Genomic DNA, 57,671 nt, shown 5'->3' with positions numbered 1-57,671 from the left:
AGTCCTGCCGCACAGGCCAAATGATTTCCTCCAAAGGTCGTCCCCAATAATCCGTGACTTGCCTTAAACTCCGGTGAGATCAGCAGTCCACCGATCGGAAAGCCATTTCCCATGCCTTTGGCCATGGTGATGAGATCAGGCATGATTCCATCCACCCACTGATGTGCAAAAAATCGTCCCGTTCTTCCGTAGCCTGATTGGACTTCATCCAAAATCAGCTTTGCTTTATATTTCTTTGTCAAGGCAGAAATACCTTTCAGAAACTCTTCGGAAGGAACCTGAATGCCCCCAACTCCCTGAATTCCTTCGATGATAATACCGGCTATCGTATTGGTTTTTAAGGCAACTTCTAACGCTTCCAAATCTCCCCAGGGAAGGATATGAAAATCGGTTCGTGCATTAGAGGGAGCAACTATTTTAGGATTATCTGTTAACGCAACGGCTCCTGATGTCCTTCCGTGAAATGAACCTGAAAAGGCGATAAATCCGGGTTTTCCTGTTGCGAATGAGGCCATTTTGATAGCATTTTCATTGGCTTCAGCCCCTGAATTGCAAAGGAACAGCGCATAATCATGCAGGCAGGAAAGGTGGCCGAGCTTGTCTGCAAATTCTTTTTGGATTGGAATCTGGATGGAGTTGGAATAAAAAGCAATTTGATCCAGTTGATCCTTGATCCGCTTGACATAGTGCGGATGCGTGTGACCGATGGAGATCACCGCGTGACCGCCATACAGATCCAAATATTCCTGTCCCTGATCATCCCATAGTTTGCACCCTTCGGCTTTCACCAAAGTGACTGGAATAAGGGGATATACGTCGAATAAATTCATGTTGAAGTACGAGTTACTAAAGAAAAGAAATACGAGGTACGAAATACGAGGCTTTAGAGCTTCTCAATCCTCAATTTCAAAATTTGAAATACTGAACTTCTAATTCAGAATATCGAAGTTCTAATTTTTCTTTTGTCTAAATTCTTGTGTCTAATGTCTTGCTGCTTAAAAAGCAATAGACTTCAACTTCAAGCCCATCTTTTCCTCCAAGCCAAAAGCAAGATTAAAATTCTGGACAGCTTGTCCTGAGGCCCCTTTCAGAAGATTATCAATTGCTGAATAAATAACCAGTTGTCCGGCTTCTTTTTGGACATAAAGAATGCATTTATTCGTATTTACCGCCTGTTTTAAATCGATATCCTGCGTAGAAACAAAGGTAAATGCAGCGTTCCTGTAGAATCCCTGATAGGCTTTGATGGCCTCTTCCTCAGTTCCTGAGAAAGGAAAATGGGCTGTGATCCAGATTCCTCGGGAGAAATTCCCACGATAGGGGACAAAAAGCAACTCTGAATTAAAGTCAGAATTTAACTGACTGAAAGTTTGCTTGATTTCCTTGAGATGCTGATGGGTAAAGAGCTTGTAAACAGACATGTTTCCTGTTCGGTAGCTGAAGTGGGAAGTTTCCCCCAATTTTTTACCAGCTCCGGTGCTTCCGGTGATTCCTGAAATTTGCACCGTTTCTTTCACCCAGCCTTTAGCGATCGCAGGAGCCAGGGCCAGTTGAATTCCAGTAGCAAAGCAACCTGGATTTGCGATTCGTTTGGCAGATTTGATTTTCTCCCGATTCACTTCCGGAAGACCATAGACAAAACCATCCGATTCATTTCTGAAGTCGGTGGACAAATCTATGATGACAGTTTCCGGTGAAAAATGATGGGATTCCAGAAATCCTTTGGTTTCGCCGTGAGGCAAACCCAAGAAAACCGCATCCAGACCCGATTCGGGTACAATATCGGTGAATTCCAAGTTGCAATCACCGATCAAATCCGGGTGAACTTCGGACACTATCTTTCCTTTTTGGGAATTAGAGTGAACGCAGACTAATTCACAGGCCGGATGATGAACCAGGATGCGAAGCAATTCGCCCCCGGTATATCCTGCTGCTCCTATGACCGCTGTTTTGATTTTAGTCATCGCTGTTTACTTTGTGGAAAATGGCCGTTTGATTGCCCAAAATCCGGGTAAATCCTTTCACATCCTCTCCGGTATAGCCTTTGTTCATTTCCCCATAGCTGCCAAATTTGGATGACATCAAATCGTGATCAGAGGTGATTCCAAGGAGGGTAAAGCGGTATGGCTGCAATAAAACCCGAACATCGCCTGTGACAAATTTCTGGGTATCTGCCAAGAATGCTTCCAAGTTTCGCATCACCGGATCCAGATAATGCCCTTCATGTAAGTGGTTGCCATAGAATTCGGAAAGCTGATTCTTCCAAAACATTTGCCATTTGGTCAAAGTATGTTTTTCTAAAAGCTGATGCCCTTTGATAATGATAATCGGAGCTGCAGCTTCAAAACCTACCCGGCCTTTGATTCCAATAATCGTGTCTCCGACATGGATATCACGACCGATTCCGTAAGGGCCAGCTAAAGCTTGAACTTTTTGTATGGCATTGACTGGATTTTCAAATGTTTCACCGTTTACTCCTTTCAATTCTCCTTGAACAAAGGTCAATTTTATCTCTCTAGCTTCATTTTCAGTAACCTGTGTGGGCCAGGCTTCTTCAGGTAAAAAGTCAGAGGAAGTCAGGGTTTCTTTACCCCCTACAGAAGTTCCCCAAATACCTTTATTGATGGAGTAGGCGGCCTTTTCGAAATTCATGGATACCCCATGCTTTTTGAGGTATTCGATTTCTTCCTGACGCGAAAGTTTAAGATCGCGAATAGGGGTGATGATCTCGATATCCGGAACAATCGTCTGGAAAATCATATCAAACCGCACCTGATCATTTCCTGCACCGGTCGAACCATGTGCTACTGCTTTTGCACCAATTGATTTGGCATATTCTGCCAGTGATTTAGCCTGAAGGATTCGCTCAGCCGAAACAGATAGGGGATAAGTGGCATTTTTCAGCACATTTCCAAACACCAAGTACTTGATCACTTCTTCATAATAGGTGTCAAGAACTTCCAAAATATGAAAAGAAGCAACTCCGAGGGTGTTGGCACGCGCCTCAACAGCAGCTAATTCTTCTTTTGAAAAACCTCCTGTATTGACAATTACCGCATGAACTTCATAGCCAAGATCCTTGGTGAGGTGAAGTGCACAATATGTGGTATCCAAGCCCCCACTGTAGGCCAAAACAACTTTTTTCATGTTTTAAATAGGTTTGATCCCATCGGGAATGGATTAAAGAAATATGCTTATGATCGAATCCTTTGATTTGTTCAGTTTGAGCATGACATATTTTTTGAGTCTGACCCATCGATCAAACAACTTAATTTCTTTTTTGAAATCATCCCGAAGTGCCAGGTCTTCTGTGTTATTTCGTTTTGCATTGGGGTCGTAAAGCATCGCAGTACAGAGACAGTTTTGGCGGTTTTTTGACATCAAAATCTCATAATTCACACAGCTTCTGCATCCTTTCCAAAATTCTTCGTCATCCGTAAGATCCGAATAAGATACCGGAATATAGCCTAACTCGGAGTTGATTTTCATTACTGCTGCACCAGTAGTCAATCCAAAAATCTTGGATTCCGGGTATTTTTTGCGGCTGAGTTTGAATATTTCCCGCTTGATTTTCCGGGCTAAACCATACTTTCTGAATTCAGGAGATACGATCAAACCGGAGTTGGCCACGAATTTACCATGGCCCCAAGCTTCGATGTAGCAGAATCCTGCCCATGTTCCATCCGAAGTCAGGGCAATAACGGCTTTGCCTTCTTCCATTTTCGTCTCCAAGTAGGCAGGGCTTCGCTTTGCAATGCCTGTTCCCCGGGCTTTGGCTGAGTTTTCCATTTCATTTGCGATGATAGTGGTGAAACCCTTGTGAGAAGAATCAGCTACAATGATTTTGAAAGAAATGTCTTCCATAATGGACTGCATGAATTTTCTCCATGACTGGATGGAGGTTGAAGATAAGTTAGGAATTTAAAGGATTGGGCGAGATAGGTTTTCCACGTAGGAAAACTGAAAATATTACAGGGTCAAACCCTATAGGTAAACCTATTTCTCCTCGAAGGAGCAAAAAAAGGCAAAGCAACCGACACAACTACCTCCATTGAGGCAATTGAGAAGCTGGGCGCTATGGAATAATTCTTAATCATGCTATTGAGGCTGCAAATGTTATACCTCAATTAATAAATAGCAAGAAAATTATCTGATAATTTGAAAGAATTTCAATTTCTGCATTCTGCTTCAATCAATCTGAGTAAAATCCTGTAAAAATCGATCGATTCAGAATTAAATTTCGTCAACGTACCTATCCTGCCATTTCTTTCAAAGCTTTAACCAACTGATCCAATTCGGCTGTTGAAGTGTAAATGTTGGGTGAAACTCTAACGCCTCTCACACCTGCGCCATCTATCGGGGCAGTGAAGATTTTGTACTTTTCCATCAGGGTTTTGCCCATTTCAGCTGGAGCGAATCTTTCTACCCAAACATTTCCGATACCACAACATCTATCATCCGCTATAGGTGTGTTCACCTGGATGCCGGGGTGATTTCTGACTTGATCCGACCAGTATTTTTGAAGAAATCTCAGCCGCTCTTCTTTTCGTTTGGCACCGATTTTATTCTGAAATTCTATGGCATTAATCACAGCAAGATCTGTGGCTACGGGATGAGTTCCAATGTGATTTAGGTAGCCAATCGTTTTGAGATTCATGTCAAAGGGAGCGAGTAGGGGTTGAATCTTGCTTATCTTCTCTTTTTTAACATACAACATGCCGGCACCAAGCGGGACGCTGAGCCATTTGTGTAGACTACTGCCGTAATAATCGCAGTCCAACTCATGCATCTTAAAGGTGAAGTGACCTACCGCATGAGCTCCGTCAAGCATGATTTCAACACCACGCTCATGGGCCATTGCAGCGATTTTCCGTACCGGAAGAATGTGTCCGGTTATATTTACAATATGCGGCACCATAATTAGACGCGTATCCGGTGTGATGGCCTTTCGATAAACCTCCACGATTTCCTCATCATTTTCGGGATGCATGGGGATATTAACTTTGACTGTTTTAATTCCCCAGCGTTTGGAGGCTAACTCAAACATGGTCTGCATGCTTCCGTAATCCTGATAGGCAAAAACGGCTTCATCTCCGGCTTTCCATGGATACCCGGAAATGATCAAATCCAAAGACTCAGTGGTATTTCTGGTCAAAACCACTTCCTCTGACGATGCCCCGACGAGTTCGGCAAGCATTGCGGCAGACTTGGCTTTGTTTTCTACCTGGACCCCGCGCATGTAAAAGGAAGCTTGATAGTTGACCTCCCGGATATGTTCAATGTATTTCTCCAGCGTTTCCTCCGGAAGAAAGCAGTAATAGCCATTTTCCAGATTGATATAATCCGGCTTGATTCGGTATCCATTTCGGATTTGATCCCAGACATCTGCTGAACCAAAATCCAGGTTTTTCCAGGATAAAGGTTTTGCTTTACTCTCAAAAATAGCCCCAGTACCAATACCCAAAGCAGCTAAAGATTTAAGGAAGGATCGTTTATTCATCGTCTTGCAGATTTTCAGAGGAAGAAGGAAAGTAAAAAAACAAGGACAAGAACCAGCGCCATCCATGTAATCCAGGGAGAGCGCTTTGGGAATTCAAATTGGCAGATGGGACAGATGGATGCTTGGTCATCGATTTCCATCGCGCAGGAGGGACATTCTTTGGTCTTCACAGCTTAAGCTTGAACTCTTTGGTTTAAAATCTGATTTTTCAGTTAAGTAAATAAAAAAAGCTATGCGAATCGAGATTTGGTCGGATGTTGTTTGTCCTTTTTGTTACATCGGCAAAAGAAAGTTGGAAAAGGCACTTGAAAAATTTCCATTCAAAGACAAAGTGGAGATCGAATGGAAGAGTTTTCAACTCAATCCGGATCAGGTAACAAATCCCAATATCAGTACTTTGGAGCATTTATCTCAGTCAAAGGGTTGGTCTATGGAGCAAACCCGTGAAATCACTGCCAACGTCGTGAATATGGCCGTGGCTCAGGGTCTTGACTTTGATTTCGAACATGCCGTGGTAGCCAATACCCGAAATGCCCACCGTCTGATTCATTTGGCAAAAGAGTCCGGAAAAGGTGATGCCATGAAAGAGCGGTTGCTTCGTGCTTATTTTTCCGAAGGCAAAAATGTGGATGACTTTACTACCTTGATCTCCTTAGGTAAAGAAGTGGGTATGAACCAAGAAAAAATTAAAGTAATGCTTGAATCAAATCAGTTTGAAGATGCTGTGGATCATGATATTTATGAAGCAAGACAACTTGGTGTAAGGGGTGTTCCTTTTTTCGTTCTGGATCGAAAATTTGGAATCTCAGGTGCACAGCCTGATGAGGTGTTTGATCAGACGCTGGAAAAAGCCTGGGCTGAATTTGCCAAAAAGAATCCGACTTTAGACCTGGCTGGGAATGCCGATGGGGAGAGCTGTGAAGTGGATGGGAATTGCTAAATAGAACCAAGGCATCAGAACCAAGAAACAAGAGGCAGGTGGATTAACCAATGATCAAATTTCAGGGAGCCGTGAAAAGTGTCCCTAAAATTTGATCATTTAATTTGAAAGTTGAAAAGTTACCTTGGTCCTGTATCTTGCTTTTACCTTCTTGTGTCTTTTTCACCAAACGCCTCTGGTTTTCATTTGTAAGGTGTAGACAGCATCCATTGCTGTGATGAACATTGTTCTGCGATCCAGTGCGCCAAAAACCACATTCGCAGTCCAGTCAGCAGGCACAGGAATGTGTGCGATCTGAGTTCCATTTTTGTCGAATACAGTAACGCCTTTTCCGGTCAGGTAAACATTTCCCTTGTCATCGATGGTCATCCCGTCTGATCCCATTTCACAGAATAGCGTTTTATTCGTCAGATAGCCGTCAGGCAAGACATCATATTTCCAGGTTTTTTTTGCTCCGATGTCTGCCACATACAAGGTTTTTCCATCAGGAGTGCCCACGATGCCATTGGGCTGAGTCAGATCTTCGGTCACTCTGAAAAGCTCAGATCTGTCCGCAGAAAGGAAATAAACGTGCTGCCCGTCCTGTTCCATATCTTTCCCTCTTATTCCTTCCCAATAGGGTCTGGGGTAAAGTGGGTCTGTGAAATATAATCCACCGCTTGGTCTTACCCAAACGTCATTTGGGCCATTCAGTTTTTTACCTCTGAAAGAAGGGACTATTACTGTTTCCTTTCCTGTATTCTGGTCGATTGCCCAAAGTTCATTTTGAAGATCAGCTGCGGAAATCAAAGTTCCGTCTAATTGGAAATACAATCCATTGGAGCGGCCTGCGCCGTCCTTGAAAAGTTCGATTTTGTTACTTCCGGCAGACCACTTATAGATTTTATCGTTAGGTTGGTCAGTAAAAAAAATATCGCCCATCCGATTCACAGCGGGACCTTCGGTAAATTTAAATCCATCCTGAACTTTCACTAATTCTGCGTTTTTTGCGACTACTCCGCGTTTATCCTCGATTTGGGCCAATAGCGAAAAAGAGGATAAGAGCAGTGCTGTAAGGGTAAGCGAACATTTGAAATTCATTTGCATAGATTTTTGGGGTTATTTGCGCTGCATGACTACTACCAGTTTTTTTAGATCCGGACTGTAGGCAATTCTGGTGATGTTTTGATGTGAATCAGACTGGATTGTTCCGAGAAATTCCCATTCGGAATGATTTGATTTTTTATGGTAAATGTTGTTTCCTTGAGCCATCAATAAGTAGTGGTGATCCTGCCAAATAAAATCCAAAGCACCGGCTAATCCAAAGCCAAGTACCTCCGTTTTTCCGTTCAGAAGGTCATAGGTTCTGATCGGCAACTCAAGTCCATGCTCAGTTTCATTTGGTGACTTCATGGATAAATAACTGATTTGAGAGGTTTTGGGTCTACGTTTAATAGCTCTACCTATGTGATTGTCAATCTCCAAAAGATCACCTTTACCGCGAGCATAAACAAGTTTGTTTGGGTCTCCAAGTATAAACATCGCCGCTTTATTATCATACCAATCGTAATATCCAACTGGAGCAATATCATCGTAGAGTAGCTCCGGTTCACCAAAATTTGTGGGATATAACCAAAGGCGCTGGGTACTGTCGGGCTCCATAACCACAGCTGAAACATATAAACCGCAATCTGTCAAGGTTGGTGAAAACTCACTCCGATCAGCTGTTTTACTGAGATTGGTGAATTTTTCAGTTTTAAAATTATAAACGATGATGTCATGATTGCCATTTTCGTCCGCAGCTGAGAATACCAACTGAAAATCATTTATAAAATTGGGCTGGTTATCATATTCCGGTCGATTAGTCAAGGGCTTGGCTGTTTCCGGGAGGACTTTAAATTTTCTCCCTTTGCCTTTGGTATCCAACATCCAAATATCAAAACCTCCCTGAGCCAGAGTGGTTTGTAACCCCATTGCAAAGAAAATCGAAAGGGCTAAAATTATTTTATTCATCAAGACAGGTTTAAAGTCAACCAAATTACAAAATCAAGGTTAGAATGGCGTGGGAAAGTTACATCTATATACCGATTCTTTATTCGATACGCTTCGTGACCGTCAGGACGACCTGGCTGATTGTGCTGTTTTGAGTTTGATCAAACATCCGGACTGGATAAAATTGATTAATTCCTGGCAGACTATTCCCGATGATTCGCCCTCAGATTTTGACACTGATCTTGTCCGGTTCTTTGAATTCTATAAACAAAAGGAAACGTCCACTGAACCTGGTACCCTGAAAAATGGTCAACGCTTTTTTGCGGAAAACGGACAACTATACACCGCAATGCTAGGCTTATATTCCCTTCCTTATTGCTATGCATTTGCAGATGGCGCGGAGGTCTTGGTAAGATCAAAACGAATCATAGATTCCATCGGCGAGCGCTTGGGTGAGACAGGCAGCTTTGTGATGGAAATCTTTAAACCTGGAGCTTTTACCTCCGAAAGGAGTGCGTTTTTGGTTTGTGCTAAAGTAAGACTCATTCATGCCTTTAGCCGGTATTTCATCTCGCATTATGCTAAGGATTGGGATAATGCCTATGGAAAACCAGTCAATCAGGAGGACATGCTCGGGACCAACCTTGCTTTTAGTCAAATTGTATTGCGGGGATTATTGAAATTAGGAATCAGCCTCACTGAGGCGCAGCATCAGGCCATTTTAGCCTATTGGAAATGGATCGGTGAGCTAATCGGAATTGATGTGAATATCTGGCCGGAGACTTCTAAGGAAGCCTTTGAATTGGATAAACTGATCAGGAAGCGACATATCCGGGCTTCAGAAGCAGGTCAAAAGTTAATTGGGGCATTGTTGAATTACTACAGAAAAACTATCCCTGATCCGATTTTAATTGATCAAATCGAGGGAATCGTTGCGTTCTTTCTGGGAAAAGACGCGTCAAAAGCCCTTAATCTTACTTCAAACCGCTTGATCCAGGGTGATTTGCTTGGCCTGGTACTCAAACTAAATGGCCAGAAAAATAGACGAACCAAAAATACTTACGTGAATTTGAAAAGGAATCTGGATCAGCAACAAATTCAACAATTCGGAAGGTTGATGATAATTAAACTTCCTGAGATCGCCCGTTCATAATCGAACACTTTTTTGTCCACTTATCACGCAGTTGAATTACAGGAGGGCGGATTCTGGCGTTTTTAAGCAACATTTGCCAGATGGCACCTTTTTCGTACTTTGAGTGGCATGAAGCAGATCACTGCATATCTACATCGATTTCCTCTTGAGTTGGTGTTCTGGATAGGAAGCTTAATTGCGATTCTGACAATGGAACCACATGCTGAAAGTCACCTGAGTTTGTGTCCGCTCAATCAACTTGGTTTCGAATGGTGTCCCGGATGCGGATTAGGTAGGTCCATGAATCTTCTGGCACATGGAGATTTTCAGGCCTCTTGGTCCATGCACCCGCTGGGAATGGTAGCTTTTGTCGTGATCTTTCACCGAATTTGGAATCTTATAAAAAACCTAAAAACAACACACAATTATGGCTAATGTATTGAGACACCTTCCTGAACTGGAAGGTATGGAACTGGGATATATCCAGGGACTTATGAAAAACATGGATGAAGACCAAGCCTCTCTGTTTGCACAGGTTTACCGTGCAAGAAGAAAAGACTCACAGATGATCTTGATTCTGACTTTACTGGGTTTCTTCGGGTTTGCTGGTCTGCACCGGTTTATTTTGGGTCAGATTGGTCTCGGAATATTGTATATCCTGACGCTCGGGTTGTGTTTTATCGGTACCATAGTGGATTTGGTGAATTACAAAAGCCTGGCCTACGAGTACAATGTAAAAATGGCTCATGAAACCCTGGCCATGATCTCCAATCACTTCCCGAATATGGGAGGAGGAAGTTCGATATAAGTAGAAGTTTAAACCCTTTGGAAGCCTCGGATAGCCGGGGCTTTCTTTTGTTTAGGCGAGTGAAGCATGATTTACCAATCGGCTTTTTGTGTCGGATCAAAATCAGATTCTGGAAATACGCTTATCAAATTCTTTCCTTTTTCTGAAAGAATCAGCTGATACTTTTGAAGTAATTCCCCAGCGATTTTTAATTCTTCGAAGGATCCTTGGGAAACGTGAAATGGGAGTTCGATCAGATTATCAGCTTTTGAGGTAAATGGCGGAGTAACAGCTGAGGAGAAGTAATAAGGCCAAAGCGTTTTGGCACAACTGATTCCCCATAAATCAATGGGGAATTGAGCAGCATAACTTCCCAATCGATCATTTATTTCTTCGAAAAACTGAGTTGTCTCTGCTAATCTTATACGTGAACCAGAACGTGATTTTCCCTTGGTTTTGAGATATTTAATCTGAGATTTTCCTTGCTTCTGTCTCACCATATATGCCCTGAATACCTTGTGGTCAAGTAGGACTCCCTGATGAAAATAGCCCACAACTGCCTGACCTGCACGGATGAGTACCAGTGAAAAATGGGAGTCTGAATTTTCCAAAAGCCCGATGCTTTCTGACCATTGAACTGTCCAGGGCAGGTAGATCTTTGCCAACCAGTCCTGATTGTCTTCAACCACCACTTGATGCTTCCTACTATCGAATGACAGGGAGAAACCTTTGGCTAATGAATCAGAAATCAGGTAATCGGCAAGTTCATGACTGATTAGCTGTGCTTGGGGAATATTCATTTTAGGGAAAAAACTATTGGCTATCTTTGCACAAATAAAGAAAAAATCATGCAGGAAGATATTCAAAAACTTTTTGACCGGATGTGCGATCCCAAGGAATCTGAAGCTTACTTTTTTGCTGATAAGCTTGGCGGCGTGGCTGACGAGGAAACAAAAGAAAAGCTTTTGGAATTGGTCAGAGGAGATAATTGGGAATTGGCTTATTTGGCTTGCAGGTCTCTTTCGAAGACAAAGTTTCAGGAAGAGGGGCTGGATGTGATTTTTGAGACCATTTTTGACAAGAAAAACAAAACTGTCCAGGGTGCTTTTGTGCAGATTTTGGAACATTTTGACTTGAGCAACCGATTTGTGGACGTTTTCAAGGTTTTTCTTTTTGGGAATTACAAAGCCTCAACGTTGGCCAAAGTTTATTTGGATGAGGTGGAATTCGATGTGACCCCCCGTACGATCCGAAAAGCTGAAAAACACTGGAATCACTACCTGCACAATCCAGAAGATGAGGGAAGTGTGGCTGTCAAAAAATCAGAAATCGAACCTATGTTGCAGGAAATGAGGGAATTATTTTCCTGAGTTAACACAACAAAATGGAAATTCCTCAGTTTAATAATCTATGAGGAAGCAGGAAGTAATTGAGTTACATCAACAATTCTTTAACGATTTTGAGTTTAAATTTCACTCTTCTAATTTGCTGTACCATAAAAATTATCCTCATGGTCAGCAGGTTATCTTCGTTCATTTCAGTGAATATCCCGACGTAAGCTACCTGGAATATAACCTTGGTATAAGAATCCACAGGGTTGAGGAAATCATTCACAGGTTTTTACCTACACTCAGCGATTACTCAGATCGATCAATTACGCTCATTCAAACTCCTGATAAAATCGGGAAAATGATCCCTAAGCGATTTGTCATCGAAAATGACTATCAATTGGCTGAGGCAATTGAAGCTTCCGAAAAGTTTTTTGTAATGCATGGATTTCACTGGTTGGACGAAATGATCCAACCTGAAAACCTGGAAAGAGCCTTTGCCGAGCGAAAAGATAAAGCCTTCAAAACACAAAACTTTGTCTATAATTCCTTCCGTGGTGTCACCTTGGCAAAATTCTATAATCCCGAGGATTATCCAATTTTACGTCAAATCTACCTGGAGACTATCCGTGAGCGGGAAATGACCCCGTTTACGATTGCTTCTTTTCTCCAATTGCTACATTATTTGGATAATCTGGAAGTTTGATCAGACTCTTTTTTTTACTCCTCGGACTGCTTCAGCGCTGATTGGATCTTCAGGCCACTCATGTTTTGGGTAGCGTCTTTTCAGTTCCTTTTTTACTTCGAAATAGCCATTTGCCCAAAAACTCTTTAAGTCTTGGGTCAGTTGGACCGATTTATAGCCGGGCGATAGTAATTCAATTAAGACAGGAACTTTCCCATCGTTTACTTTTGGTGTTTCCAGTAGTCCAAAAAGCTCCTGAAGCCGGACCGACAGGAGGGGAGTCTCGCCTTCTGACTTGTATTCAATAGGAATCTGACTTCCTGAAGGAACAGTTAAATGGCTTGGTGCTAGATCATCTAGCACTTGTTGTTGCTCAAAAGAAAGAGTATGAAGGAGAATAGAAAATAAATCAAGCTTCTTCAGTTCCTCGTTTTTTGTCACATGATCCAAATACGGTTCAAGCCAGTCTTTAGCATTCAAGCACAGGGATTCACTAGTCCAAAAAGGCCAATTCTGATCGGAATTCCACTTGTTTAACGATTGTACCCGAAAAATCAATTGTTCAACTTTCTGGTTAAAATCCAACAGCATTTCTCCGTCCTCAGCAATCGCTTCCAAAATCGCTGTTTTGGCGGAGACTTTATCAAACTTCTGAAGCGGTCTTGTCCCAAGGACAATCGATCCAATCCGAACCTCGGACAGGGCTATCAAGCCACCTTTTTTCCGGTCCCATTCCAACACTTCACGGGTTTTAAGCAGGGGAGCCAGATCTTTGGGATTCAAAGGAGCCGCAAGCCAGATTTTTCCCATTCCCTCCCGGGCATCTACGTGGGCCACTGCCAGCCATGGTTCATGTGCCAAGTCATCCCGATGCCCGATTTGGGCTATTTTTCCATTTGAAAGCTGAAATTGCGCATTGTTTCCCGGTCTCGCAGCGGCAATCCGTTCGGGATATGCATAGGCCAAAAGCAAACCCGTCTGCCAGGGATCCACTGGTTCATTCTCAGGCTGGATTCCAAACATCCTCCGATATTGACTAGCTACTTTTTCGATCTTCTTGATTCTAGCCAGGTTTACACCACGACTTCGGAATCTTCGAAGTGCTTCAATTCTCAAATTCAAATCCACACCCGAATCCTGTGGAAGTGGGTCTCTTTCCTCTAAAACAGCGGCAATATCCGTAGCCAAGCCAAGCTGATCCATTCGCTTGGCAAAGAGCAACATATGCGCGATGCGAGGATGACAGGGCACCTGATGGATTTCTTTTCCGTGCTCAGTCAAGTTACCCTCGGCAATTGCATCAATGGCTTCCAGTGTTTTCTCCGCCAAAGCCAAAGTACCTGCCGGAGGAGGCGTCAGCCAGGTCATGGATCGGATTTCTTGTTTTCCCCAAGCTTTCATATCCAATACCAAAGCTGTTAAATCAGCCTCCATAAGCTCCGGGACACGGTATTCTGGCAGCTGCCCTTGCGTAGCTTTAGACCAAAGCCGATAGGAATGACCGGCGGTCAAACGTCCCGCTCGTCCACTCCGCTGATCGGCAGAATCCTTGCTGATCCGGTGCAGAACCAGACGGGAAAGACCCGATCTAGCGTCAAACCGATTGGATTTCGCAAATCCGGAATCGACCACAACTTTGATCCCTTCTATGGTCAAAGAAGTCTCGGCGATATCAGTGGATAGCACGATTTTCCGCTTTCCCGAAGGGTGAGGTAGCATAGCGCGATTTTGCTCCGATGGAGATAGCTGACCGAAAAGTGGCACCACAACCGTGTCAGGCAGGGCCTTTTTAAGGATTTGTTCTGTTTTCTTGATTTCTCCCTGTCCAGGCAAAAAGACCAAAAAATCACCTTCATGCTTTTTGGTAAGCGGGATTATTTGTCGTGCCGCATCTTCCCCGATAGCAAATTCATCAATCTCGCTCAGGTAATTGACCTCGACGGGAAATTGCCTGCCTTGACTTTGGATGACTTTGGCACCTAAAAGTCGGGAAAGCTGCTCCGCATCAATTGTAGCCGACATCAATAAAATTCGGAGGTCAGGACGAAGCACTTGCTGAATCTCCCGACAAAGTGCCAAAGCAACTTCAGAGTGGAGATTTCGCTCATGAAACTCGTCAAATATGACCAAACCGACATTTTCCAATGCATTGTCCGAATGCATCATTCGGGTGAGGATTCCTTCGGTGATTACTTCGATTTTTGTTTTGGCGGATATCGAGGATTCAAAACGGATTCTATATCCAATGGTGTCGCCAAGATCCTCGCCAAGCATGCTTGCCATCCGCTGGGCAATGCTTTTTGTCGCCAATCTCCTCGGTTCAAGCATAAGGATTTTCTTTCCTTCAAGCCAAGGTTCATCCAAAAATGTCAATGGCAAAAGCGTACTCTTCCCAGCTCCGGGAGGGGCTTGGATGATTAAAGAGTTTGATTGAGAAAGTTGATTTTTGACCTCAGGAATGATCTCGGCAACCGGAAGATCAAAGGAAAACGGATTAAATTCAGACATGCGTTACAAAATTAAGGTATCAGCAATCGCTTGCTAATTAACCTGTCAAAAAAGAGCATAAAAAAGCCACCAAGCGTTAACTCGGTGGCTTTTTAGGCTATTTTATGAAATGCAGGTTTATAAAATTCAGGAACCGATTTTAGCAGAAGCTTTTCCGTATTCCCATCGTACTTCAAAGCCGTCTGGCTTCACTTCATAGACCAATCTTTCTTCCATTGTAGCGGTTTGCTGAGAAGGAACATTCACTCTTAACGCATCTTCTTTAGCATCATAATTATAGGCACCCCACTGCTTTGCTACCTTATTGAAAATAAATGTAGACTCAGTTTCCCCGGGAATAATAAAGAAGCTATAGGTTCCTGCCGGGAGTTTTTTCCCTTCGACCAAAATATCTTTCTCTGTAGTGAATGTAGTGGCATCATCTGCCCCTGCTCTCCAAACTTGACCAAGAGGAACCAGATCACCCCATATTACTCGACCTTTTACAGCCGGCGATGAGTATTTTATGGTGATTTTAGAACCTGCAGCGGTTCCTTCAGCTGTACGTGCCGGGCTAGCTTTTTCTTGCGCATTAGCTGCTAAGGCTACAAAAGCCATTAGAACAATAGCCAACAGATTTTTTTTAAAATTGATAGTTTTCATTGATTCAGTTTATTTGAATGTAGAGTTAATGGTATTATTTTCTTGTTTGCTTACTGACAAATCGGATAAAAGGTTTTCAGATTTTCACCCAAGCTTGCTTTTTGTTACTTTCTACAATTCGTTCACTTATAATCAATTCTCTCAAACCACTAGCAAATGTTGGAAAAGAGGGATTTTCGGGTTGTTTTCCTGAAGCAATCGCTGCATAGACTTCCTTGAACATTTGCTTGGAAGTATCCGGAAATCCCTCGTTGTGACCTCCGGGAAAACTGATCAATGCCGAAGCTTCAGGATAAGTCAATCCTGGATCTTTCATCAACACCTCATTGGCTTTCTCCCGCTTGCCGATCCAAAGTTCATTCGGACGCTCTGAATTGAATTCAAAATTGGATTTGGAACCGGCGATTTCTATGTTAAGTCGGTTTTTGCGACCGGCACTTACTTGGGATACGGTGATTGAGCCTTTTGAACCGTTGTCAAATCGAAGTAAAACCGTCGCATGATCTTCTGTGTTGATGGGAACTTCAGCATAGTCCGATGCTTGGAGTTTTGTATCCGAATAGGTCTCTATTGCTTTCAGCGGTTTCAGACGGGTTTTATGAACTGTAGAGAAATCCGCCATGACTTCGGTGATTTTCAGACCAGTCACATATTCGGTGATGTCGAGTAGGTGGGATCCGATGTCAGCGATTGCGCGGGAATCCCCCGATTTGTCCGGTTCCAATCTCCAGTTGTAGTCGGTTTGGAAGAAAAGCCAATCCTGTAGGTATGAACCCATCACAGAATAAACTTTTCCCAAATCACCCTTTTCTCGCATGGTCTTCATCTGACGGACCATAGGATAGTAGCGTAGGTTGAAATGGACGGCATTGACCAATCCGGTTGCCGAAGCGATTTTTACTAATTCTTCAGCTTCTTCGATTTTAACTGCAAGTGGTTTTTCGCAGATGACATGCTTTTCGGATTCAAGTACAGCCTTTGCCTGTGCAAAGTGCAGGAAGTTAGGAGTGCAGATATGAACTACGTCAATATCGTTGTGCTTTAACATTTCATCGAAGGTATAGGCTCTAGCAATGCCCAGAACTTTTGCTTTTTCATTGGCAAGTTCCTGAGTGACTTCGCAAAGGGCAACAACTTCGACATTTGGTAATCTTCTAAGTGCCTCAAGATGAGCAGGCCCGATGAATCCAGTGCCTACGATGGCAGCTTTGATGGTTTGTGACATAGGTTTAGGGTTTTGTTAAGAAAACAATCGCTTCGAAGATAAATAAATAATTTTCAAGAAACAGGTCAGAAAAAGTGAGTTTCTGGTTAAAATAGTTTGAAATTGATTTCTTGATTACATCATTTAGATGAAAAGCATTTCTAAACTTTACCAAATCAAGCTGTTAAATCCTGCCATTCTACTGATCAGGTTTTGGCTAGGTACGGTTATGTTACATCACAGTGGCACCTTTCTTTTCCAAGAGAAAGTAACTGAACAGGCCGTTTTTTTAGAATCCTTGAATTGGCCCATTCCATTGGTACTGGCCTATGCTTCTCAAATAGAACCTAATACCAGGCTCATAACTTTCATTCATCCCTTCGTATTGCAACTCATCCAAAATCAGTACGATTGACTTGAATTCCAATCTGATAAGCAAAAAATTATCTATAACTTAAGCTTCTGAATAAACTCAAAACTCATGGCAAACTTTAATCTGAAAATCAATGGAAAGTCCCATTCCGTCGATGTAGAAGACGATACCCCACTTTTGTGGGTTCTTCGGGATCATTTGGGACTAGTCGGTACCAAATTCAGCTGTGGAATCGCACAGTGCGGTGCCTGTACCGTGCACATCAATGGTAATGCTACTTTTTCCTGCATGACACCCGTGTCCAGTGTAGGGAATTCAGAAGTGGTAACGATCGAAGGTCTTTCTGAAAGGGGAGATCATCCAGTTCAAAAGGCTTGGGAGGAGGTCGATGTGGCACAGTGTGGTTACTGCCAGTCTGGTCAAATAATGACTGCCGCAGCACTCTTGAAGAACAATCCCAACCCAAGTATGGAAGAGATTGATAATGCAATGAATCGAAATATCTGCCGCTGCGGAACGTATCACAAGATTCGTGAAGCAGTCGCTTTAGCCGCTAAAACCAACTGATCATGGCAACACTAACAAAAGCAAGTAGGAGAGACTTCCTCAAAATAGCAGGAACATCTGTCGGTGGATTAGTCATTGGATTCAGCTGGTATAGTTGTGATTCTCCCAAAATGGAAGTTCTCAGTACCGATGAAATTCTCTCGCAGGCGAAATCTTTTAACAGCTATTTATCCATATCGCCGACAGGTGACGTGGTGATTTATTCTCCAAATCCGGAATTAGGTCAAAATATCAAAACTTCTTTTCCGATGGTCGTAGCCGAAGAATTGGATGCGGACTGGGAAAAAGTAAGAGTACTACAGGCAAACCTTGATACCGAAAAATACGACCGACAACTTACAGGTGGATCCGGTGCGATGCCGCATAGCTGGGAAAGATTGAGAAAGGCGGGAGCAACTGCCAAGTTTGTTTTGGTAGCTGCTGCCGCAAAAGCATGGAATGTGGATGCTTCTGAAATTACGGTTGAAAAAGGAATAATTTCTCACAAAGGATCTGGAAAAACCGGGCACTTTGGTGAGTTTGTAGTTGAAGCAGCCACCATGACTGCTCCTGAGGAAGTGACTTTGAAAGACAAAAAGGATTTCAAAATCATTGGCACAGCTGTGAAAAATGTGGATGCCAAAGAAATGTACACCGGAAAACCCATGTACGGCTTGGATTTTTACCGTGAGGGAATGCTGCATGCCATGATTCAGCGGGCTCCTTTTGGAATGAAAATCAAATCCGTCGATGACTCGGCAGCAAGAGGAGTCTCAGGAGTAAAAGATGTGGTCACCTTTGGAACTAGCGTAGCAGTGGTAGGTGAGTCTACCTGGCCACTGATGAAAGCTAAAAAGCTCCTTCGGATCGATTATGAACCGGATGGTGCAGTAGAAAGTACAGCCGACCATGATCGGATTTTCGCTGAATTGATGGCGAACGGTAAAGGGGAAGTAAAGCGAAAAGACGGGGATTTCGATGCTGCCATAAAAAATGCAGCTCAAGTAGTAACTGCCGAATATCAGTGTCCTTTCGTTGCCCACTCGCCAATGGAGCCTGAGAATTTTTTCGCGCACGTACAAGGAGACAAAGTGGAACTTATTGGTCCTACTCAAACTCCAGACAGGGCAAGACAAGCCACAGCGCAACTTCTGGGAATTCCACCCGAAAATATCACCGTGGAAATTACCCGACTTGGAGGTGGGTTTGGCCGAAGACTTCGTGCGGATTTTGTCGAGGAAGCAGTGGAAGTTTCCAGAGCTATGAATGCACCTGTCAAAGTGACCTGGAGTCGTGAAGATGAACTTACCGGTGGTGCCTATCGTCCGGCAGTAAGGTATAGATTTGAGGCAGGATTGGATGCTTCTGGAAATATGATTGCCTACAAACTGCGAGGTGTTGGAATGAATGCCGGAAACTGTACGCGTGAGAACAACTTTCCTTCGGGTGCAGTAGAAAATGTCCTGATCGAAAGTATTGAACACAAGTCAAGTATTACTACCAATGCCTGGAGAGCTCCAATCACCAATTTCTTGGCTTACGCAGAGCAAAGTTTCCTGGATGAGGTAGCGCTTGCGGCTGGCAAAGATCCTGTTCAGTTCCGATTGGATTTATTACAGCAGGCCAAAACTTCTCCTGTTGGAGGAGAATTGGGATATGACGTGGATCGGATGATTGGCGTGGTAAAAGCAGCAGCTGAAAAATCAAATTGGGGTAAAGACCCCAATGTGAAACAAGGATTTAGCGTCTATTACTCACACAGATCCTATGTAGCCCAAGTGGCTGATATAGTCATGGAAGGCGGAAGTCCGGTTCTCAAAAAGGTAACAGCGGTGACTGATTGCGGTATGGTCGTAAATCCAACCGGTGCCAATCACCAAGTCCGTGGCGGAATAGTGGACGGAATGGGACATGCTATGTATGGCAACCTGACTTTCGAAAACGGAGTGCCCAAGCAGAAAAACTTTGATTCTTACCGTCTGATCCGAATGAAAGAAGTTCCGGAAATCGACACGCATTTCTTGGATACTGGCTTTGATCCGACTGGATTGGGCGAGCCGGCTCTTCCTCCCACAGGTGGGGCGATTGCCAATGCGATCTTCTCTGCCACAGGAAGAAGGCTCAGAAGTCAACCATTCATCGAGCAAAAGGAATTCTCGGATATTAAGCTGGAAATTCGTCGAGCCTAGGATTGAAAAATTACGAGATTGAAAAATTTGAAAATTGATTCCATCCTAAACTAATCAAAATGCAAAAAGCCTCCAAAATCAAGTTTGGAGGCTTTTCTTCTTTCAATTCATTTTGTAAAATGGCGAATATTGAATTGAACTTCGTACTAATTTTTCAATACTCAAATCTTTCAATTTTTCAATTAATTTGCTGCTTCTCCTTAGGCAGCGTTTTTTATTTTTACCATTTGGAATGGTTTTCACTGTTGAGAAATTAAGGGAATTTAGAATAGCTAATTATGCTGCTTTTCTTTGTTACATGGTAAACTGCTTTTCCGAAAGCAGCATTTGTGTACTATAAAAAACTAACAGCTATTTGTGACTTAGGACAAATCTGTGTTTTTATAATCTGTGTCAATCTGCTTCTTTTTCAGCGAAAATCTGGGGGAACTTTTTTTCGGCGGTTTTATGAAAGCAGCTCTTTCCCTATAATCAAATCCAGCGTCTGGAGACGCAGGATAGTGTGGAAGGAAGAACAAGACAATATGGCAAAACCTTAAATCCCTCAACTTCTTTAATGGTTCAAAAAATAAGACCTGCCAGGTTTTCAAAACCTAACAGGTCTGTTTAATACTTTAAAATCAACTTAGTATCAACCTATTTTTTCAGCCTCAGCCCTAAGAATCTCATTTTCATCCGCTTTTCCTGATTCGATAAAATCTAAAATAGCCTGAGTTTTTGCCTGGCCATTTTTAATCAAAACTCCCACCGAAAGAAGCACGGCAATTCGAGTTCCTACCTTTTTGGCAGCAGTACCAAAAAGTGGTTCTAATTCCTCATAGGTCACCTCTTCAGCAAATTCTTTGATAGAATTCATCGCCGTTTCAAGCTTTTCTCCGGAAAGATTCGTCAGCTTTTTGCCTATCTGCTGAATTTCATTCAATGCTTTTCTCTCGCCTTGAGGGGAGGGCTGATTCTGAGTTTTTGGCTGATTCTGAACTGGAGTCTGGGTGTTTTGCTTAGCCCAAGTATCCTTTAACCCAACGGTTTTGTTGAAAACCAATTTGCCATCTTTTGAATCAGGATCAAGCGTAAAATACCCCAATCGCTGGAATTGGAATTTGTCATTCAAGGTTGCCTTGGCCAAAAAAGGCTCGCAGTAAGCTTCCTTGATCACTTTGAGCGATTCCGGATTGATGAATTCCATAAATCCTTTTTCCTCGTGTGCATCAGGCGCCTCGTCCAGAAATAAGCGGTCATATTCCCTAACCTCAGCGTTGATGGCATGGGCTATCGAAACCCAGTGCAGTGTTCCCTTTACTTTTCGCTCACTGCCTGTAGTTCCGCTACCGGATCGGGTTTCGGGATCGTAAGTACAGTGGATTTCAAGGATATTTCCAAAATCATCTTTTATTACTGATTCACCTTTGATGATATAGGCACTTTTCAGACGAACTTCAGCTCCCAGTGATAGTCGGAAGAAATTCTTTCCTCCATCTTCTTTGAAATCTTCCCGCTCAATAAACAATTCCCGGGTGAATGGGACTTCATGGGTTCCTGAATTAGCCGCTTCAGGGTTGTTTTCCAGTTGAAGTAGCTCGGTTTGTCCTTCAGGATAGTTGGTGATCACCAGTTTCACCGGATTGAGCACGGCCATCACTCGTGTGGCTGATTTATTCAAATCCTCCCGAACACAGAATTCGAGCAAAGAAACGTCAGTCACATTATCCCGCTTAGCAATACCTGCCAGGTCACTGAATTTACGGATGGCAGTTGGGGTGTAGCCTCTTCTTCTCAGTCCTGAGATCGTTGGCATTCGTGGATCATCCCAACCGGATACGACTTTATTTTGCACCAATTCCAACAGTTTGCGTTTGCTCATCACCGTGTAGCTCAGGTTTCTGCGGGCAAACTCGCGCTGTTTGGGTCTCAGCAAGCTAGTATCATAAATCTGATCCAAATACCAGTCATAAAGCTCACGATGAGCCTTGAATTCTAAGGTACAGAGTGAATGAGAAACTTGCTCCACATAGTCAGATTCCCCGTGTGCCCAATCATACATGGGATAGATGCACCAATCATTTCCTGTTCTGTGGTGATGCGCATTGATGATTCGGTACATGATCGGATCGCGCATGTGCATATTGGGAGAGGCCATGTCGATTTTTGCCCTTAGAACGTAAGTTCCGGCAGGAAACGCTCCATTTTTCATCCGTTCGAAAAGATCAAGACTTTCGGCAATTGGCCGATTTCTATAGGGGCTGTCAGTTCCGGGCGTGGTGGGTGTGCCTTTTTGCGAAGCAATTTGTTCAGAGGTCTGCTCATCGACGTATGCCTTGTCTTCTTTTATGAGCTTAATCGCCCAGTCGTACAGCTGCTGAAAATAGTCTGAAGCGTATCGTTCATTTGCCCAGCGAAAACCTAACCAGGCAATATCCCGCTTGATGGCATCCACATATTCCTGTTCTTCTTTGGAAGGATTGGTATCGTCAAACCGCAAGTTTACCGGGGCATTGTATTTTTCTCCCAAACCAAAATTCAAGCAAATCGAAGCAGCGTGTCCGATATGGAGGTAACCGTTAGGTTCAGGAGGAAAACGAAAGCGAAGCTTTTCCTGCGGAAAGCCGTTGGCCAAGTCTTCCTCGATGATATGTTCAATAAAATTCAGAGATTCTGCAGATTCTTTCATGTTCGAAATTAAAGGCCCAAAAATACTTTAATTGAAAGGAATTGCAACCGATTAGCAAATTGAACAGCTTGGATAAGTTAAAAATTGGAAGCGAGAAGCAAAAGGCAAGAATCAAGATAAAGGACAAAATAGGCAAGAATCAAGCGAGTAAGAGACAAGAGATTAGATACCAGAAGCTAGACACGCCCGATCACATTTCTAAAGTTCCAAACTTTGGAAAAGTTTTTAATTCCTAGCCAGGAGGCGGTTAAGAAGACTGAAAATAGTAGGAAAACAATCAAAAAGGGTCAGTTAAATCAGGAAAAGACGCTTCATTGTCTAGCGTCTTGTGTCTAAAAGTCTAAATTTCGTCCAAACCTCGCTCCGGCCAATAGGGTCCGGTCAACACTACTTTTTGATTTTCCTCATCAATTTCAAAGCTGATCTTCATTTCCTCCCGGACTTGCTCATGGATAGCCAAGCAGGCATTAAAGTGCACTAGATCAAAATCCAAGGTCATAAATCCGGTGTTTTTTGACTCAAATTCAGGACCGGATTTGAGCAGGACTTTTTCGGCAACTGCTCCTTCTTTTTTGTAATAATAAGAGAGGAAAATACCGAGTTCCCTTTCCTTTTGGGATAATAGCTGTTCCAAATCCACTTTGGGATAGGTAGTTAATGAAAAATCAAAAGTCCAGGATTCTTGCATGATTTTTAGCTTTTAAGAAGTCGAAGTTACAAAAATCCATGCCTGAATGGACAGGAAAAGCTTATTTTTAGCCTATGAATTACCCCATTTACTTAGATTATAATGCGACTACTCCCTGTGCTCCCGAAGTGATCGAAGCTATGCTTCCTTACTTTGGGACTCATTTTGGCAATGCTGCAAGCAAAAGCCACCCTTATGGTTGGGTGGCAGAAAATGCCGTGGAAGAGGCCCGGGAAAAAATAGCCAATTTGATCGGAGCCAAAACCAAAGAAATCATTTTTACTTCAGGTGCAACGGAGGCCATAAATTTGGGAATCAAAGGAACGTTTGAAGCCTTTTCAGGTGAAAAGCAGCATTATATTACCGCCTTGACCGAGCACAAGGCTGTTTTAGATACATTTGCTGAACTTGAAAAAAGAGGGGCTGAAGTCACTTATCTGCCGGTCGATTCCACGGGAAATATTGGTTTGGAGGAACTTGAAAAGGCTATTTTACCTCATACCAAGATGATTTGCCTGATGTGGGCAAATAACGAGACGGGGATCATTCATCCTGTTGAAAAAATCGCCCAAATAGCCCAATCAAAAAACATTATCTTCTTTACCGATGCAGTACAGGCAGCGGGAAAAATTCCGGTTCACACTAGAGGAATTCACTTGATGGCCATTTCAGCCCATAAGCTATATGGTCCAAAAGGAGTCGGTGCACTTTATGTCCGTCATAACCATGATTTGCCCAAACCTTTGGCCCAAATCCACGGAGGGGGGCATGAAAAAGGAATGAGAAGTGGTACCCTCAATGTACCGGGGATTGCAGGTTTTGGGAAAGCTGCTGAGTTGCGATTGGAAGAAATGATACTTGAGTCAGATCGATTGGAAAACCTTCGAAATAAGCTGGAAAAGGGTCTTTTGGAACTGTCGGATACTTTTTTGAATGGAAGTCAGGAATCTCGTTTGCCTCATGTGACCAATATTGCCTTTGGTGGAATGGAAGGAGAGGAGCTTTTGAAAAAAGTGAATCAGAAAGTTGCCGTGAGTTCGGGGTCTGCTTGTACTTCGATCTCTCCCAAACCCAGCCATGTTTTAGCTGCCATGGGCATAAGTTCTGATTTGGGCAGAGCTTCGATTCGTTTTAGTTTGGGAAAAAATACAAAGGAAGCTGATATAGAATTCACTTTAGAATGGGTGAAAAAGGTGGTTGCTGAGTTGAGAAAAAACACATAAGTATCTAAAGTCAAGCAACCTATACATGTTCATTTAGTATAATTAATCATGGAATCTGACAAGCAACACACAGTAAATGAGCCCGATATCGAATACGGGGTCTATTCCTATGCGGACTACCTGACTTGGCAATTTGACGAAGTGGTTGAGTTGATTAAGGGGAAAATCTTTAAAAAAGCCGCTGCTGCCCCAAAACGAATTCATCAGAAAGTTTCAATCAAGATTGCCTCTAAGCTTTATACTTTTTTGGAAGGAAAGAAATGTCAAGTTTATGTTGCCCCCTTTGATGTCCGTTTCCCAAAAGAATCAAAAGAAGATCATAAAATTCACGATGTCGTTCAACCGGATATCTGTGTGATCTGTGATCCGGAAAAATTGGACGATCGGGGTTGTATAGGAGCCCCAGATTTGATTGTGGAAATCCTATCTCCGGGAAATAGCAAAACTGAGCTGAAGCACAAATATGAGCTTTACGAGACCCACGGTGTTCGGGAATATTGGATCATCCATCCCGAAAATCAGGATTTGCTGATTTATACGCTGGTCGATGGTAAATATGTTCCCTCCTGTTTATTGACTTCAGGTGATGTGGTGGAATCAGTTGCTGTAAAAGGATTTAAGCTGGATCTGGAGGAGTTTTTTGGGGATATTGAGTAGTTCCAGCTTTAATTTTTCAATTTTCAAATCTTTCAATTTTTCAATTGTTGCAAATCCTCCTCCGTATCAATGTCTATTTTTCCTTTAGGAAATGATATTGTCACCAAATCCTCCTCGTGGGCTAATGCTATTTTCTTTGCACCCTCATCACCTTTCAGCTCCATCAATTCCTGGAAATAAGCTTTTCCAAAAAGAATAGGTACTCCGACAGTCTTGGAATAAGCACAGGCTACGATCCCTTTTCCTTCTTTCTCCTGCGTTGCAATCAACTTGTTCAATAGTTTCGCATCCACAAAAGGCTGATCGCACAGCATGATAATAACTTGGTCAGGCTCGTCGAATTTGAGCATATATTCCAGCCCAATTTTGAGGCTGGAAGACATCCCTTTTTGATAGTGAGGGTTGGGTATGTTTGGAATGCTGGCTCCTGGAAATGTCTTTTTAATTTCATCACGATTTGCACCGAGAACCAACACGCGTTTATGTGCTTCACATCCATTTGCGGCATCTATTGCCAGCTGCAGCAAGGTCTTATCCTTGTATTTAGCGATTTGCTTCGGGTAGCCAAGTCGGGTTGATTCACCTGCTGCCAATATGATAATTCCAGTCTTCATCTCAGATTTTTTCGTGTATAGGACCGAGTTTTTCCCGAAGGAAAATCGGCTGTTTTTTATTCAATACAGCTTTGATTTCTGCTAAAATTGAAAGCGCAATTTCCTCGGAAGTCTCGGCACCGATTTCAATACCTACGGGAGCATAAATATTGTCAGAATGAACTTGAATCCCTTTAGTTTCCAGTCTTTGGGTCAGCTTTTCGGTTTTCCGCTTGGGTCCCAAAATACCGATGTAGGGAATCATGAAGGTCAATAGTTTTTCCAAGACAATGACTTCATATTCGAAATTGTGAGTCATCAACAAAGCCACTGTGTTTAAATCGGTTTCGATCTGGTTAGTAACTTCTTCAGCAGGTCCTTGAATGATTTGTTTGGCAAAAGGAAATCGTGCGGTCGTCGCCAGATTTTTCCTTCCATCGATCAAAATCAACTCAAAACCCAAGATTTCTGCCATTTTAGCCACAGGAATGGTATCATTTCCCGCACCGAAAAGTAGAATTCGTGTGGCAGGTTTGATGACTTCGAAGAAAACTGAAAGTTGCTGGTATTCGGAAAAAGACTTAATCAGATTTTGTGGCGCATCGAATTCTGCAATTTCCTTTTCTAAAACCTGTCTGAAATCCGCATGAACTTTGGATAAACTTCCGAAATCCTGATTTCCTTTTTTCAGATAGATCGTCCCAAGTTGTTCTGATTTGGAATTTGGAACGGAGAAAAGTGTCAGCAGGAGTGAAGTTTGCCGATCGGAAAGCGATTTTTTGATTAGTTCAACGGGATTATCCGGAATTCTGAAGTCGATCGGCTCAATCAAAACATGAATAATTCCATTACATCCCAAACCTACACCAAATTTCTGATCGTCCTCATCCGTGGTATCATAAGTGACCAACATGGATTTTTGCTGGAAAATAACCGCCTGCGCTTTGCGAAGCGCATCACCTTCCAAGCACCCTCCGCTAATCGCACCGGTCAGATTTCCTTCCTGAGTCACCAGCATTCTCGCTCCGGGACGACGATAAGCAGAACCGTCCACCTGAACAACGGTGGCTAATGCAACGGATTTATTTTCGGATTTGCAGACTTCGTAAGCTTGGATAATCTGCTGAAGTTCTTTCATTTAAGGGGACTTGATGGATTAAGGGATTGAAGATTTTCTTTTTTGAAGGAAAACCAAATCGAAAATAGCACGGATATCACCAAATACCCTACGAAAATGTACAGCGAACCCGGTAAAAAACTATTCAATCCAAACCAATCTTCTGAATTCACTACAAAGTACAGCCCATAAGCTACCTTTAGCAATTCCCAAGCCCAGGCATTTGGGTTGCGGTCCATCAGTTCCGTGTAGGCAAAGACGGTCAGGAACACAAAACCTCCGTAATAGAAAATGCCCGGTGCTCCGATAGCTGCCAAATTACCAAACAAATAGCTGAGCAAAAGCAAGAGGGCAACCAACTGTCCAAAACTCCAAAGTAACATGCCTTTGGTAAGTTGTGGATTGTATTTTTCGAAGTGATACACGTCATCAATTTTGGACAATGGATGTTTTTTAGCCACATCAGCTGGTCTCCAGCCCAATGGCATAAACCAGATTTTAAGCTTATCTATCCAGTTTTTGGCTCTCCAGGCATCTTTGATCAACAGCCAAAGGTGCATGAAATTGATTTTGATTGGATTCCAGGTTTGTACAGGTCGGGTTACACCATACACAGGAGGAATTTCCTGGTTTTCCTCCAGAAAAGTCCCAAACCATTTGTCCCAAAAGATGAAGATCTGACCGTAGTTTTTGTCCAGATATTCCGGATTGATCGCATGGTGAACGCGATGATGGGAAGGGGTGACGATGATTTTTTCCAGAAAACCCATTTTGCCGATATGCCGGGTATGATACCAAAATTGGGCAAACAAATGCAAAGGAGCAACAATAGCTATTACTTCCGGTGGTACTCCCAACAAGGCTCCAGGAATTAAAAAAACAGCAAAAATCTTAAAAATCGATGAAATACCCTGCCGAAGTGCACAGGCCAAATTAAACTCTTCGCTGCTGTGATGGATGATGTGATTGTTCCAGAAAATATTGTACTCATGTGCAATCCGATGCGTCCAATAGCCGGCAAAATCCAACGCAAAGAAGGCTATCACATACAAAAGCCAAGTCGCTTCCATGTGGAATAAAGACAATTTCTCATAAAGCCAACCATATGAAATGACTGCAATACTGAGTCCAAGCACATCTTTGGTGACATTGGTGATTCCAGAACTCAACGAGGCAATCATATCATTAAGCGGAACGGTATCATTGCCTTTCCAAATGCCCCAAAATTTTTCAAATAATACCAGCACAAAAAAGGCCGGCATAGCGATTAACAAGATTTGACCGTAAGCTTCCATTGGGTTTACTATTCTTAGGGCTAAACTTAGGACTAAACTTAGAAATTAACTGCTTTGATTTCAACAGCTAATCCAGTTGCGGTAAATTTTTGACCAAAAACAAGTTCAAGTATGTAAGTTTAGATTCGAAAATAGCATAAAAAAGAATCTGGATTGATGAAAATTCCAAGTCTAGCCCAACTCAAAAAAGACCTCAGTTACCTTTCCGAAAATGAATTGATAGCCTTAATCACAGATTTGGCAAAATTTAGTAAGGAAAACAAGGCCTTCCTTTATTTCAAACTCAACGAGCGAGACCAACCCAGCTTGTTTGTGGATTCGGTCAAAGAAGAATTGGACGAAGCGTTTCAAACTGCCAATACCCGTCATTATCATGTAGCAAAAAAGGCAGCCCAGAGCATTCGCAGGAAGTTAAACAAATCGATAAAACTGAGTAAAAACAAAGCAGACCAAGCAGAATTGATTTTGTATTTCTGCGAAATGATGAAGAAATATGGCTATTTAAGTTTCCGGCATCCGGTGATTACCAACCTTTACGAAGTCCAAATCGGCAAAGCCAAAAAACTGATTTCCACGCTTCATGAGGACTTGCAAAGCGATTTTGATTACCGGATGGAGGAGCTTGCACCCTGACAGAAATCATGTCGCAAGCCAGATATCCAAGCGTTATCTAACAATGAATTTTTAATCCAAAGCATTTAATTTTTTCTGATGATACGCTATTCTGCCAGTTAACAAATATTCCAAAGTTTTGGGACAGGAAGACCGAAGAGTGATGAATCGAGGATTTAGCTTTTTTTAGAATTTTTTCTCTGTTAAAACAAACTTCTGGTAAAGTTCCGTGTTTGCAAATAATTTTTTTAAAAAATGTAAAACTCAAAGTGTTCACCAATTGAAGGTTTGGGTGATAAATAGACAGAAATATGTTCCCTCACCATCAATGATATTAACCATGAAACGTAAATTAAAATTTTTTACCATCATTTTAGCTCTGATGCTAGTTTCATCCTGTCAGGAAGACACAGAGCCAACAGATCCAACAAATCCTCCGGTCCAAACAGGAGAATTCGAGACGAAAGATATTCAAATCACTTTACCGCAAGGTTCTTCCTTTGACTTTTCAGGCAGCGAATTGATTTCTTTTGGAGAGTCATTTCCTGTGGCTTCAGACGGAAAAACAAAGTCTGTGTCAACTCCGGGTTTTGCTCATATAGCCTTCGTTCTTAATGAGGAAGGAAACCCAATTCTTGCTGGTTTTATTACAGACCAAACAAGTGTAATTTCTGCTCAATCAACAGCTATAGTCCTTTTGTCATATGCTGTAGGACTAAATTTGAGAGAAGAAGGATTTGCAGAGCTTTTTCTGGATCAGATTGATGAATTGCCTGAGGCTGTGGAATGGCAGGAGGCTTTTACAGATTTATGGAAGAACGATCCATTGATTTTGGAAAAAGGCACCTTCACCACGCAACTCCGCACAGTGATGGAAAAATTGGTGCCCGAACCTGTGGTTATCGACATAAGAGCAGGAGCCAAGGCATCGGATATATCAGTGGATGAGGCAGATTTCAAAAGCGGCCTGCAGATTTTCGAGGATGAATTGGGACAATTTTCGGTGAACAACAAATACCGCAGACGAGGGCATGCTTTTCTTTATAAAATGTCCTACAAGGATATGGAAGACAAGTCACATGAGATCCTTTCAGATATAAACTCTGGAACTCCTTCGGACAAGGATTTTGCCATTTCACCTACAGCCGGGGCTACTTCTTTTAATGGTGTTCTCGGATCAGAAATTGAAGGAAAATCGAATGAGGTTTTCCTAATAAAATCTGGTCCAATAAAATTAGATCTTTTAGAAAATGAAAGCGAAGCAACCTATAAGCTACATGTGGTAGGACCGGGAATTTCACATCCTCAACCTGTCACTACAGCAGAAATAGCAAAACTGACAAGGTTGGAAGTAGAGACTTTTGCAATTGATTTTTTGTTTCCACTTATCATGGAAACGTTTGGAAATGAGGATTTGCTAAAGAAAAAAGGTATCAAAATCGGGGAAGGTCCAGTAGAACGATTTATCGAAGCTACCGAGGCCTTCTTGAAACTGACTCCGGATGTCTATGAATTTATTAAGAATGGAGATTATATGGGAGCAGCTAGGAAATCACTCGAACTTCTTTATTCCAATGCGGTTGATGGGGCTTTTGAGACCCTATCCCTCGTTGCATACGATATTATATTAGATGGTGCTACAGTGGGTGGTTTTAAAGTCCCAAAACACGCCGAATCAAATGCAGAAAAAGTTGTAGGGAAGACCGCAAACTGGCTCAAAATAATCAATGCTGCAATGTTAGGTGGAGATTTTATCCGGATTGGAATGGGGATCTTAGATTCACGTCAACTCGACACATGGACGATCAAAGCCCGTTCGGCAAAAGTCACGCTTTCTCCAAAAGAAGCAACCGTCCGAAGCCGCGGAAGCAAAGCCATCGAAGCAGTAATCAAAAACTCGGAGGTGGGAGGTGATATCCATCCGTTTTTTGTCTGGAAATCGAGTGGAAAATTTGGTTACATCCAAGACACCAAAGGGAATAAGGGAGCTTCTTTCGAAAGCTCAGATTTCAAAATCACCTATTATTCCAATACCTCTGCAGCAGATCTACCTGAGGAAAACAACTGGGAATACGTCTATGTGGAAGCGTTTATGGGTTCTCAGTCAATTGGAAAAGATACTGTTAAATTAAACCTAAGAAAAAGCGTCTATGAAATCAAGCCGAACGGGATTACCCTTACAGGAAAGAAAAGCGAGAATAATAATGCGAATTCCGTCAAACTTCATCTGGAACGTACCGACGGATCAGTTCCTGACTTTTCAGACAAAAAAGTGGTCTGGACTACAGAAGGGAAATATGGAAAACTAAGTGGGAATGGAGGATTTTCAACTTCCATAACTACTTATGGAACCAATAGTATGTACTACGAATGCACCGATAAAGAAAGTGAAAAAGCCACTGAAAAAGTCTTCGCTAGGATTTACGCCAAATCATCTGATGGTAGCGATTATTTTCTGTATGAAGAACTAGAAGCGACCATTAACATCAACAATGAGAATGATGTTATCATTAAATATGTACCGATCTCAGTGATAAGCTGGGGTCCGACCGAAACTGGTATCTATACCAATTGTGGATCCGGTACCATATTTTACATTGATCCGGAACCGAATGCAATAAGTTACAGTGCCACAGTAATTGAATTCAGTCCCGAAGTAATACCTAGAGTAACAGGAACAAGTAAATCGTGGTCAGCCAATACACCCACAAAAGATGGAAAATATGAATTTGCCTATATTCTATCCGGGGCTGTAAGTTCACCCACTTGGTTAGGACCACCGGATTGTGGAAAATATGCTGCAAGCGCAGCGTCAAGAAAGGGTACAGCCCGGGTTATCATTAAGGTGAAAAAGCCATAATTATTCAATCCTACCTGGCTCAAGCAGATAGGATTGAATAATTTAGAATTTTATGGTAGACAGACTGAGGATAAGCAAAAAATGGTATCCTTTTAAAGCGTGAGTTTAGAATTAAAGTTTGCCAAAAAATAAAGGTTATTTCCTAAAGCGGATTATCTTAAGGGGATGAATAATCTGCCTAGACTTTGAAATTACCAATAGATATCCGCACAGAAAATCCCGAACGACTGCTGTCAAAAGCATACAAGGACAATTTTGACTGGTGCAAAAGCTATATCAGAAAAAACAACGGCTCAGATGCCGATGCTGCAGACAACTTTCAGGAGAGTATCAGTATTGCTTGGCTCAACCTAAGATCAGGAAAGTTTCAGGGGGACGCTGGACAGTTCAATGCTTATATCCGGCAGATTTGCAGATACAAATGGATCAACCAGCTTCGATCTACAGCTTCAAACCGACTTGTACTACAAGAGGATTTGTCAACCTTTTCCGAGTTAATTGAATCCAATTCAATAGAGGAAGATAGCAATAATAGTATGCGTCTGCAGGCTTCCTTTGCCGGTATCGGAGAAAAATGCAGAGATTTATTGAGCAGATTTTATTTCAATAAAGAATCCCTGGCAAGCATAGCTCAAGTGATGGATACTACTGAAGCCAGTATGAAAACCATCAAGTACCGCTGTATGATGCGGCTAAGAAAAGCATACCTCGAACGATTAGAAGACGATGAATAAATATAGACCAGAAATAAGCCAGAAAGAATTTGAGGAAATCGAAAATTATCTACTGGATACTCTCTCCTTGGCACAACGGGTAGATTTTGAAAAACGGATGAAATCGGATTCGGTTCTACGTGAGGAAGTTGTTCTCCAACAAAAGCTGATGACTGCTGTGGAATTAGGTTCGTTTAAAAAAGATACCAAAGAATCAAAACCACCAAGATCAAAAACCATAAAAATCTACGCCAAGAAAGTATGGCTGGTTGCTGCTGTATTTGTCGCAGCGGTTCTCTTCAGTTTCATTGGATATTTATTTTTAAGGGATACCAATTCTTCAGGCACAGATTTGTATGAGGCATATTTCTATGAAGACCCAGGACTTGCTGTCGTCATGAGCAGCACGGATGACTATGAGTTTTATGACGGGATGGTCAGCTACAAAGAAGGGAATTATGAAGAAGCAATCACTGTATGGTCAAATCTTTCAACTTCGAGAGTAGAGTCTGATACGCTTCGCTATTATCAGGGAGTAGCTTTAATGAATTTGGGTAAAATGGAAGAGTCCGCTACTTTTCTAGATTTGGTAGTAGGGGATAATGAATCCGGATTTCAAGCAAAAGCAAGTTGGTATCGCGCACTGATTCATCTTAGGAAAGATGAAATAGATCTGGCAATTGGATTACTGGAAAATCTCTTGCCCGAACCTCGAGCGGAAGAATTGTTGAAGGAGTTGAGAAAATCACCCTGAGGTTAATCAAATCCAACGTATGTATTCTTCAAACTGCCGTTTATTGGGATTTTTGTTTTGCTTTTTGCAAATAAGCTCATTATGCGCCCAAGAATCGAATTTATCCAAATCAATTAAGTCCTTTAGAAATCAGCAGTTTGATAGTGCAATGATTTATTCGTCATTGGCCATTCAAGACTTCACGCAGAAGAATCAACAAGACAGTGTGGTCATCGCATATGTTCATCAGACTGATATTTTTTGGGAAACTGAGGGGGATCATCAAGCGATTAAAATTGCTAATACAGCAATAATCGAATCTCAAAAACTTCCTCAAAAGAATCTCGCCAGAGTCGCAGCCAATAACAAAAAGGGACAGCTGCTGGTTCACATGGCTAAAACTGAAGAAGCCAAATTAAGCTTTCAGGAGGCCGAGTCAAGCATTCCTCCAAATGACTCTATCAACGGAACGGTTGCTTCGCTTTATAATAACATTTCCTGGATGTTTCTTAATCTTAACCTCTTCAAAGAGGCACTTGATTATGCTGTACGTTCCTTAGAAATCCAACTGGAACTTTATGGCCCAGATGCCAGACAGTTGATGGGAGTCTATCAATCCCTCGGCCTGATTGCGAATGGAGCCGGTTGGTTTGAAGAAGCTGAAAAATACAGTCTAAAGCTTTATAATATTGCCACTGCGAATTTACCGCCTAGTCATCCAACTATGGGTTTGGTGCACAATCAGCTCGTGATCATTTATGAATCGATGAGCAGGTATACTAAAGCACTTTTTCATCTGAAAGCCATGATAGAAGTGACTCAGAAAGCTTACGAGGAAAGTGGAAATCCCCATTTTTTGGCAATAGCCTATAATAACACGGGATTCTTGTATCATTCCCTTGGAGAAAATTCCCTTGCAGAAGCTTACTTCGAAAAAGCTCTCCGGCTTCATCAGGTCAATTATGGCGATCAAGAACTGGGTATCGTTCAGCCATTGGCTCATCTGGCAGAAGCGAAGCGAAGTCTTGAAAAATTCGAAGAAGCAGATTCGCTTTTTACAAAAGCTTATTTGCTCCAGACTAAGTTTGATAATGAAAATATCAAAGGATTGGCAGACTTGGAAAGCCAAATCGGGGAATTACACGAAGACAGGCAAAATTTTTCAAAAGCGGAAAAATGGTATGTCCAAGCGCTGAATCGCTACCAAAAGATAGGCGTCACCGGTACCACCATGGTCGACGAAACAAAAACATCTTTAGGAAAAACCTATGCAAAACAGGGTAGGACCGATGAGGCATTGAAACTCCATGAGGAAGTTTTGGATTCCTATCGGAAAAAGTACCAAAAAGGCAGCCTGTACATCGCCGGAAAATGGAACCGCATCAGTGAAACTTACCGGATTGCAGAAGATTGGGAAAAAGCACTTGCCTATTCCGACAGCACTTTTTTGGAATTATTGCAATTGCCCACTTTACCCAATTCCAATTGGACCGAAGATTTACCGATATCTACAAGTATTGCGGAGTTTTTAAGCAACCGGATTACAATTCTGGAGCGGGGATTCAATCCTGTTCCCCAAAAGGAAATTTTGGAAACAATTGTCGACTTGGTCAGAAACTATGAGGGTTATTTAGAGCGGAGTATTCCCGCCTTGCGAAGCCAATCTTCTGTGGTAGAACTGGCAAAAAAGCAAAAGAAACTTTACCAAGCCGGAATGAATTCAGCTTGGCTGCTGGCTGAGCAGTATGGGAAAATTGAATATCTCGAAACGGCATTTGAGTTTGCTGAAATGGGAAAAGGCCTGCTTCTTCGGCTTGCATCCAACAATCTCATGGTGGATGAATACGCTATTGATGAAAATGACCAGCACGCAAAAGACCGGAATTGGAGAGGCAAAATCGGTGGGCTGAATGCGCTTTATTTAAACACCGGGGGGACGAATGATACCCTTCTGAATGAGTTGACACAGGCCATTGAATCGTATCGGGAATTTCAGGATAGCTTACTTCAACTGAGCGATCCTCAATGGAAAGAGCGCTTTAACTTAAAGCCTTTTTCTATTTCAGAAATCCGAAAACAATTGCTTCATAAAGATAAAACCTTGATCGAATACGCCGTAACCGAAGACTACATCTACACTTTTTTGATCAGTTCCGCAGACTTCAAAGTTTTTAGACAAGACAGAAAGCCGGTCAGTGGCCAAGTTGCAGTTTTGCAAAATTTGGCAAATCTGGACGTGTCAGAATTCCTGTCTGCATCCTTCCCGCTCTATCAAAAACTCATCGAACCTTTAGAGCCTTTTATCAAAGGAAATCAACTGATAATCATTCCGGATGGAGAGCTTTTTGGAATAAACTTGGAAATATTAAATACTGATAACCAGCCAAATGAATTTTCTAGCTTAAATTATTTGATCAGGAAATTTGAGATCAGCTACTTGCTTTCAGCATCCAGTGCTATTCAGCAGCGGAGGACTCACTATCGCACGACTAAAAGCGGGTTATTTTTTGCTCCGGGTTTTACTCCGGGCATGAAGGAAACCTACCAAGCCAGACTTTTGACCAAGCCCGAAGAAGATCCAATCCACACCCAACTGATTCGACAGCCATTTTCCCTGAAGGCAGCAAAAGAGGCGGTTAGGATGTTCGACGGTGAAATATTTCTTGAAGAACAAGCCCAGGAAAACCGATTTGTAAATGAGGCTTCGGTTTATCGGATTTTGCACTTGGGAACACATGCGGAGGTCAACAATCAGTCACCGCTTCAATCCCGGCTGTTTTTAGCCAAACCATCGCTTCAGGATTCTGTACAAGATGATGGCATTCTTCATGCTTTTGAGATATATAATATGCGACTTGAAGCAGAATTGGCAGTGCTTTCTGCCTGCAATACCGGTTCGGGCAAATTTCAGGAAGGGGAAGGCATCATATCACTAGCACATAGTTTTCTCTATGCAGGTTCTGCATCGGTGGTCATGAGCATGTGGGCGATTGATGAGAAAGCCAGTGCTGAAATCTTGACATCATTCTACAGCAACTTATCCAAAGGAATGGCTAAAAACACTTCTTTAAGGGAGGCAAAACTTCAATTCCTCGATGGAGCACCGGATGAATTAGCACATCCCTACTTTTGGGGAGGACTTGGTTTGATTGGTGATCCTGCTCCGATTTCAGGACAAAGTGATAATAGAATTCTGCTCCTGTTAGGATTGTTTGTGTTTGGTGTTCTTATTTTTTTTCTGCGTTTCCGCTTTTTCAAAAAAACCAAGTACTCTTGATTTACTTTCTACAAGTTGCCAAAACTGAATAGAAAAGGTACTTTGACCCGAAATATACCCTGACTCCATGAATCTTTCTATTTATCAAAACCCAGCAGAACTAGGTCAAAAAGCCGGAAAAACCGGAGCCGAATTGATCCGAAAGGCCATTCAAACCCAAGGTTTTGCCAATATCATTTTGGCCACCGGGACCAGTCAGTTCGAAACACTAAAGCAACTTTTGACCGAAAAAGACATCGATTGGAGTAAGGTGACGGTGTTTCATTTGGATGAATACATCGGGCTTCCTATTACTCATCCGGCGAGTTTTCGGAAATATTTGTTGGAAAGGTTTTTCAATCCTATTCCTCAGTTGAAAGCCTATCATTTAATCGATGGAGAATATGATCCCGAAAAGGAATGCGAGCGACTTTCGACCTTGATTCAAAAACATCCGATTGACGTGGCTTTTGTGGGAATCGGGGAAAACGGTCATCTAGCTTTCAATGATCCTCCGGCTGATTTTGAAACAGAAAAACCTTACCTCGTTGTCAATTTGGATCATGCCTGCCGCATGCAGCAACTAGGAGAGGGCTGGTTTCCAAATTTGGAAGCGGTACCCACCCAAGCCATCAGCATGTCTATCCGTCAAATCATGAAGTCAAAATCCATCATTTGTTCAGTTCCTGATTTGAGAAAAGCACAGGCGGTCAAGGACTGTCTTCAAGGAGAAATCACCAATCTTCATCCTGCTTCGATCTTACAAGAGCATCAAGATTGTCAGATCTTTTTGGATCGGCCTGCTTCATCTTTGCTTAATAAGCTTTAAATGAATGTTTCGTGAGTGAGGACACTCACGGAGGCGACCGGATTGTCGGATTTATCTGGACAAACCCGCTTCATCCATACTTTCCAACCATTGATCTGAAAATTTTTGGATGGATGACATAAAATTTGGTATTTAAGGCTAAGGGAAATTGAATCAGATTTCTTTTTGCTTTAAACCCAAAACCAGCCTATGTCAAAAACCACCGCTGCGGTTCGTGCCGATCAGCTTAGCCAACGGGATACGTGGATTTCCATCGGCATCATCGGGATGCTGTTCTTCATTTTTGGCTTTGTCTCCTGGGTCAATGCGATCCTGATTCCTTATTTCAAAATCGCCTTCACGCTTAGCAATTTTGACTCCTATCTCGTTGCTTTTGCTTTTTACATTTCTTACCTCGTCATGTCAGTTCCTTCTTCCTATCTGCTCAAAGCAGTGGGATTTAAGAAAGGGATGATGTACGGATTCTTTGCCATGGCTGTGGGTGCTTTCATTTTTGTGCCTGCTGCGATGAATCGGACGTATGAAATTTTCCTTTTGGGCTTATTCACTTTAGGAACTGGTTTGGCTGTACTTCAAACCGCAGCTAACCCCTATGTCACAGTTCTGGGGCCAAAAGAAAATGCAGCCCAGCGTATCAGTGTGATGGGCATTTTCAACAAAGGAGCTGGAATTTTGGCGCCTATCCTCTTTGCTGCGGTCATCCTGAGAGTAGGGGATAATGAACTTTTCCAACAGTTGGATACCATGACTCCAGAGGCGAAAGATGCCGCCTTGGACGAACTGATTCGAAGAGTCATTTTGCCTTATTCTGTGGTCGGAACCGTGCTTTTGGCCTTGGGAATCTTTGTGCGGTATTCGCCTTTACCGGAGATTGATACCGAGCATGAAACCGCTGAGGTTGCTGAAGCCAATTCAGGCAAGAACTCTATTTTCCAGTTTCCTCACTTGATATTGGGAGCAGTTGCGATTTTCCTGCATGTAGGCACGCAGGTTATCGCGATCGATACGGTCATTCCCTACGCCAACTCCCTTGGGATTGGATTGATGGAGGCCAAAGTCTTTCCGTCCTACACGTTGGCTTTTACGATTTTGGGATATCTGTTTGGAATTTCCCTCATTCCCAAGGTGATTTCTCAGGTGAATGTGCTGCGGGTTTGTACGCTTTTAGGGACGGTATTCACGCTGCTGATCATTTTTACCTCGGGTCAGGTTACCATATTGGGTATCACTACTGATGTGTCGATTTGGTTTGTAGTTCTGCTGGGCTTGGCCAATTCATTGGTTTGGGCCGGAATTTGGCCCTTGGCTTTGGATGGGTTAGGTCGATTTACGAAGCTCGGTGCATCCATCATGATTATGGGCCTTTGCGGAAATGCGATCATGCCGCTTGCTTATGGTGCCGTGGCAGACGCGGTCGACGTGCAGCAGGCCTATTGGGTGCTTTTTCCCTGCTACCTGTATTTGGTGTTTTACGCAGTTCATGGACATAAAATCAGAAGATGGAAACTTGCCTGAGGGGAAGATCTTTTTTAGACGGAAAGCCACTGGAAATAATTCTTTCTAAAGGAAAGATCAAGTTTGTTTCATCTGCTAAGACCTGTCCGGAAAATGTTTGGATGGGCCCTGGTTTCACAGATATTCAAGTGAATGGGTATGGTGGCTTGGATTATAATTCGATTCAAAGTGATGTTTTGGCTTTGGGTCAAATATCCAGAAAACTACTTCAGGTCGGCGTTACCAGCCATTTTCCAACAATTATCACCAATTCACCGGACAAGATTTCAGCCTTGATTCGGCAGGTGGTTCAGCTTCGCAAAATGGATCCATTGGCCAATTCCTGTACCACGGGAATCCATATCGAAGGCCCTTTTATTTCCCCTGAAGACGGACCGAGAGGAGCGCATTATCGGGAATTTGTTCAGTCACCGGATTGGGAATTATTCAAAAAGTGGATGGAAGAAAGCGAAGGCCTGATTAGGATGATTACGCTTTCTCCGGAATGGGAGGGAAGCGCTGCTTTCATCGAAAAATGTGTAGAATCAGGGATTTTGGTTTCCATCGGTCATACCAATGCAAGTCACGCGCAAATCACTGAAGCCGTAAAAGCAGGAGCGAGGCTTTCCACCCACTTGGGAAATGGAATGCACAGCATCATTGCCCGTCATCCCAATTACCTCTGGTCTCAATTGGCTGCCGAAAACCTTTCTGCCACTATCATCGCGGACGGATTTCACCTTCCGGCTGAAGTGATACAGGTGTTTAAGAAAGTGAAAGGCGAAAAACTGATGCTGGTGAGTGATTCCGTGGCTTTGGCGGGAATGCCTGCCGCAGATTATGAAGCGGCAGTTGGAGGAAAAGTGACCTTGACCGCAGAAGGAAAGCTTCACCTTTTTGATAATCCCAAAACGCTTGCAGGTTCGGCCATGAATATCCTTCAAGGAGTCAATTTTCTGCTCAAAAATAAGCTTGTAGCTCTTCCCGAAGCTTGGCAAATGGTATCCATTCGGCCTCAAAGGCTTTTTGATACTCATTTTGACCCATTTCAATTCGGTCAAAAAGCGGATTTAATTTTAGCCGAACAGCTCCCTGACCAAACTTTAAAAATTTTCAAAGTCCTAAAAAACGGAGTAAAAATACCGCTCGATTAACCCAAACTTGAAATCCACCGCATCATGAAAAACAAACTCAACCGCCGTCATTTTATCAAAACAGCCGCAACCGGAGCATTGGGCCTCAGTGCTGCCTCTTCCGCTTTTTCTTTCAATATCCTATCTCAATACCCACTAAAAGACAAATATCGAGTGGCTGTGATTGGGGTCAACAGTCGGGGAAGTCAGCATATTCAGGCTTTTGCCAAAATCCCGAATGTGGAAATCGCCTATATCTGCGATGTAGATTCCCGTGCGCGGGAAAACGGAATCGCTTTGGCCTTGAAAGAAGGAGTAAAAACAGCCCCAACAGGTTTGGTGGATTTTAGAAAAGCCTTGGAAGACAAAACGCTGGATGCAGTTTCCATTGCCATGCCAGATCATTGGCACACTCCCGCAGCGTTGATGGCGCTTCAGGCTGGCAAGCATGTGTATCTGGAAAAGCCCGGTTCGCATAATCCTGCCGAGTCGGAACTCCTGGTGGAAGCCACCAAAAAGTATGGTAAAATTGTCCAAATGGGCAATCAGCGCCGATCCTGGCCGAGAGTGCAAGAAGCCATGAAAGAGCTTCATTCCGGTGCCATCGGTCGGGCCTATTATGCCCGAACTTGGTACACGAATACTCGAAAATCTATCGGTTATGGAAAGCCTGCTGCCGTTCCGGAATGGCTGGATTTTGAACTTTGGCAGGGTCCGGCACCAAGAGCAGAATTCAAAGACAATCTGATTCATTACAATTGGCACTGGTTCTGGCACTGGGGCACAGGAGAAATCGTGAATAACGGCGTGCACTTTTTGGATTTGGCCCGGTGGGGAATGCAGGTGGATTATCCCGAAAAATGCTATTCGGGCGGCGGACGGTATCACTTTCAGGACGATTGGGAAACTCCGGATACTCAGATAGCCACATATAACTTCGCTGACGGAAAATCCATCCTTTGGGAAGGTCGTAGCTGCAATGCCCGTGATATCAATGCCATGGGTTCAGGAGTCTCTTTCCACGGCGAAAACGGCACACTCGAACTCCTGAACAACTCCTACAAAATCTACGACAACTCCAACAAGCTAGTAAAATCAGCTGAACCCACGACCAATACCGTGGTCGATCAGCGAGGCGCAGGCTTTGACATGGACATCGCTCACTTTACCAATTTCATCAACGCGATCGACAAAGGGGAGAGTCAGATTTCACCCTACCCTGAAATTCAAAAAAGCGTATTGCTGTGTCATTTGGGCAATATTTCCTACCGAACAGGTAGTGCTTTGGAAATTGACCAAAGTTCAGGAAAGATCAAGAATGATAAAGAAGCGATGAAGCTTTGGGATCGAGAATACCAAAAAGGCTGGGAACTTAAACTCTAACCGGATGGAAAACGAGTCCTTTCAAAAGATTGGAGAAGTTACCAAATAGTGCCAAAGGCACATCCTGTATAAGCCCAGAATTCAATTCTGGGAAAATGGAAAAACGATTTATTCAAGAGTGCCAAAGGCACGATCGGTATTTTCAAAAAGCAAAATTTGACATCAACAAAAAACATATAAAAAACTTTATTTCAATAGGTTATGAAATCATCCCGTCGATCATTTATAAAGAAAACCACCGCTCTCGGAGCTGCTGCCAGCCTAAGTTCTTTACCTTTTTCACTCCTTGGAAATATCCAATCCGATCCGATTAAGATCGGGATCATCGGCCTTGATACCTCTCATGCTCCAGCCTTTACCAAGCTTTTTAATGCCGAGAATCCCAAGCCTGAATTAGCGGGATTTCGCGTCGTGGCCGCCTATCCTTATGGCAGCCGCGACATTAAATCCAGTATGGACCGAATTCCAGGCTATATCGATCAAGTGAAAGAACAAGGGGTAGAAATTGTCGATTCCATAGAGGCTCTGCTTCAAAAAGTAGATGTGGTGCTTCTGGAAACCAATGATGGTAAACCACATTTGGAGCAGGCCCGAGCAGTGTTCAAAGCTAAAAAGCCGGTTTTCATCGATAAGCCTGTAGCAGCTTCTTTTGCTGATGCGCTGAAAATATACCAAGAGGCAGAAGCTGCAGGAGTACCGATGTTTTCCTGTTCCTCGCTTCGCTACCAAAAGAATGTCCATGCCGTCCGCCATGAAAACAAAATTGGGGAAGTCTTGGCCTGCGATGCTTTCAGCCCAGCGACACTCGAACCCAGCCATCCGGACCTGTTTTGGTATGGAATTCATGGGGTGGAAATCCTCTTTACCGCCATGGGTGCGGGATGTGAATCAGTGACACGCTTTTCGACTCCAGATGCGGAAGTCGTAGTGGGAACCTGGAAAGACGGTCGTATCGGAACTTTCAGAGGCATGCGATCTGGAAAGCATGATTATGGAGGAACCGCATTTGGCACAGATGGCAACCTCTTTTTCGGACCTTTTGAAGGGTATGAACCTTTGGTAGTTCAGATTGCCGAGTTTTTCCGAACCAAAAAATCGCCAATCGATCCTATCGAAACCTTAGAAATTTATGCTTTTATGGAAGCGGCAGATGAAAGCAAAAGGAGAGGTGGGGAGATGGTTATGCTAAGGGAGATTTTCCAGTTCAATTCATAATGCTTTAGGGATTAAAAAATCCTATTTTGGACTCCGATTCAAGATTATTCACAATTAAGTCTATGAAGTTAGTTTATTATGTTGTCATTTTATTCCTTATTTCTTTCACTTCTTTATTCGCTCAGCAAACCTTCACCCGTGCCGATTCTTTACGGGGAAGTATCACACCCGAACGAGCTTGGTGGGATCTGAATCACTACCATTTGGCTGTGGAAATTTTCCCTGAAACAAAATCCATAAGAGGCTCAAATAAAATTCGATATAAAGTTCTATCTGAATATCAAGTTTTACAAATTGACCTGCAGGATCCTTTGAAAATTACCTCGATCCTTCAGGAAGGAGAGCAGCTGGATTTCAAACGTGATGGTGCTGCTCATTTTGTGACACTGAAGAAAAAGCAAGTTCCGGGAAGTATAGAAGAATTGGTTGTGAGCTACGAAGGCCAACCCAAAGAAGCCATACGTCCTCCATGGGATGGGGGAATTACCTGGCAAAAAGACAGCAACGGAAAACATTTTATTGCCTCATCCAATCAGGGTATCGGTTCGAGTATTTGGTGGCCGCTTAAAGATCATCCGGCGGATGAAGTTGACAGCTTAAGAATCAGTGTGACCGTTCCGGTTGGGTTGATGGATGTTTCCAATGGGCGATTGGTGGAGATAGAAATGGGAAATGGAAAAAATACCTATCACTGGTCTGTGGTCAATCCGATCAACGATTATGGCGTAAATATCAACATCGGAGATTATGTGCATTTTGGAGAGAAATATGAAGGTGAAAAAGGCACCTTGGATATGGATTATTTTGTCCTGAGAGAAAACTTGGAAAAGGCGAAAGTCCATTTTCAGGATGCTGGACGGATGATGAAGGCCTTTGAGCATTGGTTTGGCCCATATCCGTTTTATGAAGACGGGTTTAAACTGGTCGATGCGCCTTATCTGGGGATGGAACATCAGAGTTCGGTGACTTACGGCAACGGCTACCTAATGGGCTATCGGGGCCGGGATTTGAGCGGTACCGGCTGGGGATTGAAGTTTGACTTTATCATCATACATGAAGCTGGCCATGAGTGGTTTGCCAATAACATCACCTACAAAGATGTGGCAGACATGTGGATTCACGAGAGCTTTACCAACTATTCTGAAAGCCTCTTTTTGGACTATCACTATGGAAAAGAAGCCGGACAGGAATATGTACGCGGTACACGAATGAATATCGCCAACGATCGACCGATTATCGGTACATACGGAGTCAATCAGCGGGGTTCGGGCGATATGTATTACAAAGGAGGAAACCTGCTTAATATCCTTCGGGAGATTTTGAAAGATGATGAAAAATGGAGACTGATCCTAAGGGGTTTAAATCAGGAGTTTTACCATCAAACGGTGACCACCCAGCAGGTGGAAAGCTACATTTCTCAGGCCTTTGGAATGGATCTCAAACCGATTTTTGACCAGTATTTAAGAGACCATAGAATACCTATACTCGAATACTATTACTCAGATGATCAAACGCTTAATTTTCGATGGACTTCCTGCTTACCCCATTTCGTCATGCCTGTAGATGTTGAGATTAAAGGAGAAAAACAGAGAATTCAAGCTAGAACAGCTTGGTCTGAGTTGAAAGTAAAAACTAAGGGAGAACTGGCCCTTGATCCGGATTATTATGTGGGTTTACTAAAAATTCGGTAAGCCAGAAGTTTATTCCATGGATGGGTGTTTTGACCATCCATTTTTGTTTTAATTTTCATTAACTACATCCTCCAAAAATGAATCATAAAATCCTAATCACCTTCCTAGCTTTAGCAGCCTGTACAGCTCAGACAGAAAAAACTGAAAACCGACAGTTCGTAGATGTGGCCGGAATTGATCCAGAAATCAAGCCCGGGGACAACTTCTTTATGCATGTCAATGGCCGATGGTACGATACGGCAAGGATTGCAGACGATCAGGTGGGTGTGGGGTCATATACCTTTTTGAACATCCCACAGCGGCAGCTTTTGGAAAATATCCTCGAGGAAGTATCCGCTCAAACTCATCCCAAGGGAAGCAATGAGCAGAAAGTGGGAGACTTCTACGCCTCAGGAATGGCTACAGAAGTGATCAATGCCCGTGGATATGAGCCTGTTCAGCCCATTCTCGACGAAATCGACGGCATTGAGGATCTTGATGAAATGATGGCTTTTGTAACCAATCAAATTAGCAGGGGAAACAATTCTATCATTGGAATGAATGTTTCTCCAGATCAGGAAAACAGCAGCATCAACATCCTGCATTTCAGCCAGTCTGGTTTGGGACTGCCGGATCGGGATTATTATTTCAAAACCGACTCTGCCACTCTCGGAATTCAAAACGCCTATAAAACCTACCTCGCTACACTTTTCTCACTTACTGGATCAAGTCACGAAGAAGCCCAAAAAAGTGCTGATGCAGTTTATGCAATTGAAAAATCCCTGGCTGAATCTCATAAAACACGAATTGAACGCCGGGTAGTCAAGGAGAATTACCACAAAATGGCAGTAACTGACCTGGATTCAAAAATGGTAGCGATTGGTTGGAGCAAAATGCTGACTCAGTTGAACCTGAAGGCAGATTCGGTAGATGTACGACAGCCAGCCTATTACGAAAAGCTCAACAAGCAACTTAATGTTAACAGCCTTGTCGATTGGAAAACTTACTTAAAGGCTCACTCGCTTTTGACTTATGCCAATGTCCTGAGCGAACCCTTTGAAGCAGCGAGTTTTGAATATGAAAAAGTGCTTCTCGGGCAATCCAAGCAACTCACCCGAGCGCAGCAGATGGTCAGCAAGGTGGATCGCCAGTTGGGTTTTGCTCTGGGACAACTCTACGTGAAGCGATATTTCAACGAGGACGCCAAAAAGCGGATTTCTGAACTCGTAGACAACTTCCAGAAAGCCTTCGAAACTCGCATCAAACAACTGGACTGGATGAGCGACAGCACCAAGACAAAAGCGATTGAAAAGCTTTATGCGATCAAAAAGAAGGTGGGTTATCCTGATGTTTGGAGAACGTATGACGCAGTGACGATCGATCGGGAAAAATACTTTGAAAATGTCGTGGCACTGATGGAAAACGACTATCAATACCAAGCTGGTAAACTCAACAAAGCACCAAACAAGGACGAGTGGGGGACTACGCCTTCCACAGTGACGGCCTATTACAATCCGTCACTCAACGAAATCGTCTTTCCTGCCGGCATCTTGCAATATCCATATTTTGATCTCCATGCGGACGATGCGATCAATTATGGCGGCATCGGCATGGTCATCGGCCACGAACTGACCCATGCTTTTGACGATCAGGGAGCCCAATACGACAAAGACGGCAATGTCAAAAACTGGTGGACAGAAGAAGATTATGCCAAGTTCAAGGCCAAAACCCAGCAACTGACCGAGCGATACGATTCATTTACCGTCTTGGATAGCATACCGCTAAAAGGTGCGATGACCATCGGTGAAAACACCGCAGACAATGGTGCGCTCTACATTGCTTACGAAGCTTTCAAGCTTACCAAGCAAGGTCAGGACACCTCCAAAATCGATGGTTATACACCGAATCAGCGCTTTTGTCTGTCCATCGCCAGGATTTGGAGAGTCAAAACCCGGGATGAGTTTATGCGCAACTATGTCACGACCAATTCCCATTCCCCGGCAATCTGGCGGGTGAATGGCTCACTGATGAACTTTGATCCTTTCTATACCGCATTTAATGTGCAGCCTGGAGAAAAGAATTATAAGGCGGAAGAGGAAAGAATAAGGATTTGGTAGGGAAGGTTGTATGGTTGTAAAGTTGTAAAGTTGTAAGGTTGAAAAGTTCTAACAATGCAATTCCTCCTGTTTGGAAAAAGGGTCAAGGCCTGGGAGGAGTATCTGTATTGTCAAGTACACGATGCCGATGACCTTGAAAAAATCAATGAGTTGATCAACAAAATCAAACGAACACCATTTAAAGGAAAAGGTAAACCGGAAACGCTCAGATGAAATCGAGCATGACGAAGATCGTCACACACTGGAATGATTATAATGCATGCGAGATTCCATCTGACCATTGAAAAAAAATTATAAACAGATGAAATCGAGCATGACGAAGATCGTCACACACTGGGATGATTATAATGCATGCGAGATTCCATCTGACCAATAAATATCAAATTATAAACAGATGAAATTTAGCAGGATATTGGTCTAGAAGGATAACTGGCGAACATCGGTTGGTTTATCGGGTACAAGGCTCAGGTGAAGACAAGATGCTCAGAATTGTGCTGGCGAGGTTTCATTATTGAAAACGTGCTGATTTTATTTATTTTATTGTTATATAATTTATATTATGTTAAATAGAAAATCCCGAAGTCCTTTCGGGATTCTTTTTTATCTTTCACATTCATTCAAACCACCAACCCACTATTCCTTCCTAAATGTCAAATTGGCTTTCCCGCTTTGGATTAATCTTCGGCCCGATTTCATTTCTGCTCATTTATTTTTTTGTGCATTCTTCAGGTTTAACTCCAGCTTCACAAGCCATGCTTGGACTGGCTTGCTGGATGGCAATCTGGTGGATCACTGAAGCAATTCCTATTGCAGCTACGGCGATCCTTCCGTTGATTCTGATGCCACTGCTGGGAATTCTGACTATCGAATCGGTCTCGGATAATTACATGCATCCTACGGTCCTGCTTTACATGGGTGGATTTCTGTTGGCTACTGGAATTGAGAAATGGAACCTACATCGCCGCATTGCGCTGAACATTATCAATCTCATGGGCACAGACCTTCGACGGATTGTCTTGGGATTTATTTTGGCCACAGGATTTCTTTCCATGTGGATCTCCAATTCGGCCACTGCCCTGATGATGCTCCCGATTGGTTTAGCGGTTGTGAATCAGTTCAAAACCCAACTTGGTCCCGAAAATGAAGGAATTGCTTCCAACCTGGGTAAGAATATCATGCTGGGAATCGCCTATTCTGCTTCAATCGGAGGCATGGCAACTTTAATTGGAACCCCTACTAATGCGATTTTGGCAGCTGTAGTTAAAGAACTCTATGATTATTCCATCGGATTCAATGAATGGATGCTTTTTGGGTTTCCATTTGCGCTTCTCCTTCTGTTCTATTGCTGGAATTATCTGGTAAAAAGTGCCAACCCCTTACCCAAAAGACTGAATTTGGACGATATCAAATCTGTGATTTCAAATCAACTAAAGTCCCTTGGAAACATGGGCTTTGAAGAAAAGATTGTCTTGACTGTCTTTGGATTGGTATGTTTTGCATGGATCACACGAAGTTTCCTTTTGGCAAAACTTTTCCCTCAGATCGATGATACCATCATCGTCTTGGTTGGAGTTGTTTTACTTTTTATACTTCCCTCGGCTCAAAAAAACGAGCGGATTCTAGACTGGAAAACTGCCGAAAAGATTCCTTGGGGCGTTTTGATTCTCTTTGGCGGCGGTTTGGCTTTAGCCGAAGGCTTTAAAGAAACAGGACTTGCCGAGTGGATCGGTGGTGGTTTTTCTTCGATTGACGGAATTGGTTTTATTGTTTTGCTGCTGATCATCGTCGCCTCAGTGAATTTCCTTACCGAGGTCACTTCCAACGTGGCGACAGCTTCGATGTTGCTGCCGATATTGGCTTCCGTTGCGCTCAAGCTCGATTTGCATCCCTTTGGACTGATGATTGGGGCAACTTTGGCGGCGAGTTGCGCATTTATGCTTCCTGTGGCCACGCCTCCCAATGCTGTGGTTTTTGGTTCGGGATACCTTCAGATGCGTGATATGGTGAAGGCCGGTTTCCGCCTAAATCTGGTTTCCATTGTTGTGATCACCCTGATGGTCTATTTCATCCTCCCCTTGATTTGGGGAATTGAGCTGGAGAAATATCCTTTTTAAAAGTCAGAAGGCTAATATCTGAAAGCTGAAATGTGTGTCAGGTTAAGTAATAATGACTCTGTCAGGTTAAGCGGAGTCGAAACCGGACTTCGACTTCGCTCAGTCTTACAAGAATTTTTGCACAATCCGACAAACGAAATAACTCAGTTTGTCAAGAAATTCTATTCTTCTCACTGAAGTTCAAAAATTCAGAATGGTTTACTGTCTACCCAAAATCTCAAATTACAAATCTCAAATTTCAAATCCTCTTTCATTTCCACCCCTCAAACGACCCATTCCGTCACATTTTTTTGATAAGCATTGGAAGCTGCCCTAATCTTGGTTCAAGTTTTAGAAAACCTAAAAACCAAACCAACAATTGAAATCTTCTCAGCCCGAAATGAACCGAAAAACAGCCTATCACATCCTTATTGCAGCAGGGATTGTCTATACTCTGATTTTGGCTTTTGGCTGAGAAGTTTTCTTTATCAACAATCAAATAAAGTCTCTCACCCCAATTCCTCTTTACTTTATACCATGCAATCCAAAAGTCTAGATTTTCGACAAGTCGAATGGTGGATGGTCACCACTGCGATATTGACCGCATTTTTGTTTGTGCTGTTTGGCCACCGCCCTTCATTTCACAGTGATTCAGGTTATGATATTTTTAGATTTTCGAGCCGATTGCTGATTCTGGCAGCCATTTATGGTGCATTTCACTTGATTCACATGGTGCTGATACCCAAGTTTGAAAAGGATATCAACAAGTGGCCATCTATCGTCTGGACGGTTTTTACAGGAATTATTTCCTTTGGAATTATCGCCCTCTTTGGTTTCAATTCCGACCTGATCAAAGCCCCTTTTCCGGCTTTCTATTTGGGAACCATCGTTCTTTATATCTGCTATCTGTTGGCAGCACATGTTTTAAGCCAAGCCCTCACCCCTCCCAAAGTCCGGGATTTTCAACTCTATAATATCATTAGACTGATTATTGGATACCTTTTCACGCTGTTCTGCCTGATCCAGCTTGAACCTATTTCCAGTCACGGTCCGGCGATTATTTTCGCTTTTTTCCTTCCGGTCATTTTTATCGCCAGTCTTTTCAACTTCCATTTGGTCTATGGGAAAAGAAAAGCCGGAAAAATCAAGCAAGCGAGGTGGTACAATTGGAGCCTGATGGCGGTAATCCTTTTGGTATTCCTAATCATTTCTGCAGAAAATAATCAGGAAGAGATTTTTATGATCGGGGGTTTGGGATCGGTGGCTTTTATCCAGCTGATCTTTTTCCCCTTGACTTCCCTGATTTTCAAAAAATACGATTCCTACATTGGTCAGATCACCTCACTTTCTACGCAGGTAAACCAAGGCAATGCCAGCATGGACTTCCTTCGCTCCCAGATCAATCCGCACTTTCTCTTCAATGCCCTGAATACACTCTATGCGAGTTCGCTGATAGAAAATGCGGAAAAAACCTCAGACGGCATCCAGAAGCTTGGCGACATGATGCGCTTCATGCTTCATGAGAATCAGCTGCCCAGAATCCCGCTTTCGCGGGAGATCAATTACCTTCGAAATTACCTCGATCTGCAGATGCTACGGTTTGGAGCTCAGGCAAATCTTGAAACAGAATTCCAAATCAACGAAAATCAATGTGCCGGCGAGATCGCACCCATGCTCCTGATTCCTTTTGTGGAAAATGCCTTCAAACATGGAATCTCATCGAAGGAAAAATCATGGATTCGGCTTAATTTGAGATGCATTGCCGGTTCGGTTCACCTGGACTTGGTCAATAGTGTCCATCCTGACAAGCCAGCTTCCGAGCAATCCCGTGAAGAATCCGGAATCGGCTTGGAAAACGTAAAAAGTCGGCTTCAGCTGGTCTATCCGGATCGGCATCAACTGAATATTATTGCCAATGACACCGATTTCTTTGTTCATCTTTCCATCCAAATCAACACAAAATGATTTCGGCTATCGCCATTGACGATGAATCCTACGCCTTGGAAGTGGTCAAGTCCCACGCTTCCAAAGTGCCTTTTTTGGACCTAAAGGCCACTTTTACCAATCCTATCACAGGCTTGGAATACCTTAAGAACGAGTCAATTCAGCTGGTTTTTTTGGATATAAATATGCCGGATATTTCGGGGATTGACCTTGCGGCACTCCTTCCCAAGGAGACCGTGGTCATTTTCACCACAGCTTATTCGGATTATGCGGTGAAGGGATTTGAACTCGATGCCTTAGACTATTTGCTCAAACCGTTTAATCTCAGCCGCTTTCTCAAAGCCTGCCAAAAAGCGCAGGAATGGATTGAGCTTCAACCCAAAAATGAACCGGCTTTCCTCTTTGTCAAAACCAGTGAGGGGCAGATCCGGGTTGATTTTTCTGATTTGCTGTACTGCGAGGCGCAGGGGAATTACGTGACGTTTCAATTGACCGACCAAAAAGTCATGAGCAGAATGACACTGTCAGAAATCGAGAAGCTGCTCCCCTCCTTCTTTATCCGTACGCACCGGTCTTTTCTGGCAAATAAGAATCTTGTGAGCAAGGTGGAAAAACACCAACTCCACCTTCAGGGATTCCCCGTTCCGGTAAGTTCATCCTACCTGGATCAGGTAGCGGAAAAACTCAAAGCCTGATTTGAGTTAGCCTGCCGCAAAAGTTTGAAGAAACTCTCTACGATATTGAATCGGGGTCATTTTGATCCGCTCTTTAAAGAGCTTGTTGAAGTTGGAAAGCGTGTAAAATCCGCAGTCATAGGATATCTCGCTGATATTGAGATTAGTCTCATGTAAAAGTTTGCAGGCATGAGAAATCCTAACGTCTGTCAGGAAATCAGAAAATGACTTATTCACTCTTGATTTGAAAAACCGGCTAAAGGCTGAAACGGATAAGTTTGAGATTTGCGCTGCCTCCTCCAAGGTTACTTTTCCCTGGTAATTTTGCATTACATATTCATAGACATGCCCCATCCGATCTTTTTCAGACTCCTTATTCGTATTGATATATGCAGCGTCCGCGATAAGCTTACAATCCGAAGAATCAGCAATTACCTGAAGGATTTTCAATAGGTGGATGATACTGTTCCCTCCCTTTAAATGCAATAATTCGATCATCATTTCCCGTATTGCCTGATTGGTTTTACCGGTTATCTCTATGCCACGCAGCGATTTTTTGAGCATGGCAGCGATCATCTCAAATTCGTCCAGCCGAAAAACCGAGTTAAGCAGAAAATTGTCAGGAAAGTAGATCACCACTCCATGGACACCTTTCTTATTCTCCGGATCCTGGTAGGTTTTGTCATTTTTCCAGAGATGTGGCAGATCAGGGCCTGTCAAAACCATATCTCCTTCCTTGAAGTTTTGCATGTGATCTCCTATGAAACGTGTCCCTGTACCCTTCAATACGGTGAATAATTGATATTCCGAATGGAAATGCCAGTTGACATCGAAAAAAGGTGCTATCAATTCTATGATAATAAAAGCTTTACCTTCAGGTATTCTGGATTTCTGCAAAGGGGTTTTCACTGATTTCTGCTCTTTTTGGTCAAAATATATTTTCAAATTGATAAAAAACAGTCATAAATCAAGGTAAAACAGTAAGTTTTTCTTCGCTTTAAAAGAAGATATTAGCAAGTAAAAATTTGTAAGCCCAAAGCATGACCAATTTAAAAAAACACCGAAGGTTTTACCTTCTGCTAGTCACTGCACTCACTTTAGTTATTTCCTGCAGTAAAAAACAAAATTTCCTTTCCATGACTGAACCGCGACGGGTAGAAATCCTCGTCTTGGGACATGAAAAAGAAAATCACAACTCTGAGAAGTTGATGATGTATCTGGAAACTCCCCTTTTCCAAAAAGGCATCAACCTCACCTACACGACAGATATCAATGATCTGAATGAGGTGACGCTGAACAATTACGACGGCTTGATGATCTATGCAAATTATGATGAGATCTCACCTGAGCATGAGAAAGCGCTGAAGGATTACATTCAGGGCGGAAAAGCACTGATTCCCATTCATTCCGCTTCTTTTTGTTTTAGAAATTCAGACTGGTTCGTGAGTGCTGTCGGAGGACAGTTTAGCAGTCACGGTACGGGGGATTTCATAGTCGACATCATCGATGCCGATCACCCGGTGATGGCTGGAATTCAGGAATTTGAGACTTGGGATGAAACTTACGTTCATTCCAAGGTAAACCCTGACAAGCATGTTCTCATGGAGCGAGTGGAAGGCGACAAAAGAGAGCCTTACACCTGGGTAAGAAATGAGGGCAAAGGCCGCGTGTTCTACACTGCCTATGGACACAATGAGAAAACCTGGGAAAAGAAAGAATTCCAAAATCTCGTAGCCAACGGTATCCTATGGGCCGTCGGTGACCAAGTCAATGAGCTTCTGGCTGCTTATGAGATTCCCACTCCTGAATTTCAGGATGCAGAAATTCCAAACTACGAAAAACGCGACCCCGCTCCCCGCTACCAGCTTCCGCTTACGCCGGAGCAAAGTATGAAATTGGTTCAGGTGCCTGTTGGATTTGAATTGCAGCTTTTTGCCTCAGAGCCGATGATCATCAATCCTATGGCGATGGCTTGGGATGAGCGTGGAAAACTTTACGTAATCGAGACCACTGACTACCCAAATGAAGTCAGAAAAGAAGGAGGAAGCGATAAAATCAAAATTCTCGAAGACACGGACGGTGATGGCAAGGCCGATAAAGTGACTGTTTTCGCAGATAATCTGAATATTCCCACCTCCATTATGGCTGTAAATGGAGGGATTTTGATCTCCATGGCACCTGACTTTGTCTTTTTGAAAGATACCGATGGCGATAACGTAGCCGATGTCAGAGAAGTAATCATGACAGGCTGGGGCAAAAGCGATACCCACGCCGGACCCTCCAATCTGAAATACGGATTTGACAATAAAATCTGGGGCGTATTGGGCTATTCAGGATTCAATGGCGAAGTAAGTGGTGTAAGTCACCAGTTTGGACAGGGCGTGTACCGATTTGATCCCAGTGGTGAAAACATGGAATATTTGGGAAATACGTCCAACAACACCTGGGGATTGGGTTTCACCGAAGACTTCGAAATCTTCATCTCCACGGCCAACGGACAGCACAGTGTGTATTTTTCCATGGCAAATAACTACCTGAAGCGTCCTGTGTTCCAAGGATCCGCCAACACGGTTCACGGCATCGATTCCCACTATGATATGCCGCACCTCACTCCCTTCTTGAGACAGGTAGACTGGCATGGAAGCTATACTGCGGCTGCAGGGCATAATTTCTACACCGCAAGAAGCTTTCCCAAAAACTACTGGAACAAAATCGCCTTCGTGGCAGAGCCAACAGGCCGTGTCCTTCACAATGCAATCATCAACCCGGACGGTTCGGGATTCAAGGAGAAAAACGGATTTAATATTCTGGCAAGTTCGGACGAATGGTTCTCCCCTGTTCATGCCGAAGTGGGGCCTGATGGCGCACTTTGGGTGGCCGATTGGTACAATTTTATCATTCAGCACAACCCCACTCCGAGGGGTTTTGAAAATGGCGCAGGAAACGCCTACATCAACCCTCTCCGGGATAGTAAGCACGGACGGATCTACAGATTGGTCTACAAAGGCGGAGAAGATTCCCAAACCTTTGACCTGAAGGATGCAAGTTCAAGCGAATTGATTTCTGCCTTGAAAAGTGAAAACATGTTTTGGAGATTGACCGCACAGCGATTGATCGTAGAGACCAAAAACAAAGAAGTCCTGCCCGAACTGTATAAAATCATCGGAGATCAGTCGGTAGATGAGATCGGGTTGAATGCGCCTGCGATCCACGCCCTTTGGACTTTGCATGGCCTGGGTGAACTGAACGGAGAAAATAGAGAGGCGGAGCAAGTGGTGGAAAAGGCCCTTCGTCACCCCTCCGGAGCCGTCAGAAAAAATGCCCTGCGGGTTATTCCCCGTACCGAAACTTCGCTGAAAGCTATTATGGCTTCCAACCTCCTGAGCGATCCTGATCTTCATGCGCGGAAATATGCGTTCCTGACCTTGTCGGAGATGCCATTCAATGAAGATGCGGCCAAGGAATTGGTCAAATCGGCTGATGCAGCAGACAATGGAACCGATGCATATTTGCCGCAGGCGATATTCGCAGCTGTTTTATCACATCCTACAGAGTTTGCAAAACGGGACAACAAAGCCGCCCTTCAGGCTGGAGGGGAAGCTGAAATGTCCTTGGCAGATCGAATCAGTCGAAGCTTGGTGGCAGAGCAATATCCCCTGGATTCCAGAAACTCCATTCTTTTCCCACCGGAAGTAGCCGGAAAGGAAATTGCCATCCGAATGATTGTCTCCAAGGGCAACAACCCACTGGACGGAATTTTAATAGCCCATGGAAATGGCACCAATGGCTACAGCTTATACATCTTTGAAGACAAACTTCACTTTGCGGTGGCTCAGGATGAAAAACTCACCCTGATCAGTTCCAAAAAAGGACTGCCTGAGGAGCAATTCACCATCGATGCTACACTTGTGGAGGATGGAAGCATGACTTTGATGATCAACGGTGAAGAAATCGGAAAGGCTAAAACCAAAGGACTTTTCGCAGCAGAACTGACTCCCAGACGTGTTCGTGTCGGTCAAAACGACTCAAGGAACCAAGTTGGAAAATATGAAGGAGGTTGGATGTTTTCAGGCAGAATCAGCAACAAATCAACCCTTGCCCTGAAAAAACCCGGCTCGGATATTCAAATGATGGCTGATGTCGGCAGTTCCACTACCTCGGCCAATGGCACCACGCTGATCAAATTGGGCGTGATTCCCCATGAGATGAAATTCACCCTGGCCACCTTCACCGTGAAGGCAGGTTCTCAGGTTACGATTGATTTCGAAAACCCGGATTTCATGCAGCACAACCTGGTGATCGGTCAAAAAGGATCAATGGATGCCATCGGAGAAGCAGCGGACGCTTTGGCCCGTGATCCAAAAGGCGCCGAGCAAAATTACGTTCCTAAGATTCCTCAGGTGATTGCCGCAACCCTCCTGGTGGATCCGGAGGGACGGGAGTCTATCGTCTTTACCGCCCCTACTGAGCCCGGAGAGTATCCATTCGTCTGTACCGTACCGGGCCACTGGAGAATCATGAACGGAATCATGAAAGTAGAGTAATCATGGCATTGAATGTAACATTTGCAGTCAGTACCTGGCTTTGGACCTCGCCTTTCAATAAAGAAACAGTCACCCTTTTTCCCAAAATCAAAAGCTACGGCTACGATGCGGTGGAGATTCCTGTGGAAGATCCCGCATTGGTTGACGTGGATTTGGTAAAGAAGGCACTTGCGGATCATGACCTCCGCCCCGTTATCTGCGGCGCTTTCGGCACGAGTCGGGACCTGACCCATGAGGATCCGGCCTTTCACCAAACCTGCTTTGACTACCTCGATGCCTGCTTTGAAATCGCCGCTGAATTGGGAGCCGGATTTGTGGCTGGCCCGATGTATTCGGCCGTGGGAAAAGCCCGCTTGATCTCGCCCGAGCAAAAGAAAATCGAATGGAATCGCGCGGTCACCAACCTTCGTAAAGTTTGCCACCGTGCAGGTGAATTCGGCTTGGAAATCGCGATCGAAAGCCTAAACCGCTTTGAAACCGACCTGATCAATACTGCCGATGAATTGATGCAATTGATCACCGATATCAACGAACCACAGGCCAAGGCGATTTTGGATGGTTTTCACATGAATATCGAGGAGCCCAGCATCGAACATGCGATCAAAACGGTCGGGGACAAACTCATTCACGTGCAGGTATCAGAAAACTATCGAGGCACTCCCGGTACCGGACAGACCAATTGGGCAGCATGGAAGCGTGGCTTGGAAGCAATCAATTACCAGGGGGTGATTTCCATCGAAAGCTTTACCCCTGAGGTGAAAGAATTAGCCGGAGCGGTATGCATCTGGAAACCTTTGGTCCCGTCTCAGGATGGCTTTGCCAAAGAAGGGCTCGAGTTCCTTAAAAAATGGGCGAGGGAATAAATCTAACACGCAAATTTTTGTCAGTCCGGGCACCCGGCAGACGGGAGTCTGACGGTACGAGAACCCTTCGATTTCCAGACTCTCGTCTCTCAAGTGCTCTGGGTGACAAATCCATCGGACATCCGACACCGGTCTTCTCTACTTCCTAACTCCCCTGCTTCCTAAGCTCCAAAGTATTATAAAAACCCAAAACACTATCTACCCATGAGCAAAAAACCAATCAACATCGCCATCATCGGACTGGGATTCGGAGCCGAATTCATCCCGATTTATCAAAAACACCCCTTGGCGAACATGTATGCGATTTGCCAGCGAAACAAAGAAAAGGCGGAAGAAATCGGGAAAGCTTTCGGCATCGAAAAAGTCTACACCGACTATGACGAGCTGCTAAAAGACCCCAATATCGATGCAGTTCACATCAATACCCCGATCCAAAATCATGCAGAACAGTCCCTGAAGGCCCTGCGTGCAGGAAAACACGTCGCCTGTACCGTACCGATGGCCACGACCGTCGAGGAATGCCGGGCGATCGTAGAGGAAACGGAACGAACCGGATTGACTTACATGATGATGGAAACGGTGATCTACAGCCGGGAATTTCTATTTGTCAAGGAACTGTATGAGAAAGGTGAATTGGGCAAAATCCAATTCCTGAGAGCTTCCCATCAGCAGGAAATGGCCGGTTGGCCGGGCTATTGGGAAGGCCTCCCTCCCATGCACTATGCGACGCACTGCGTAGGGCCTGTGTTGGCTTTGCCCAAGGGACAGGCGGAATACGTCTCTTGCCTGGGTTCGGGTCGAATCGACGAAAACCTGATTCCAAAGTACGGTTCCCCATTCGCGATCGAGACCTGCCACATCAAGCTCAAAGACTCTGATCTTGCTGCAGAAGTGACCCGTTCCCTATTCAATACGGCAAGACAGTACCGTGAAAGCTTCGATGTCTATGGCTCCAAAAAGTCCTTTGAGTGGACCCTGATCGAGCATGAGGACTCCGTGATTCATACCGGAGAAGTGCCTGAGAAAGTCAAAATCCCGGATTATGCGCATTTGCTTCCGGCTGAAATTGCTTCCTTCACCACCCGGGGTGTCTATGATAGCGATGAGAATCAGCACTTGTCCTTCATTCAGGGATCGGGACACGGAGGATCGCATCCCCACTTGGTCAACGAGTTTTTGAATGCCCTGACCGAGGGTCGTGCACCCTATCCGGATGCAAGGCAATCTGCCAATATCACCTGTGTGGGGATTTTGGCCCACGAATCGGCGATGGAAGGCGGAAAAATCAAATACCTCCCCGATTTCACGATTAGCAAAAAGTAACTTTCAAAAGCCTGGAATCGAATTCGGGCTTTTTTTTTAACCGCTTTTTTATAGATTTTTATTTTGAAAAATAGAATTATTTGTTGCTGTAGCATCGTGATTGCTACTTTTAGTAGAAATCGTCTATCTGGCAATAGAACATTTCACCAAATTCATAGCCCATTCCTAC

46 protein-coding genes and 1 pseudogene (1 of these 47 running past the window's edge) are annotated in these 57,671 nt (G+C 43.4%); 30 read left to right on the top strand and 17 right to left on the bottom strand.

The annotated features are described in order from the left end of the window. The 5 genes from C4S61_RS12945 to C4S61_RS12925 all read right to left on the bottom strand — a co-directional run. Positions 1 to 830, bottom strand: partial view of an aspartate aminotransferase family protein gene (locus tag C4S61_RS12945; RefSeq protein ID WP_103925230.1) — the 5' portion only. The gene continues 304 nt to the left of window position 1, outside the view; the window shows 830 of its 1,134 coding nt (coding positions 1-830); the start codon lies at positions 828 to 830; the stop codon falls past the left edge of the window. Between the two features lie 165 nt (positions 831 to 995). Next, a complete protein-coding gene (gene argC, locus C4S61_RS12940) occupies positions 996 to 1,964 on the bottom strand; it encodes an N-acetyl-gamma-glutamyl-phosphate reductase (protein ID WP_103925229.1) in 969 nt (322 codons plus the stop codon). Further along, entirely contained in the window at positions 1,957 to 3,147 is a 1,191-nt protein-coding gene (locus C4S61_RS12935; protein WP_103925228.1) for an argininosuccinate synthase, read from the bottom strand. Before C4S61_RS12935 ends, argC begins: the two co-directional genes overlap by 8 nt. 33 nt (positions 3,148 to 3,180) lie before the next feature. Beyond that, positions 3,181 to 3,864 (bottom strand): GNAT family N-acetyltransferase, encoded by a 684-nt coding sequence (locus C4S61_RS12930; RefSeq protein ID WP_103925269.1) that lies wholly within the window; start codon positions 3,862 to 3,864, stop codon positions 3,181 to 3,183. 388 nt (positions 3,865 to 4,252) lie between these two features. Next, positions 4,253 to 5,500: an aminotransferase class V-fold PLP-dependent enzyme gene (locus C4S61_RS12925; protein WP_103925227.1), complete on the bottom strand. Its 1,248-nt coding sequence runs from the start codon at positions 5,498 to 5,500 to the stop codon at positions 4,253 to 4,255. 232 nt (positions 5,501 to 5,732) lie between these two features. Here C4S61_RS12925 and C4S61_RS12920 point away from each other — a divergent pair, with 232 nt between their 5' ends. Further along, positions 5,733 to 6,440 (top strand): DsbA family oxidoreductase, encoded by a 708-nt coding sequence (locus C4S61_RS12920; RefSeq protein ID WP_103925226.1) that lies wholly within the window; start codon positions 5,733 to 5,735, stop codon positions 6,438 to 6,440. Positions 6,441 to 6,602: 162 nt separating this feature from the next. Here the strand turns inward: C4S61_RS12920 and C4S61_RS12915 are convergent, their stop codons facing one another. Further along, positions 6,603 to 7,520, bottom strand: coding sequence for an SMP-30/gluconolactonase/LRE family protein (locus tag C4S61_RS12915; protein WP_103925268.1), 918 nt, complete (start codon positions 7,518 to 7,520; stop codon positions 6,603 to 6,605). Between the two features lie 18 nt (positions 7,521 to 7,538). Then, positions 7,539 to 8,432, bottom strand: a complete 894-nt coding sequence (locus C4S61_RS12910; protein WP_103925225.1) for a TolB-like translocation protein — start codon at positions 8,430 to 8,432, stop codon at positions 7,539 to 7,541. A gap of 49 nt (positions 8,433 to 8,481) precedes the next feature. Between C4S61_RS12910 and C4S61_RS12905 the strand changes: the two genes are divergently transcribed. The 3 genes from C4S61_RS12905 (at position 8,482) to C4S61_RS12895 (ending at position 10,351) form a co-directional block, all read left to right on the top strand. After that, positions 8,482 to 9,564, top strand: coding sequence for an oxygenase MpaB family protein (locus C4S61_RS12905; RefSeq protein ID WP_103925224.1), 1,083 nt, complete (start codon positions 8,482 to 8,484; stop codon positions 9,562 to 9,564). A 108-nt stretch (positions 9,565 to 9,672) separates the two neighbouring features. Further along, positions 9,673 to 9,978: a DUF2752 domain-containing protein gene (locus tag C4S61_RS12900; RefSeq protein ID WP_103925223.1), complete on the top strand. Its 306-nt coding sequence runs from the start codon at positions 9,673 to 9,675 to the stop codon at positions 9,976 to 9,978. Beyond that, positions 9,971 to 10,351, top strand: coding sequence for a TM2 domain-containing protein (locus tag C4S61_RS12895; protein ID WP_103925222.1), 381 nt, complete (start codon positions 9,971 to 9,973; stop codon positions 10,349 to 10,351). Before C4S61_RS12900 ends, C4S61_RS12895 begins: the two co-directional genes overlap by 8 nt. 71 nt (positions 10,352 to 10,422) lie before the next feature. Here the strand turns inward: C4S61_RS12895 and C4S61_RS12890 are convergent, their stop codons facing one another. Continuing rightward, the gene (locus tag C4S61_RS12890) at positions 10,423 to 11,130 is read right to left on the bottom strand and encodes a hypothetical protein (RefSeq protein ID WP_103925221.1); all 708 of its coding nucleotides are present in this window, start codon (positions 11,128 to 11,130) and stop codon (positions 10,423 to 10,425) included. Between the two features lie 48 nt (positions 11,131 to 11,178). Between C4S61_RS12890 and C4S61_RS12885 the strand changes: the two genes are divergently transcribed. Both C4S61_RS12885 and C4S61_RS12880 read left to right on the top strand, forming a co-directional pair. After that, positions 11,179 to 11,700 (top strand): hypothetical protein, encoded by a 522-nt coding sequence (locus C4S61_RS12885; RefSeq protein WP_103925267.1) that lies wholly within the window; start codon positions 11,179 to 11,181, stop codon positions 11,698 to 11,700. Between the two features lie 115 nt (positions 11,701 to 11,815). After that, positions 11,816 to 12,364: a hypothetical protein gene (locus C4S61_RS12880; protein WP_146064399.1), complete on the top strand. Its 549-nt coding sequence runs from the start codon at positions 11,816 to 11,818 to the stop codon at positions 12,362 to 12,364. On the opposite strand, the gene hrpB is transcribed toward C4S61_RS12880, so the two are convergent. The 3 genes from hrpB to C4S61_RS12865 form a co-directional block, all read right to left on the bottom strand. Continuing rightward, a complete protein-coding gene (gene hrpB, locus C4S61_RS12875; protein ID WP_103925219.1) occupies positions 12,365 to 14,851 on the bottom strand; it encodes an ATP-dependent helicase HrpB in 2,487 nt (828 codons plus the stop codon). Between the two features lie 126 nt (positions 14,852 to 14,977). Then, on the bottom strand, positions 14,978 to 15,493 hold the full coding sequence (locus C4S61_RS12870; protein ID WP_103925218.1) for a DUF2911 domain-containing protein: 516 nt from the start codon (positions 15,491 to 15,493) through the stop codon (positions 14,978 to 14,980). A gap of 76 nt (positions 15,494 to 15,569) precedes the next feature. Then, positions 15,570 to 16,718, bottom strand: coding sequence for a Gfo/Idh/MocA family protein (locus C4S61_RS12865; protein WP_103925217.1), 1,149 nt, complete (start codon positions 16,716 to 16,718; stop codon positions 15,570 to 15,572). Positions 16,719 to 17,178: 460 nt separating this feature from the next. Between C4S61_RS12865 and C4S61_RS12855 the strand changes: the two genes are divergently transcribed. Together C4S61_RS12855 and C4S61_RS12850 are read left to right on the top strand one after the other, a co-directional pair. After that, positions 17,179 to 17,637, top strand: coding sequence for a (2Fe-2S)-binding protein (locus tag C4S61_RS12855; protein WP_103925215.1), 459 nt, complete (start codon positions 17,179 to 17,181; stop codon positions 17,635 to 17,637). A gap of 2 nt (positions 17,638 to 17,639) precedes the next feature. Beyond that, the gene (locus tag C4S61_RS12850; protein ID WP_103925214.1) at positions 17,640 to 19,805 is read left to right on the top strand and encodes a xanthine dehydrogenase family protein molybdopterin-binding subunit; all 2,166 of its coding nucleotides are present in this window, start codon (positions 17,640 to 17,642) and stop codon (positions 19,803 to 19,805) included. Between the two features lie 631 nt (positions 19,806 to 20,436). Here the strand turns inward: C4S61_RS12850 and C4S61_RS12840 are convergent. Beyond that, complete coding sequence (locus tag C4S61_RS12840) at positions 20,437 to 22,473, bottom strand: glutamine--tRNA ligase/YqeY domain fusion protein (protein ID WP_103925212.1); 2,037 nt, start codon at positions 22,471 to 22,473, stop codon at positions 20,437 to 20,439. 340 nt (positions 22,474 to 22,813) lie between these two features. Beyond that, positions 22,814 to 23,161 (bottom strand): hypothetical protein, encoded by a 348-nt coding sequence (locus tag C4S61_RS12830; RefSeq protein ID WP_103925210.1) that lies wholly within the window; start codon positions 23,159 to 23,161, stop codon positions 22,814 to 22,816. 74 nt (positions 23,162 to 23,235) lie between these two features. Between C4S61_RS12830 and C4S61_RS12825 the strand changes: the two genes are divergently transcribed. Together C4S61_RS12825 and C4S61_RS12820 are read left to right on the top strand one after the other, a co-directional pair. Continuing rightward, positions 23,236 to 24,384, top strand: a complete 1,149-nt coding sequence (locus C4S61_RS12825) for a cysteine desulfurase family protein (protein ID WP_103925209.1) — start codon at positions 23,236 to 23,238, stop codon at positions 24,382 to 24,384. A gap of 48 nt (positions 24,385 to 24,432) precedes the next feature. Continuing rightward, entirely contained in the window at positions 24,433 to 25,041 is a 609-nt protein-coding gene (locus C4S61_RS12820; RefSeq protein WP_103925208.1) for a Uma2 family endonuclease, read from the top strand. 32 nt (positions 25,042 to 25,073) lie between these two features. Here the strand turns inward: C4S61_RS12820 and C4S61_RS12815 are convergent, their stop codons facing one another. Genes C4S61_RS12815 through C4S61_RS12805 form a run of 3 tightly spaced genes read right to left on the bottom strand, consistent with a single transcriptional unit; the run spans position 25,074 to position 28,046 of the window. Next, positions 25,074 to 25,655 (bottom strand): nucleotidyltransferase family protein, encoded by a 582-nt coding sequence (locus C4S61_RS12815; protein WP_103925207.1) that lies wholly within the window; start codon positions 25,653 to 25,655, stop codon positions 25,074 to 25,076. Position 25,656: 1 nt separating this feature from the next. Next, positions 25,657 to 26,772 (bottom strand): XdhC family protein, encoded by a 1,116-nt coding sequence (locus C4S61_RS12810; protein ID WP_103925206.1) that lies wholly within the window; start codon positions 26,770 to 26,772, stop codon positions 25,657 to 25,659. Then, complete coding sequence (locus C4S61_RS12805; RefSeq protein ID WP_103925205.1) at positions 26,769 to 28,046, bottom strand: sterol desaturase family protein; 1,278 nt, start codon at positions 28,044 to 28,046, stop codon at positions 26,769 to 26,771. Before C4S61_RS12805 ends, C4S61_RS12810 begins: the two co-directional genes overlap by 4 nt. A gap of 156 nt (positions 28,047 to 28,202) precedes the next feature. Between C4S61_RS12805 and C4S61_RS12800 the strand changes: the two genes are divergently transcribed. From C4S61_RS12800 to C4S61_RS12720, 17 genes and pseudogenes are all read left to right on the top strand, one after another. Beyond that, entirely contained in the window at positions 28,203 to 28,679 is a 477-nt protein-coding gene (locus C4S61_RS12800) for a hypothetical protein (RefSeq protein WP_103925204.1), read from the top strand. Between the two features lie 319 nt (positions 28,680 to 28,998). After that, a complete protein-coding gene (locus C4S61_RS12795; protein ID WP_146064398.1) occupies positions 28,999 to 31,518 on the top strand; it encodes a hypothetical protein in 2,520 nt (839 codons plus the stop codon). 185 nt (positions 31,519 to 31,703) lie between these two features. Then, a complete protein-coding gene (locus tag C4S61_RS12790; RefSeq protein WP_103925202.1) occupies positions 31,704 to 32,252 on the top strand; it encodes a sigma-70 family RNA polymerase sigma factor in 549 nt (182 codons plus the stop codon). Continuing rightward, positions 32,245 to 32,985, top strand: coding sequence for a tetratricopeptide repeat protein (locus C4S61_RS12785; protein ID WP_103925201.1), 741 nt, complete (start codon positions 32,245 to 32,247; stop codon positions 32,983 to 32,985). Before C4S61_RS12790 ends, C4S61_RS12785 begins: the two co-directional genes overlap by 8 nt. 148 nt (positions 32,986 to 33,133) lie before the next feature. Next, entirely contained in the window at positions 33,134 to 36,241 is a 3,108-nt protein-coding gene (locus C4S61_RS12780) for a CHAT domain-containing protein (RefSeq protein ID WP_160111246.1), read from the top strand. A 67-nt stretch (positions 36,242 to 36,308) separates the two neighbouring features. Continuing rightward, entirely contained in the window at positions 36,309 to 37,049 is a 741-nt protein-coding gene (locus C4S61_RS12775) for a glucosamine-6-phosphate deaminase (protein WP_103925199.1), read from the top strand. Positions 37,050 to 37,238: 189 nt separating this feature from the next. Further along, positions 37,239 to 38,564, top strand: a complete 1,326-nt coding sequence (locus tag C4S61_RS12770; protein WP_103925198.1) for a sugar MFS transporter — start codon at positions 37,239 to 37,241, stop codon at positions 38,562 to 38,564. Continuing rightward, a complete protein-coding gene (gene nagA / locus C4S61_RS12765; protein ID WP_103925197.1) occupies positions 38,549 to 39,697 on the top strand; it encodes an N-acetylglucosamine-6-phosphate deacetylase in 1,149 nt (382 codons plus the stop codon). Before C4S61_RS12770 ends, nagA begins: the two co-directional genes overlap by 16 nt. Before the next feature lie 24 nt (positions 39,698 to 39,721). After that, positions 39,722 to 41,059 carry a Gfo/Idh/MocA family protein gene (locus C4S61_RS12760; protein ID WP_103925196.1) on the top strand — a complete coding sequence of 446 codons (1,338 nt, stop codon included), beginning with the start codon at positions 39,722 to 39,724 and terminating at the stop codon, positions 41,057 to 41,059. Positions 41,060 to 41,260: 201 nt separating this feature from the next. After that, complete coding sequence (locus tag C4S61_RS12755) at positions 41,261 to 42,274, top strand: Gfo/Idh/MocA family protein (protein WP_103925195.1); 1,014 nt, start codon at positions 41,261 to 41,263, stop codon at positions 42,272 to 42,274. 62 nt (positions 42,275 to 42,336) lie between these two features. After that, the gene (locus tag C4S61_RS12750; protein WP_103925194.1) at positions 42,337 to 43,965 is read left to right on the top strand and encodes a M1 family metallopeptidase; all 1,629 of its coding nucleotides are present in this window, start codon (positions 42,337 to 42,339) and stop codon (positions 43,963 to 43,965) included. 77 nt (positions 43,966 to 44,042) lie between these two features. Beyond that, positions 44,043 to 46,061 (top strand): M13 family metallopeptidase, encoded by a 2,019-nt coding sequence (locus C4S61_RS12745; protein WP_103925193.1) that lies wholly within the window; start codon positions 44,043 to 44,045, stop codon positions 46,059 to 46,061. A gap of 54 nt (positions 46,062 to 46,115) precedes the next feature. Further along, positions 46,116 to 46,274, top strand: coding sequence for a type II toxin-antitoxin system YoeB family toxin (locus tag C4S61_RS12740; RefSeq protein ID WP_103925192.1), 159 nt, complete (start codon positions 46,116 to 46,118; stop codon positions 46,272 to 46,274). Positions 46,275 to 46,471: 197 nt separating this feature from the next. Then, positions 46,472 to 46,576 (top strand): annotated as a pseudogene (locus C4S61_RS12735) (type II toxin-antitoxin system YoeB family toxin); the annotation flags it as partial. A gap of 132 nt (positions 46,577 to 46,708) precedes the next feature. Next, complete coding sequence (locus C4S61_RS12730) at positions 46,709 to 48,175, top strand: SLC13 family permease (RefSeq protein ID WP_103925191.1); 1,467 nt, start codon at positions 46,709 to 46,711, stop codon at positions 48,173 to 48,175. Positions 48,176 to 48,691: 516 nt separating this feature from the next. Continuing rightward, on the top strand, positions 48,692 to 50,119 hold the full coding sequence (locus C4S61_RS12725; RefSeq protein ID WP_146064397.1) for a sensor histidine kinase: 1,428 nt from the start codon (positions 48,692 to 48,694) through the stop codon (positions 50,117 to 50,119). Then, positions 50,116 to 50,793, top strand: a complete 678-nt coding sequence (locus C4S61_RS12720) for a LytR/AlgR family response regulator transcription factor (protein ID WP_103925189.1) — start codon at positions 50,116 to 50,118, stop codon at positions 50,791 to 50,793. The genes C4S61_RS12725 and C4S61_RS12720 overlap by 4 nt, the downstream gene beginning before the upstream one ends. Positions 50,794 to 50,799: 6 nt before the next feature. Here C4S61_RS12720 and C4S61_RS12715 read toward each other — a convergent pair whose 3' ends face one another. Then, positions 50,800 to 51,681 carry an AraC family transcriptional regulator gene (locus C4S61_RS12715; RefSeq protein WP_103925188.1) on the bottom strand — a complete coding sequence of 294 codons (882 nt, stop codon included), beginning with the start codon at positions 51,679 to 51,681 and terminating at the stop codon, positions 50,800 to 50,802. Positions 51,682 to 51,812: 131 nt separating this feature from the next. Here C4S61_RS12715 and C4S61_RS12710 point away from each other — a divergent pair, with 131 nt between their 5' ends. From C4S61_RS12710 to C4S61_RS12700, 3 genes are all read left to right on the top strand, one after another. Then, on the top strand, positions 51,813 to 55,316 hold the full coding sequence (locus C4S61_RS12710) for a PVC-type heme-binding CxxCH protein (protein WP_103925187.1): 3,504 nt from the start codon (positions 51,813 to 51,815) through the stop codon (positions 55,314 to 55,316). Positions 55,317 to 55,318: 2 nt separating this feature from the next. Beyond that, on the top strand, positions 55,319 to 56,179 hold the full coding sequence (locus tag C4S61_RS12705; RefSeq protein ID WP_103925186.1) for a sugar phosphate isomerase/epimerase family protein: 861 nt from the start codon (positions 55,319 to 55,321) through the stop codon (positions 56,177 to 56,179). Positions 56,180 to 56,383: 204 nt separating this feature from the next. Then, a complete protein-coding gene (locus C4S61_RS12700) occupies positions 56,384 to 57,502 on the top strand; it encodes a Gfo/Idh/MocA family protein (protein ID WP_103925185.1) in 1,119 nt (372 codons plus the stop codon). Positions 57,503 to 57,671: the final 169 nt, after the last annotated feature.

The organism is Algoriphagus boritolerans DSM 17298 = JCM 18970 (assembly GCF_900108085.1).
GTDB classification, from domain to species: domain Bacteria; phylum Bacteroidota; class Bacteroidia; order Cytophagales; family Cyclobacteriaceae; genus Algoriphagus; species Algoriphagus boritolerans.
This window is presented reverse-complemented; position numbering and strand designations above follow the sequence as displayed.

Bases quoted from the DNA above. Each gene is read 5' to 3' on its own strand.
- argC (WP_103925229.1), bottom strand. From the start codon at position 1,964: ATGACTAAAATCAAAACAGCGGTCATAGGAGCAGCAGGATATACCGGG.
- C4S61_RS12935 (WP_103925228.1), bottom strand. From the start codon at position 3,147: ATGAAAAAAGTTGTTTTGGCCTACAGTGGGGGCTTGGATACCACATAT.
- C4S61_RS12930 (WP_103925269.1), bottom strand. From the start codon at position 3,864: ATGGAAGACATTTCTTTCAAAATCATTGTAGCTGATTCTTCTCACAAG.
- C4S61_RS12925 (WP_103925227.1), bottom strand. From the start codon at position 5,500: ATGAATAAACGATCCTTCCTTAAATCTTTAGCTGCTTTGGGTATTGGT.
- C4S61_RS12920 (WP_103925226.1), top strand. From the start codon at position 5,733: ATGCGAATCGAGATTTGGTCGGATGTTGTTTGTCCTTTTTGTTACATC.
- C4S61_RS12915 (WP_103925268.1), bottom strand. From the start codon at position 7,520: ATGAATTTCAAATGTTCGCTTACCCTTACAGCACTGCTCTTATCCTCT.
- C4S61_RS12910 (WP_103925225.1), bottom strand. From the start codon at position 8,432: ATGAATAAAATAATTTTAGCCCTTTCGATTTTCTTTGCAATGGGGTTA.
- C4S61_RS12900 (WP_103925223.1), top strand. From the start codon at position 9,673: ATGAAGCAGATCACTGCATATCTACATCGATTTCCTCTTGAGTTGGTG.
- C4S61_RS12895 (WP_103925222.1), top strand. From the start codon at position 9,971: ATGGCTAATGTATTGAGACACCTTCCTGAACTGGAAGGTATGGAACTG.
- C4S61_RS12890 (WP_103925221.1), bottom strand. From the start codon at position 11,130: ATGAATATTCCCCAAGCACAGCTAATCAGTCATGAACTTGCCGATTAC.
- C4S61_RS12885 (WP_103925267.1), top strand. From the start codon at position 11,179: ATGCAGGAAGATATTCAAAAACTTTTTGACCGGATGTGCGATCCCAAG.
- hrpB (WP_103925219.1), bottom strand. From the start codon at position 14,851: ATGTCTGAATTTAATCCGTTTTCCTTTGATCTTCCGGTTGCCGAGATC.
- C4S61_RS12870 (WP_103925218.1), bottom strand. From the start codon at position 15,493: ATGAAAACTATCAATTTTAAAAAAAATCTGTTGGCTATTGTTCTAATG.
- C4S61_RS12865 (WP_103925217.1), bottom strand. From the start codon at position 16,718: ATGTCACAAACCATCAAAGCTGCCATCGTAGGCACTGGATTCATCGGG.
- C4S61_RS12855 (WP_103925215.1), top strand. From the start codon at position 17,179: ATGGCAAACTTTAATCTGAAAATCAATGGAAAGTCCCATTCCGTCGAT.
- C4S61_RS12850 (WP_103925214.1), top strand. From the start codon at position 17,640: ATGGCAACACTAACAAAAGCAAGTAGGAGAGACTTCCTCAAAATAGCA.
- C4S61_RS12840 (WP_103925212.1), bottom strand. From the start codon at position 22,473: ATGAAAGAATCTGCAGAATCTCTGAATTTTATTGAACATATCATCGAG.
- C4S61_RS12830 (WP_103925210.1), bottom strand. From the start codon at position 23,161: ATGCAAGAATCCTGGACTTTTGATTTTTCATTAACTACCTATCCCAAA.
- C4S61_RS12825 (WP_103925209.1), top strand. From the start codon at position 23,236: ATGAATTACCCCATTTACTTAGATTATAATGCGACTACTCCCTGTGCT.
- C4S61_RS12820 (WP_103925208.1), top strand. From the start codon at position 24,433: ATGGAATCTGACAAGCAACACACAGTAAATGAGCCCGATATCGAATAC.
- C4S61_RS12815 (WP_103925207.1), bottom strand. From the start codon at position 25,655: ATGAAGACTGGAATTATCATATTGGCAGCAGGTGAATCAACCCGACTT.
- C4S61_RS12810 (WP_103925206.1), bottom strand. From the start codon at position 26,772: ATGAAAGAACTTCAGCAGATTATCCAAGCTTACGAAGTCTGCAAATCC.
- C4S61_RS12805 (WP_103925205.1), bottom strand. From the start codon at position 28,046: ATGGAAGCTTACGGTCAAATCTTGTTAATCGCTATGCCGGCCTTTTTT.
- C4S61_RS12800 (WP_103925204.1), top strand. From the start codon at position 28,203: ATGAAAATTCCAAGTCTAGCCCAACTCAAAAAAGACCTCAGTTACCTT.
- C4S61_RS12795 (WP_146064398.1), top strand. From the start codon at position 28,999: ATGAAACGTAAATTAAAATTTTTTACCATCATTTTAGCTCTGATGCTA.
- C4S61_RS12785 (WP_103925201.1), top strand. From the start codon at position 32,245: ATGAATAAATATAGACCAGAAATAAGCCAGAAAGAATTTGAGGAAATC.
- C4S61_RS12780 (WP_160111246.1), top strand. From the start codon at position 33,134: ATGATTTATTCGTCATTGGCCATTCAAGACTTCACGCAGAAGAATCAA.
- C4S61_RS12775 (WP_103925199.1), top strand. From the start codon at position 36,309: ATGAATCTTTCTATTTATCAAAACCCAGCAGAACTAGGTCAAAAAGCC.
- C4S61_RS12770 (WP_103925198.1), top strand. From the start codon at position 37,239: ATGTCAAAAACCACCGCTGCGGTTCGTGCCGATCAGCTTAGCCAACGG.
- nagA (WP_103925197.1), top strand. From the start codon at position 38,549: ATGGAAACTTGCCTGAGGGGAAGATCTTTTTTAGACGGAAAGCCACTG.
- C4S61_RS12760 (WP_103925196.1), top strand. From the start codon at position 39,722: ATGAAAAACAAACTCAACCGCCGTCATTTTATCAAAACAGCCGCAACC.
- C4S61_RS12755 (WP_103925195.1), top strand. From the start codon at position 41,261: ATGAAATCATCCCGTCGATCATTTATAAAGAAAACCACCGCTCTCGGA.
- C4S61_RS12750 (WP_103925194.1), top strand. From the start codon at position 42,337: ATGAAGTTAGTTTATTATGTTGTCATTTTATTCCTTATTTCTTTCACT.
- C4S61_RS12745 (WP_103925193.1), top strand. From the start codon at position 44,043: ATGAATCATAAAATCCTAATCACCTTCCTAGCTTTAGCAGCCTGTACA.
- C4S61_RS12740 (WP_103925192.1), top strand. From the start codon at position 46,116: ATGCAATTCCTCCTGTTTGGAAAAAGGGTCAAGGCCTGGGAGGAGTAT.
- C4S61_RS12730 (WP_103925191.1), top strand. From the start codon at position 46,709: ATGTCAAATTGGCTTTCCCGCTTTGGATTAATCTTCGGCCCGATTTCA.
- C4S61_RS12725 (WP_146064397.1), top strand. From the start codon at position 48,692: ATGCAATCCAAAAGTCTAGATTTTCGACAAGTCGAATGGTGGATGGTC.
- C4S61_RS12720 (WP_103925189.1), top strand. From the start codon at position 50,116: ATGATTTCGGCTATCGCCATTGACGATGAATCCTACGCCTTGGAAGTG.
- C4S61_RS12710 (WP_103925187.1), top strand. From the start codon at position 51,813: ATGACCAATTTAAAAAAACACCGAAGGTTTTACCTTCTGCTAGTCACT.
- C4S61_RS12705 (WP_103925186.1), top strand. From the start codon at position 55,319: ATGGCATTGAATGTAACATTTGCAGTCAGTACCTGGCTTTGGACCTCG.
- C4S61_RS12700 (WP_103925185.1), top strand. From the start codon at position 56,384: ATGAGCAAAAAACCAATCAACATCGCCATCATCGGACTGGGATTCGGA.